Annotated in this window: 44 protein-coding genes; 27 read left to right on the forward strand and 17 right to left on the reverse strand. The window is 41.9% G+C overall.

The window, feature by feature from the left end:
- Window positions 1–571: 571 nt before the first annotated feature.
- Window positions 572–1,519, reverse strand: coding sequence for a class I SAM-dependent methyltransferase (locus tag AB0756_RS22940; RefSeq protein ID WP_038074086.1), 948 nt, complete (start codon window positions 1,517–1,519; stop codon window positions 572–574).
- 492 nt (window positions 1,520–2,011) lie between these two features.
- On the opposite strand from AB0756_RS22940, the gene AB0756_RS22945 reads away from it, so the two are divergent.
- From AB0756_RS22945 to AB0756_RS22990, 10 genes are all read left to right on the forward strand, one after another.
- Complete coding sequence (locus tag AB0756_RS22945; protein ID WP_038074084.1) at window positions 2,012–2,647, forward strand: class I SAM-dependent methyltransferase; 636 nt, start codon at window positions 2,012–2,014, stop codon at window positions 2,645–2,647.
- Between the two features lie 219 nt (window positions 2,648–2,866).
- Window positions 2,867–4,864: a molecular chaperone HtpG gene (gene htpG / locus AB0756_RS22950; RefSeq protein ID WP_038074081.1), complete on the forward strand. Its 1,998-nt coding sequence runs from the start codon at window positions 2,867–2,869 to the stop codon at window positions 4,862–4,864.
- A gap of 314 nt (window positions 4,865–5,178) precedes the next feature.
- Window positions 5,179–5,415 (forward strand): 50S ribosomal protein L28, encoded by a 237-nt coding sequence (gene rpmB, locus AB0756_RS22955; RefSeq protein ID WP_038074078.1) that lies wholly within the window; start codon window positions 5,179–5,181, stop codon window positions 5,413–5,415.
- Window positions 5,416–5,870: 455 nt separating this feature from the next.
- A complete protein-coding gene (gene hpsA / locus AB0756_RS22960; protein ID WP_038074074.1) occupies window positions 5,871–10,865 on the forward strand; it encodes a hormogonium polysaccharide biosynthesis protein HpsA in 4,995 nt (1,664 codons plus the stop codon).
- A 30-nt stretch (window positions 10,866–10,895) separates the two neighbouring features.
- A complete protein-coding gene (gene hpsB, locus AB0756_RS22965) occupies window positions 10,896–11,603 on the forward strand; it encodes a hormogonium polysaccharide secretion pseudopilin HpsB (protein ID WP_082051581.1) in 708 nt (235 codons plus the stop codon).
- 44 nt (window positions 11,604–11,647) lie between these two features.
- Window positions 11,648–12,646, forward strand: a complete 999-nt coding sequence (hpsC, locus tag AB0756_RS22970) for a hormogonium polysaccharide secretion pseudopilin HpsC (protein WP_038074071.1) — start codon at window positions 11,648–11,650, stop codon at window positions 12,644–12,646.
- Between the two features lie 35 nt (window positions 12,647–12,681).
- Window positions 12,682–13,380, forward strand: coding sequence for a prepilin-type N-terminal cleavage/methylation domain-containing protein (locus AB0756_RS22975; protein ID WP_082051582.1), 699 nt, complete (start codon window positions 12,682–12,684; stop codon window positions 13,378–13,380).
- 244 nt (window positions 13,381–13,624) lie between these two features.
- On the forward strand, window positions 13,625–14,590 hold the full coding sequence (gene hpsE, locus AB0756_RS22980; RefSeq protein ID WP_050045173.1) for a hormogonium polysaccharide biosynthesis glycosyltransferase HpsE: 966 nt from the start codon (window positions 13,625–13,627) through the stop codon (window positions 14,588–14,590).
- 25 nt (window positions 14,591–14,615) lie between these two features.
- Window positions 14,616–15,608, forward strand: coding sequence for a hormogonium polysaccharide biosynthesis glycosyltransferase HpsE (gene hpsE, locus AB0756_RS22985; protein ID WP_038074068.1), 993 nt, complete (start codon window positions 14,616–14,618; stop codon window positions 15,606–15,608).
- Window positions 15,601–16,590 (forward strand): glycosyltransferase, encoded by a 990-nt coding sequence (locus AB0756_RS22990; protein WP_038074065.1) that lies wholly within the window; start codon window positions 15,601–15,603, stop codon window positions 16,588–16,590. Before hpsE (AB0756_RS22985) ends, AB0756_RS22990 begins: the two co-directional genes overlap by 8 nt.
- A 118-nt stretch (window positions 16,591–16,708) precedes the next feature.
- Here the strand turns inward: AB0756_RS22990 and AB0756_RS22995 are convergent, their stop codons facing one another.
- Both AB0756_RS22995 and AB0756_RS23000 read right to left on the reverse strand, forming a co-directional pair.
- Entirely contained in the window at window positions 16,709–17,008 is a 300-nt protein-coding gene (locus AB0756_RS22995; protein WP_038074062.1) for a HepT-like ribonuclease domain-containing protein, read from the reverse strand.
- Complete coding sequence (locus AB0756_RS23000; RefSeq protein ID WP_038074059.1) at window positions 17,005–17,298, reverse strand: nucleotidyltransferase family protein; 294 nt, start codon at window positions 17,296–17,298, stop codon at window positions 17,005–17,007. Before AB0756_RS23000 ends, AB0756_RS22995 begins: the two co-directional genes overlap by 4 nt.
- A 220-nt stretch (window positions 17,299–17,518) precedes the next feature.
- On the opposite strand from AB0756_RS23000, the gene AB0756_RS23005 reads away from it, so the two are divergent.
- A complete protein-coding gene (locus AB0756_RS23005) occupies window positions 17,519–18,097 on the forward strand; it encodes a pilus assembly FimT family protein (RefSeq protein ID WP_408019917.1) in 579 nt (192 codons plus the stop codon).
- 141 nt (window positions 18,098–18,238) lie between these two features.
- Here the strand turns inward: AB0756_RS23005 and AB0756_RS23010 are convergent, their stop codons facing one another.
- The 4 genes from AB0756_RS23010 to pilM form a co-directional block, all read right to left on the reverse strand.
- Window positions 18,239–20,704 carry a type IV pilus secretin family protein gene (locus tag AB0756_RS23010; RefSeq protein ID WP_038074052.1) on the reverse strand — a complete coding sequence of 822 codons (2,466 nt, stop codon included), beginning with the start codon at window positions 20,702–20,704 and terminating at the stop codon, window positions 18,239–18,241.
- A 1,057-nt stretch (window positions 20,705–21,761) separates the two neighbouring features.
- A complete protein-coding gene (locus AB0756_RS23015) occupies window positions 21,762–22,517 on the reverse strand; it encodes a hypothetical protein (protein WP_038074048.1) in 756 nt (251 codons plus the stop codon).
- On the reverse strand, window positions 22,514–23,281 hold the full coding sequence (locus AB0756_RS23020; protein WP_038074045.1) for a PilN domain-containing protein: 768 nt from the start codon (window positions 23,279–23,281) through the stop codon (window positions 22,514–22,516). Before AB0756_RS23020 ends, AB0756_RS23015 begins: the two co-directional genes overlap by 4 nt.
- A 198-nt stretch (window positions 23,282–23,479) precedes the next feature.
- Window positions 23,480–24,586, reverse strand: a complete 1,107-nt coding sequence (gene pilM / locus AB0756_RS23025; protein ID WP_038074043.1) for a type IV pilus assembly protein PilM — start codon at window positions 24,584–24,586, stop codon at window positions 23,480–23,482.
- Window positions 24,587–24,842: 256 nt separating this feature from the next.
- On the opposite strand from pilM, the gene AB0756_RS23030 reads away from it, so the two are divergent.
- Window positions 24,843–26,135 carry an ABC transporter substrate-binding protein gene (locus AB0756_RS23030; protein ID WP_038074040.1) on the forward strand — a complete coding sequence of 431 codons (1,293 nt, stop codon included), beginning with the start codon at window positions 24,843–24,845 and terminating at the stop codon, window positions 26,133–26,135.
- A 24-nt stretch (window positions 26,136–26,159) separates the two neighbouring features.
- Here the strand turns inward: AB0756_RS23030 and AB0756_RS23035 are convergent, their stop codons facing one another.
- From AB0756_RS23035 to AB0756_RS23045, 3 genes are all read right to left on the reverse strand, one after another.
- Window positions 26,160–27,491: a bifunctional folylpolyglutamate synthase/dihydrofolate synthase gene (locus AB0756_RS23035; RefSeq protein WP_038072347.1), complete on the reverse strand. Its 1,332-nt coding sequence runs from the start codon at window positions 27,489–27,491 to the stop codon at window positions 26,160–26,162.
- A gap of 662 nt (window positions 27,492–28,153) precedes the next feature.
- Window positions 28,154–28,279 carry a photosystem II protein Y gene (locus tag AB0756_RS23040; protein WP_017747352.1) on the reverse strand — a complete coding sequence of 42 codons (126 nt, stop codon included), beginning with the start codon at window positions 28,277–28,279 and terminating at the stop codon, window positions 28,154–28,156.
- A gap of 185 nt (window positions 28,280–28,464) precedes the next feature.
- Window positions 28,465–28,986: a gamma carbonic anhydrase family protein gene (locus AB0756_RS23045; RefSeq protein WP_038072353.1), complete on the reverse strand. Its 522-nt coding sequence runs from the start codon at window positions 28,984–28,986 to the stop codon at window positions 28,465–28,467.
- A 198-nt stretch (window positions 28,987–29,184) separates the two neighbouring features.
- Here AB0756_RS23045 and AB0756_RS23050 point away from each other — a divergent pair, with 198 nt between their 5' ends.
- The 5 genes from AB0756_RS23050 (at window position 29,185) to map (ending at window position 34,691) form a co-directional block, all read left to right on the forward strand.
- Window positions 29,185–29,694, forward strand: coding sequence for a TIGR02652 family protein (locus AB0756_RS23050; RefSeq protein ID WP_456320639.1), 510 nt, complete (start codon window positions 29,185–29,187; stop codon window positions 29,692–29,694).
- An 84-nt stretch (window positions 29,695–29,778) separates the two neighbouring features.
- Window positions 29,779–30,222, forward strand: coding sequence for a VOC family protein (locus tag AB0756_RS23055; protein WP_038072359.1), 444 nt, complete (start codon window positions 29,779–29,781; stop codon window positions 30,220–30,222).
- 131 nt (window positions 30,223–30,353) lie between these two features.
- Entirely contained in the window at window positions 30,354–33,206 is a 2,853-nt protein-coding gene (locus AB0756_RS23060) for a M16 family metallopeptidase (protein ID WP_038072362.1), read from the forward strand.
- Window positions 33,207–33,315: 109 nt separating this feature from the next.
- The gene (locus tag AB0756_RS23065; protein WP_050045174.1) at window positions 33,316–33,762 is read left to right on the forward strand and encodes a cupredoxin domain-containing protein; all 447 of its coding nucleotides are present in this window, start codon (window positions 33,316–33,318) and stop codon (window positions 33,760–33,762) included.
- Window positions 33,763–33,857: 95 nt separating this feature from the next.
- A complete protein-coding gene (gene map, locus AB0756_RS23070) occupies window positions 33,858–34,691 on the forward strand; it encodes a type I methionyl aminopeptidase (protein ID WP_038072365.1) in 834 nt (277 codons plus the stop codon).
- Between the two features lie 197 nt (window positions 34,692–34,888).
- On the opposite strand, the gene AB0756_RS23075 is transcribed toward map, so the two are convergent.
- The 3 genes from AB0756_RS23075 to AB0756_RS23085 form a co-directional block, all read right to left on the reverse strand.
- Complete coding sequence (locus AB0756_RS23075) at window positions 34,889–36,061, reverse strand: CO2 hydration protein (RefSeq protein WP_038072368.1); 1,173 nt, start codon at window positions 36,059–36,061, stop codon at window positions 34,889–34,891.
- A gap of 111 nt (window positions 36,062–36,172) precedes the next feature.
- Window positions 36,173–37,660: an NADH-quinone oxidoreductase subunit M gene (locus AB0756_RS23080; protein ID WP_038072371.1), complete on the reverse strand. Its 1,488-nt coding sequence runs from the start codon at window positions 37,658–37,660 to the stop codon at window positions 36,173–36,175.
- Window positions 37,661–37,734: 74 nt separating this feature from the next.
- Entirely contained in the window at window positions 37,735–39,585 is a 1,851-nt protein-coding gene (locus tag AB0756_RS23085; protein ID WP_038072375.1) for an NAD(P)H-quinone oxidoreductase subunit F, read from the reverse strand.
- Window positions 39,586–40,210: 625 nt separating this feature from the next.
- Here AB0756_RS23085 and AB0756_RS23090 point away from each other — a divergent pair.
- The 8 genes from AB0756_RS23090 (at window position 40,211) to AB0756_RS23125 (ending at window position 48,184) form a co-directional block, all read left to right on the forward strand.
- Complete coding sequence (locus AB0756_RS23090; RefSeq protein ID WP_009457333.1) at window positions 40,211–40,519, forward strand: carbon dioxide-concentrating mechanism protein CcmK; 309 nt, start codon at window positions 40,211–40,213, stop codon at window positions 40,517–40,519.
- Between the two features lie 288 nt (window positions 40,520–40,807).
- Window positions 40,808–41,155: a carbon dioxide-concentrating mechanism protein CcmK gene (locus AB0756_RS23095; RefSeq protein ID WP_017747342.1), complete on the forward strand. Its 348-nt coding sequence runs from the start codon at window positions 40,808–40,810 to the stop codon at window positions 41,153–41,155.
- Between the two features lie 6 nt (window positions 41,156–41,161).
- A complete protein-coding gene (locus AB0756_RS23100; protein ID WP_038072380.1) occupies window positions 41,162–41,464 on the forward strand; it encodes a EutN/CcmL family microcompartment protein in 303 nt (100 codons plus the stop codon).
- A gap of 193 nt (window positions 41,465–41,657) precedes the next feature.
- Window positions 41,658–43,340, forward strand: a complete 1,683-nt coding sequence (locus AB0756_RS23105; protein WP_038072382.1) for a ribulose bisphosphate carboxylase small subunit — start codon at window positions 41,658–41,660, stop codon at window positions 43,338–43,340.
- A 131-nt stretch (window positions 43,341–43,471) separates the two neighbouring features.
- Window positions 43,472–44,062, forward strand: a complete 591-nt coding sequence (locus AB0756_RS23110) for an LbetaH domain-containing protein (protein ID WP_038072384.1) — start codon at window positions 43,472–43,474, stop codon at window positions 44,060–44,062.
- 123 nt (window positions 44,063–44,185) lie between these two features.
- Complete coding sequence (locus tag AB0756_RS23115) at window positions 44,186–44,992, forward strand: BMC domain-containing protein (RefSeq protein ID WP_082051584.1); 807 nt, start codon at window positions 44,186–44,188, stop codon at window positions 44,990–44,992.
- A gap of 314 nt (window positions 44,993–45,306) precedes the next feature.
- Window positions 45,307–46,257, forward strand: a complete 951-nt coding sequence (locus tag AB0756_RS23120; protein ID WP_038072385.1) for a LysR family transcriptional regulator — start codon at window positions 45,307–45,309, stop codon at window positions 46,255–46,257.
- Window positions 46,258–46,588: 331 nt separating this feature from the next.
- Window positions 46,589–48,184 (forward strand): mucoidy inhibitor MuiA family protein, encoded by a 1,596-nt coding sequence (locus AB0756_RS23125; RefSeq protein WP_038072402.1) that lies wholly within the window; start codon window positions 46,589–46,591, stop codon window positions 48,182–48,184.
- A 168-nt stretch (window positions 48,185–48,352) separates the two neighbouring features.
- Here the strand turns inward: AB0756_RS23125 and ndhD1 are convergent, their stop codons facing one another.
- The 4 genes from ndhD1 to AB0756_RS23145 all read right to left on the reverse strand — a co-directional run bounded on the left by ndhD1 (window position 48,353) and on the right by AB0756_RS23145 (window position 54,597).
- Window positions 48,353–49,924 carry a photosynthetic/respiratory NAD(P)H-quinone oxidoreductase subunit D1 gene (ndhD1, locus tag AB0756_RS23130; RefSeq protein WP_038072387.1) on the reverse strand — a complete coding sequence of 524 codons (1,572 nt, stop codon included), beginning with the start codon at window positions 49,922–49,924 and terminating at the stop codon, window positions 48,353–48,355.
- Window positions 49,925–50,276: 352 nt separating this feature from the next.
- The gene (locus AB0756_RS23135) at window positions 50,277–52,385 is read right to left on the reverse strand and encodes an NAD(P)H-quinone oxidoreductase subunit 5 (RefSeq protein ID WP_038072390.1); all 2,109 of its coding nucleotides are present in this window, start codon (window positions 52,383–52,385) and stop codon (window positions 50,277–50,279) included.
- A gap of 366 nt (window positions 52,386–52,751) precedes the next feature.
- A complete protein-coding gene (locus tag AB0756_RS23140; RefSeq protein ID WP_038072392.1) occupies window positions 52,752–53,138 on the reverse strand; it encodes a thioredoxin family protein in 387 nt (128 codons plus the stop codon).
- Between the two features lie 742 nt (window positions 53,139–53,880).
- Entirely contained in the window at window positions 53,881–54,597 is a 717-nt protein-coding gene (locus AB0756_RS23145) for an NnrU family protein (RefSeq protein ID WP_050045175.1), read from the reverse strand.
- A gap of 338 nt (window positions 54,598–54,935) precedes the next feature.
- Here AB0756_RS23145 and AB0756_RS23150 point away from each other — a divergent pair, with 338 nt between their 5' ends.
- A complete protein-coding gene (locus AB0756_RS23150; RefSeq protein ID WP_050045176.1) occupies window positions 54,936–55,946 on the forward strand; it encodes a LysR family transcriptional regulator in 1,011 nt (336 codons plus the stop codon).
- A gap of 228 nt (window positions 55,947–56,174) precedes the next feature.
- Entirely contained in the window at window positions 56,175–57,560 is a 1,386-nt protein-coding gene (locus AB0756_RS23155) for a serine/threonine-protein kinase (RefSeq protein WP_038091826.1), read from the forward strand.
- Window positions 57,561–57,671: the final 111 nt, after the last annotated feature.

A 57,671-nucleotide genomic window follows, 5' to 3' on the forward strand; every position in this document is an offset into this window, starting at 1 on the left:
AGGGTGTGACTAGCAGCTTGAAATCCGCTTTTTTCCCTAGATTGAAACGACTGTCTTAGCAGTGTAGGAAGAGATTCGTCAGATTTTATCTGATTTTGAAGATATTATTTCTTACGGAATTTATGAGAATTTTAAATATTTGAATTGGAAGAAAAATTTTCTAGTTATAAATGGGATATTTGTCTCATTAGGAAATTTATTCACGCTCTCTTTGCCAGAAACTTTAGGTAAAGATGGAGAGTGAGATAAGCACAACTGAACGGCTAATGCTGGAGCATAATACTACCGGAATGTAAAAAATATTTACTATGGTTACTAATAGCTAACTTGCGGATTAAATGCTTCTTTAAACCTGGGTATGTGGAGAAATAGAGAGGAATAAGTTGTACGCTTTTCACTCTCACCCAGTTTTGAATACAACTACAGAATCTAGTATGACTGATGAGCGATCGCCAGTCAGGTGGTCACTGATAATTGCCAAAGCAAGCAATTGAGTTTTCCCATGATAACTGCACGAGTCATTGAGTAAACTCTATTCAGTATGACTGATGAGCGATCGCCAGTCAGGGGATTATTTTTTTGCCATTGACCGTATTAACATTTGTGGTAGCCAAGAAAGATAATACTGTATTTGCTGTGCCTGACTGTACAGCGACAATAGCTTTGCCTCTTTTTGGAAATGATATGGTAGAAGCGATTTGAGAATTTTTTCAAATTTATTTCCCGCTACATTCGGAATTAAACCGCTCACAGAATAATGTTGTAAATGTGGAGGTAATTCCCAGTTAATTTTAGGGTCTGGCTCATGTATGACAGGTTCGACATTTCCCCGCCATGCAACTCCCATGATTTGCATGGTTTGATACACCATTGTGTTCCAGCCTTTTTCTTTCAAGTAGTTCAATCCTTGACCGACATCGGGAGAAGCTAAATCGTGAAATAAAATTAAGGCATCTTCTTCTGCAACTTGTTCGCAAATGATGGTATCCTCAAGCGGTGCTGGTGCTTCGTGATGACCGTCTATAAATATCAATGACCATTTTCGTTGCAATTTATTTGCTAACTCTTCTACTTTTTGAGGGCTACGTCCTGGTATTAAATTTACAGCTTCCTTCACCCCTGCTCGCTTCAACGAATCTGTGACGCTTTCATGAAATAATTGCTGGGATAGCATGGGGTCGATAACATCTAGCTCCACGCCTCCTAGAGCTAAATGACAAGCAGACCAACCCATCCAACAGCCTATTTCTAAAGCTTTTTTTCCTTGAAATTTTAAGGCTGTGTTGTAAAGAATATGAGCTTCATCTCTGCTGACAAATCCTACCCCCTTCTGTCGCTTATCAACGTACCAGTTATGAGCAATATTCCGGCGTAAGTAAAGCCAAAAGGAATCATATGTATTTCCTAAAATCATATTGGGAAAACATGAATCTGGTTGAATAATGGAAAATCCTGGTGAAACATAATCTCCCTCTGGCAATATACCGCCTTCTATCACTTTTACTGTTTTTTCAATCATTGAGATTCCTTGTACTACTCAAACTGGTTAGAGTCCTTGTTAATGGTGCTTAACAAGTCCACGGGTATCCATCTAGTATCGAAGGTTGCTATTACAAACAAAACGGGCAATATGCAGTATCTCGTCTCATATACTGTTATGCCCGCTCGTTGCTTCTAGTTTGATTTTCAGTACCAGCATGGAAATTTTACTTTTGTGCGTTTGATTATACTATGAGTCAAGTCAAAAACTGCGTTATAAGCTGCTGAGTAAATTGTCAGATTGGTTTTGAACGGTCTTGTGTTGCAGGTAGGCGCATTCCATGCGGGAGTAGTGCAGGCTTTTTTCTTTAGGTTGAGGATATTCGCGCCTCCCTGCTAGCAGTGTGCGATCGCTTTGGTAGCAAGTATAAAGCTTATCTATCTAGCATCTGTTACTTCCAGTCATTTTTAGGGCAATCTGTAATGGTATACCAGTACATTAAGTAGTTTATTGAATTAGGAAGGATATTTTATGCAACTCATTAGTTCGTTAAACATTAAAAATTCTGAGTATTTATCTAAAGACAGGCTCATCAGCTATCACCACCAGATGCGTCTAATATTTTCTCTTGGTCACCAAGTTAAAAACGTTCTGGAAATAGGAATTTTTAATTCTTTAATGACTCACTTACTAAAATCAAGCGGCTATAACGTTACGACTGCTGATATTGACCCGAGCTTAAGACCAGACTTGATTGTGGATTTGGCCAGCGATTTTTCACTACCAAAAGATACCTTCGATGCCATCGTACTTTTTCAAGTTTTGGAACACTTGCCCTACGAGCACTCAGAACAAGCCCTACAAAAACTTGCAGAAGCAACAAAGAGATTTGTGGTAATTTCTATTCCCTCATGCTCTCGATTTTTAGCTATCCAAGTGAGATTTGCCTATTTCCAACGACCAAGGCACTTGTTTCTCAACATACCAAAGTTTTGGAGCACAAAGCCCATATGTAACCAGCACTGCTGGGAGATGGGTTTAAAAGGATACCCTAAAAAGCGGATTTTAAATTCTGTCGCTAAGGCTGGTTTAACCGTCAAACAAGAATTTGTCGATCCTACCTACCCGTATCACTACTTTCTGGTAATGGAAAAACATAGTAAGTAATACTTAGACTGAACCCATCAAAACTCATAAGGAGTAGGGATATCCGAATAAGCGCTTGGGGGCAAACAATGCATAAAAAACGCACTACTCCTTTTGGTGGAGCATTAAAATTCTAATTGGTATAATGCTACATTCCCTGGTTTACCCCCTAGATGCGGAGGACTAGGGTATGATGCCAAGTGCGATCGTTTAAATTAATTGCATTGAAGATTACCAGTCATGCTAGAACAAGGCACTATCAGTATTCATACTGAGAATATTTTCCCAATTATCAAGAAGTCCCTTTACTCCGATCACGAAATCTTCTTACGGGAGTTGGTTTCCAATGCTGTAGACGCTATCCAAAAACTGAAGATGGTGTCCCGCGCAGGGGAGTATTCGGGGGAAATTGGCGAACCGGAAATTCAAATTGCCATAGACAAGGATAAAAAAACCTTATCTATCACCGATAACGGTATCGGGATGACGGCGGAGGAAGTTAAGAAGTACATCAACCAAGTTGCCTTCTCAAGTGCTGAGGAATTTATCCAGAAGTATGAAGGCAAATCCGACCAGCCAATTATCGGTCACTTTGGTCTTGGTTTCTACTCGTCCTTTATGGTGGCGCAGAAGGTCGAAATCGATACTCTGTCCTATAAAGAAGGGGCTCAAGCAGTTCACTGGAGTTGTGACGGTTCTCCACAGTTCACTTTGGAAGAGTCATCCCGTACAACCTTGGGTACAACAATAACTCTAACCTTGCAAGAGGAAGAACTGGAGTACTTAGAAACCGCCCGCATCAAACAACTTGTTAAAACTTACTGTGACTTTATGCCCGTACCCATCAAACTTGATGGTGAGGCAATCAACAAGCAAAGGGCAGTGTGGCGGGAGACTCCCAGTAGTTTGAGTAAAGAAGATTATTTAGAGTTTTACCGCTATCTGTATCCTTTCCAAGAAGAACCGTTGCTCTGGGTGCATCTAAACACAGATTATCCTTTCATTATCAACGGTATTTTGTACTTCCCCAGGTTAAAGCCGGATGTTGATGTGACGAAAGGGCAGATTAAGCTATTCTGCAATCAAGTTTTTGTCAGCGACCACTGTGAAGAAATTATTCCACAGTTCCTGCTGCCAATGCGGGGTGTGATTGACAGTACTGATATTCCTTTGAACGTATCGCGGAGTGCTTTGCAAACCGATCGCACCGTGCGGAAAATTGGCGATTATATTGCTAAAAAAGTGGGCGATCGCCTGAAGGAACTCTACCGCGACAATCGCGAACAGTACGTCAGTGCTTGGAAAGACTTGGGTACTTTCGTCAAATTTGGCGTTCTCAATGACGAGAAATTTAAGAAACAAGTGGAAGACATTATTGTTTTCCGCAGTACCTATCAACCAACCAGCAGCCCGCAACCAGCAGCTAACCCAACAGTTGAAGTTGAGGTACAATCTCAAGAAGGTGATGTGTGGCAAGACGTAACTCCCAGTTCTGAGTCTTCAGCCCCAACTTCCCAGTTACCCTACACTACCTTGAAAGAGTATCTGGAGCGCAACAAAGAACGTCACGAAAACCGTGTCTTCTACGCTACCGATGAAGCGTCGCAAGCGACTTACATAGAGCTGCATAAAAACCAAGGTTTGGAAGTCCTGTTTATGGACTCCTTCATCGACACCCACTTTATTAACTTCTTAGAGCGGGAATATAATGATGTCAAATTTACACGGGTAGATTCTGACTTAGACAACACCTTGCTGGATAAAGACCAAGATAAGGAGATTGTCGATCCAAAGACAAACAAAACTCGGAGTGAAACTGTTAAAGAGCTCTTTGAGAAAGCTCTTAACAAACCCAAGGTGAATATCCGCACCGAAGCATTGAAAGCAGACGATCCTCAAGGGACACCACCAGCCATGGTGCTTTTGCCAGAAATCTTACGCCGCTTGCGGGAAATGAATGCTTTAATGCAGCAACAGCAAGCAGAGTTTCCTGAAGACCATATTTTGCTGGTCAACACATCTCACCCACTGATTCAAAATTTGGCAAGTCTCAGTCAAAGCAGTATTATTCAAGGGGAAGGCGAGTCACCTACCGGACAGCTTGTGAAAATGATTTGCCAACACATCTACGATCTGGCACTTATGTCTCAAAAAGGTTTTGATGCTGAAGGAATGAAATCTTTTGTTGAGCGTTCTAACGAAGTGCTTACCAAGCTGACTCAAGAAGCAACAAAGTAGGGGTTGCAAAGCCTGTGATGTCCTGTAGTTCATACCAAATCGGTTGCGATCGCCTAGCGATAGAAATCGCGGCTACACTAATGAAGTCCGCACAAGCAGACTAAATTATGAAGGATGTAAATCCTTATTTGGTATGGAAAGAGGATAATTCCTAGTTCCCAGGCTCAGCCTAGGAACATCTATTATGAGGCTCTGCCTCATATTTTTACACCAAGGTAACGTATTAGCCCAAAAATCCGGACAAACTGCCACCCACTGAGCGAACAATTCTATACAATAAGAGATCGTGCCCAAAAAAATCGGAGTACTTTGATATGTCTCGTCGCTGCGAATTAACTGGTAAGAAGGCAAACAACGCCTTCGCAATTTCCCACTCTCACCGTCGTACCAAACGCCTTCAGCAAGTCAACCTGCAAACTAAGCGTATTTGGTGGGAAGGAGGAAATCGTTGGGTGAAAATGCGTTTATCGACCACAGCCATCAAAACCCTTGATAAGAAAGGGTTGGAAGCCATGGCGAAAGAAGCTGGAATTGACCTCAGCAAATACTAAGACAACCGATCTTTCCCACTCAAGCTCTAAAGTATCTTCTACAGCCTCCCCCCGTCGGGGAGGTTTTTAATATCTTAATATTCCTTTTTGACTCAACTGATATCTTTTGTTACTAGGTGGGTAACATAGACTTACTATCTAACATTATCTTCATGAAGTTCTTTGCTTTGAAACACATCTTTGCAAAGTTCATGTAAACCTATGGTGTTATTATTCTTTTTCAGCTATAAATTAGGTAATTCTAATAACATTAGTGTTTTCTAAGAAGCTGAAAAAAAATACCCATGCTTGAAGAAAATTGTTTGGTACTGCTATAAACCGTCCATCTTAGTGATGCAGGGTAAATAAGTAGTATCAAGAACTTTATATTTGCCAGCATCTTTTGTTAGGCGCAGTTCAACAATAGTAAACATTTTAAAGAAACCAGCATTAAATCTCTTGACAGGGAAGTGGCTATGAAGCGAAATAGCAAGTTAGTCAAGGCTACGAGAAATTTCTACCAAAAGCTTTGCAGTTCCTCTCCATTAACAATTAAAGAGCAAAGTTTGTGGCTGCTGCGAGCTTTCTTAGTTACCAGAAAACAGCCCGAGTGGGTGAATGCTGGTTTTGTGCTGCCAACAGTCGCAATGGTAGCTTTGGTTGTTGTACTGCTGACAACAGCAATTTTATTCCGGTCTTTTGAAAGATCCAAAAATGCTAGTAATGTTAGAGTTAATGAAGCAACTCTTAATGCTGCTGCACCTGCTATAGATAGAGTAAGAGCTAAGTTAGACGCTTTATTTAACGATCCAACATTACCAAGGGGAACACCTTCTGATAACGCTTTATACGATGCTCTTAAGAAAGACAAGTACAGACTTGGTGATGAAACGCGTCTAAAGTTGGCTTATAACTTTAACGGAACAGCAGGTATCCAAACACCTAGTACTCTAGAAGATGATGAAACTTTAAAAACTGTTTGGAGATTCCCCGTTGATACAGATAACAACGGAAAATACGATAGCTATACATTATATGGACTATACTTCCGCACACCAAGTAGAGATTCCTCCACGGGTAATTTTAATCGTAAACGAAATCCTCTAGAAGCTAGAACTCCACCAATGGACAATAGCGCAACCAACTCCCAATGTGCTAAAGCCGCAGGTTTTTCTAGCTTAGTGGGTAATTCTAATTGGTACAAACTGCAATCTGGCAATTTAGGTAAAAGCTTTTTTGTTTACACCGTTAATGTACCAATTACTCCCTCAGAATATAGTAGCTTGCCTTCAACATCAACACTTCAATATGAACCTTCCCAATCCAATAGTGAAGCTTACAAAGGTAATAAAGGTTTTGTCGCATTAGAGTTTCAACAAGATCGGGCTCGTATTCCCCTTGTGTACAACGCAGTTTGGTATGAGAACGATCTAGAAATCATAACTGGTGCTACAGCGCTAACCTTAAATGGAAGAATACATACGAATGGCAATTTACTAGTTGGTGTTACTGAAAATGCAGGTAATATGACCTTGCGGCAAGTCAGCAGTAAAACTTCCTGTTTTTATAACCAAGAAAATGGACAGATTACTGTAGGAGGAAACGTAGGAAATGGAAGCCTCGGACAAACTTCTGTTAAAGGAGTAACCGTTGATCTTTATAGAGGTTATGGTGAAGCTATCAGTAGTGCTGAAATTAGCAGCACTAATAGATCAACAGATAGTAATGGTGGCGCTTTAATCGGATTCAATGATGCAGCGTTTAACCAACGCATTGCTGCAATGAAGATTTCTGCACTCGCGCTATGTACAACTTGTAATAGTGCCACAACCACTACTAACTTCAAAACAGCTGTTGCAGCAGCTACATATTACCCAGCAGACGTGAGGAGTAATGTTGCTCAGAAAGTTCAAGATACTGATACTCTAGATGATGCCAAAAAAACCCTTTCTACTGAAATAGAACTTTACTTAAAACAGCGTACCCGAAGAGTACCCTTTGCCGAGGTTTCAGACGTTACTGGTTCCACGACTTTTGCTGGCTTCAATACCACAGATGGCTTAGAAGTTCCGCAATCCTGGAGAGAGCCAATCAACTCTAGTAACCAATTAACTGGTATAACTCCAGCAATCACGCTAGCAACACAACAACTTAATGCAGTTTTTCCAACTTTTCAAAAGAAAAGAGGTATTCAGTTTTATTTGGGCGATCGCGTTTTCATTGGTAACAACCTACCTGCTAAATGGAAACAGGCTGACGGCAAATATGTTGGTTTAGAGGCTAACCAATACATAAAAAATAGTAGTGGTACTGCAATCAAATGGACAGAACCACCAACTCCAGAACCTCAGCAGGATGAATCAAGATGGCGCAACACTCAAATACAATCCATTGCAGACCTCGGTATATCAGAACGGGGTAAATTCTGGGAACAGAAAGCAGCAGAAAACCCTGCTAATCCCTTAGACAGTGTAGGCGGAGTGAGGATTGTGACTGGTGCGGGCATCTATGTTGATGGTTCTGGTGCTTCTAATTTAACAACTGGTCCATTTTACGGTCGTCAAGATTATTCATTTTTACCCATTCCAAATGCTGCTGATAACACGGTTGTTTGGCCCGATACTATGCCAATGAGTAGTCCTACTTCTACATTTAAAGGCGATTTACTGATGCGGGCAACAGCAGTCTACCACTTCAAAATAGAATCCGGCATTGCCCAAACACCAGTTGCTTGTGTTAGTAGCTACTTTGATCCTACTGATGCCACAACTGCTAAAAACAGAGTCAATATTGATGGTGGATATGGGATAGATACAGCCAATGGTCGGTCAAATAACGGTGTTGTTTATGATTACCCATCAAATGGAAGAAGTACATTCTTTAACACTTACAAAACTCGTCTTGTAAGACAAGGAAACTTAAAGTATCCAAATGGGCGTTGGGTTAATAAGCCCTTGAAAGATGCCCTTGACAAAATTGGCTCTGGTTCTTCAGTTCCCAATACAGGTTTAGAATTTGCTCACTACTCAGCAATTGACACAGCGCTTTGTGCTATTTCCATTCTTGCTGGTGCTTCCCCAGCAACCACTCTAACAAACAAGCCTCCTCATGGTGCAATCAAGGAAGCATCATTTGTAGACGGTAGAGAAGTTAAACAAATTAGTCCGTTGGATACCTCAACGAGCACTTCTACCACTGACACAACAACAACATATGACCTAGATTTAGAGCAGCGCCAACCTTTGGAAGTCAGAGTCACAGACATTGATTTGGGTCTACTAGCTAGAACACCAATTATACAAAGTGGCAGTACAACCGATTACTTTTTGCCATATAGCGGTATTATTTATGCCACTCGAGATGATGGCTTGCGGGATGAAAGTACTCCAGGTTCAGAATCACAGTTACTAAGCCCAACAGATTTTAGGCTTGACCCCACTCGTCGTCCCAATGGTATTCGCCTCATCAATGGTGCGACATTGGCAAGAGACCCTAGTACTAATCAAAATAAGTACGAGCCCAAAGAAAAAGGTCTGATTTTAGCAACGGATTTGCCTGCATATATTAAAGGTGCCTTCAATATACATCGTACAAGTACTACGAGCACTACAGAAATTGAAGAATTTACACAAACAGAAACGGGTACGCCCTCTACTCCTTTCTACGATCGCAGTACTCCTGAGACAAAATTTGCTTGTCGTATTAATAGGACTGGCTGTTCAAATGTTGTGGGTGAAGGTGATTACTGGCGACCAGCGACTATCATCGCTGATGCTATGACGCTTTTATCAAATACTTTTCAAGAAGGTTTTCGCTCTCAAGGAGACTATGACCTCAATAACAACACTGGTATTCCCCTCGAGAGCAATTTAGTGCCCTCTAATTTAAATAACTTATCCTCAACTAACTTAACTACTGTCTTACCAGCTGGGTTAGATACTAGAAGAAGATCCCGTCTCAAAAATGGCTTTTGGGAAAACAACTATGTTACTAGTGCAAATTGGTGGCAAACAACTGGTAATAAAAATTTCCCCTTGGCAAATTCAGGCTCCTATCTGATGAATGGAGTTACGCCAATTCAACGACGGATAGATAGTAACCCTATGTACGTCATGGAGATGTGTCGTCAGGAAGTGATTGAGCAATGTACACCTGATAATTGGGTTGTAGGATTTGATATCAATGGGAATGGCAATTTAAATGACACTGTTAGCGGAATTATTGAGAAAGATGTGAAGGCGAATCAGTTAGGAAAAGCGATTGCTATTGCCAAAGCTAACTCAAGTCTTGGTGGTGCTGACAATATCGTTAATAATACCGAATCTGGAGGCTGGGATACTCAATTCACTAGCAGTAATAGCTCCGGTAACAAGAGCATTAGACAAAGACTTGGCGCAGGTGATACAGGTAGCACAGCTTTGGTTGCAACAGATCGACGCTATCCCCGTCGAGTTGCCTTTGCCCGTAATGCAACTAATCAGCTAGTTGAAACTAGTTCTGGTGTATACAAACCTATTGGAGTAGGTTGTCCTTTAGACACAACGGGCACGGCTTTCAACAACAATGGATGTACTTATACAACTGGTACTCGCAATCCGGGTGAGCACTATGGAATTACAGGTGATAGTGCTCTGTTGTTTAGAACAACAAGTTCTGGTACCAATCCAAGTACTAACCCAACTATTAACAACAACCAATCCCTATTTTACTACCCTCCTATTGATGCTGATGGTAATGGTAGCTCCGATCTAGATGGTCAACCGCTCTTAGTGCCAGTTTTACAGATTCACGATGCAAACGCTACATTTTCATCTGGGCAGGTATCTCTAAGACAGGATCAAACAACTGCTCTTCAAGAGGACTTTAGAACTAAATGGACACAAGTAGCTACGACTAACACAACATTTAACGCAACATTTGTAGTAGGAAATAGTCCCAGCAGACCCTCTGAAGTTTCATCTGGTTTGCAAAACTTTGTAAGGTTTTTAGAAAACTGGAGGAACATAGATGTCAAAATCAGCGGTAGCTTTATTCAGTTGACGCGAAGCGCCTTTGCTACAGCACCTCTAGCACCAATTTTTACAGCTAGACAATCAACAAATAACAATGCTACTGCAACTGATAATCTCAGCATTTTTGACTTCTTAGTAGATTCTTACCCGACTCCAAACGTAAATGGTATTTCTCCTTTCTACACACCGCCAAATAGAAGGTGGGGTTTTGATGTTGGGCTGTTGTCTGAACAACCAGACTTATTCGCTCAAAGATTTACTACACCTCCAACAAGTCGTCCAAATGAATTTTTTAGGGAAGTAGGTCGAGATGACCCTTGGGTTCAAGCATTACTTTGTGCAGGTAAGGCTAGTAACGTAACTGGAATTGTAGGTGGAACAACGCCCACAGTCTCTTACAGTCGTGCAGTGTCTCCCGAATACTACTCCAATAGTTGCGAGAGCGTACCAAATAATTGACAAACAGGTTCAGATACTAGGTAAATTGCCATGATGATAGGGAAATACACTAGCCGCAAAAGACTACAGGTAATTTTAGTCAACAAAATAGCAGCGCCTTTCCTACAAGCTAACCAAGCAGGGTTCACAATTATTGAATCTTTAATAGCACTTATGGTAGTAAGCATTTTGCTAGCAGCGATCGCACCAGTTATTACCCTGTCAGTGGCAACGCGTGTTCAATCTCGACGAGTGGAGCTAGCAACCCGAGCTGCCAAAACTTACATTGATGGGGTAAGAACAAAACAAATTCTAGCCCCAGCTCCCCCAGGCAGTACTACTACACTATCGAATTTCAGCGCACCGACAGCATCAGGAAGCTTTAGCTGTACTGCAAACTCCTACTGTACAAACACAGCGACAGCATCAACTCCACCAACTAATTTATATTGTGTTGATTTTGATGGCTCTGGTACTTGTGAAGGAACTAGTACCACAGATATGGTTGTGCAAGCTTTTCGTCCAGACAGCAACGATCCTGCTATGGGCTACTCTTTAGGGGTGCGAGTTTATAGAGCAGATGCATTTAGGCTAAACACAACTTTGCTTAAAAATACTTCCACAACCAAAGTAACACAAAATCCTTTTACTGGAGGTGCAGGTAAACGCTCTGCACCTTTGGTGGAAATGACAACAGAGATTAACGATGCTGTACCTAAGTATGGTGACCTTTGTACCCGTCTTGGTGGTTGCAATTAAATGTTGAATTGGAGAGGAACTTTATCAAAAAAAGGAACTGCAGTATGAAGACTTTATTGAGATTCATCTTGAGCACTCAATTCAAATGCGCCAAAGTAAACAAAAAAATAAGCGGTTTTACTCTGATTGAACTTTTAGTCGCTATGATTCTTGCAGCGCTCGTCATCACACCTTTAATGGCGTTTATGATTAATGTTATGGACAGCGAGCGTAAAGAACAAGCAAAAGTAACCACTGAGCAAGAAATACAAGCAGCCCTTGATTACATAGCTCGTGACTTACAGCAAGCAGTATACATTTATGATGCAGATGGAGTGACAAGGAACAACAATAGTTCAAATACTTCCTTGTCAGGAATTCAAGATCAAATACCACCAGTCAAGTCTACTACTGGTTGTAGCCCTACTAGTACTAACAATACAAGTGTTTGTACACCCGTACTTGTTTTTTGGAAGCGAGAGTTTTTAGCCAATAGTGTTGGAGTCACAGCCGCCACTCAAACGGCACAAGCAACAACAGATGATGGCTTTGCTTACTCATTAGTAGCATACTACTTGATTACTAACCCCAGTTCAACCTCTCCTTGGTCTCCTGCTGCAAGGATTGCAAGATTCAGAATTCGAGGAGCAGTGAACGCAGCATTTGCTAACTCAACAGGAAATGATAGTAGCAAAAGCGCAGGCTTTAAGCCACCACCATTAGATCTTAACATTAGTGGTGCGGAGCTAAAAGACAAGATGAACCAGTGGAAAACTGGATTAGGTGCTGGTGCTAGTTACGATCAACCTGCATTGACTTTAGTAGATTACGTAAGTACCACTGGGCCTGCGGTTACTTGTCCTACTGGTACACAAGGTATAGGAAGTAGCGGTTTTTACGCTTGTGTAAATGCGAGAGAGCTATTGGCAAGAGTGTACATAAGAGGTACTGCTATGGCTCGTCTCAATAATAACAATGGTGCTTCTTATACAAATAAAAATTCTACTTATTTTCCTAGTGCAAGTATCCAGGTGCAAGGACGTGGATTTTTATCTCCTCAATAACCTTTACAAATGCAGTTAATAGATAAAAAAGTTGTATGTACAAAGTAGCTTTACTGTTGGTACTAGAGAAAATTACTAAAGAGCAGCAATATTTGAGAAATCAATCTTGCCATATAACTAAACACCGCCACAGTGACTATGGTTTCTCATTACTAGAAATCTTAGTAGCTGTGCTAATGATAGGAATTTTAGCTGCGATTGCAGCACCAGGTTGGCTTGCCTTTGTTAATCGGCAAAGGGTTAATAAAGCTAATGATGCTATCTTAACAGCTCTACAACAAGCTCAAAGAGAAGCTAAAAAGAATAAACGTACTTACAGCGTTAGTTTTAGAAATGACAATGGTATCCCTAAAGTAGCGATTCATTTTAATACTAGTCCACCTGCAACTACCAATCCAATCTGGAAACCTTTAGGTGAGGATATGACATTTAAATCAGGACAAGTTTTACTATATTCCAATCTTGATTCCAGCACTTACAATAAACTAGTTTCCACTGGTAATGTGAACTACACTCCTTCATCAGGAACTGGTTCTCTTGGTACAATTACGTTTGATTACATGGGAGCTTTACTAGATGCGAGTGCGTTATCACAACAGCTTGGTTTAAAAATTGCTGTAGCTACACCCAATTCCGGAAATTACTCCGCAACTGATAGACTAAAGCGATGTGTCGTTGTAGAAACTCTACTTGGGGGAATGCGAACAGGAAAGAATAGTAACAACTGTAATTAAAGAACTGCTTTAGAAAAAAAAAATAAAATTTTCAATAGAAATACGGAACCTGAAACTGCACCTTAAGCGCAAACTTAAAATATGAGATGCAGTTTCTAGGTTCTATATATGTATATAACATCTTAGTAACAATTAAGTTTCAAAACCTGTATGACTGTTCGTTTTACTTATATGTAAGTAAATTAACCTATTTGCCAACATGGTACTTACCCGATTGATATAGAAATACTTTAAGGTTTCAACTATGACTGGGTGCCTTGACTTTACTGTAGCTATCCCAACTTATAACGGTGAAAGTCGTTTGCCTGAGCTATTAGAACGATTGAGAAATCAACTAAATACCGAAGATATATCTTGGGAAATTATAGTTGTAGATAATAACAGCACGGATAATACTGCTATTGTTGTTAAAAATTATCAAGCTTCTTGGCAATGTCCCTATCGTCTCAAGTACTGCTTTGAAGCACAACAAGGAGCCGCTTATGCCAGACAACGGGCAGTTGAAGAAGCTCAAGGTACTTTAATAGGTTTTCTTGATGACGACAATTACCCAGCATTAGATTGGGTAGCAGCTGCTTACGCTTTTGGTCAAAACAACCCAAAAGCAGGAGCTTATGGTAGCCAGGTTCATGGTGAATTTGAAGTTGAACCTCCAGAAAATTTTGAGAAAATAGCTTGTTTTTTAGCCGTTATTGAGAGGGGTATAAAACCTCATCGTTATGAGCCTTATATGAAAGTTTTACCTCCTGGTGCTGGCTTAGTAGTCCGAAAAGAAGCTTGGTGTAAAACAGTCCCTAAACGTCTTGTGTTAAATAATAAGGGTAAAGAAGCTGGTTTAGCTAGTGAAGATTTAGAAGCCGTATTATATATTCAGTTGGGTGGTTGGGAAATTTGGTATAACCCAGAAATGCATATTGATCATCAAATTCCAGCATGGCGATTGCAAAAAGAATATTTAATTTGTTTGTTCCGCTGTGTTGGTTTGAGTAAGCATCACCTGCGTATGTTAAGAACGCAACCTTGGAAAAGACCTTTAGCAAGTGTGGGATACTTAGTTAATGATTTACGCAAAATCATTACTCACTTGGTTAAATACCGAGGCGCAATTCAAAATAACTTAATTGCTGCCTGTGAAATGGAACTGTTAATCAGCAGTTTGATCAGCCCTTTCTTTCTGTTAAAAATTAAACATTTTAATAATTATTTTTAGTTCACAATAGGAGTGTTAAAAATATATGGAAAATGTTTCTTTAGACTTTACCGTAGCTATTCCTACATACAATGGAGAAAGCCGCTTACCAAAAGTTCTGGAACATTTGCGAGGGCAAACCGAAGTAGAAAACATTAAGTGGGAAGTTATTGTCATTGACAATAATAGTAATGATAAGACGGCGGAAGTGATTCGAGAGTACCAAAAAAGCTGGAATCATGATTTTCCATTGAAGTACTTTCTGGAAAAAAACCAAGGTATTACTTATGCAAGAGTGCGTGCTATCTGCGAAGCTAAAGGAAAACTGATTGGATTTATAGATGATGATATTCACCCCGCCTCACATTGGGTGAAAGAAGCATTTATATTTGGTAAAGAGCACCCCCAGGCAGGTGCATGGGGAGGTCAAATTCATGGTAATTTTGAAGTTGAACCTCCAGAAAATTTTACAAGAATAAAAAGTTTTTTTGCTATTAGAGAACGGGGTTCAGAACCACATTTATATGATCCAGTCAATTTAAGCCTCCCTCCTGGTGCAGCACTAGTTTTTCGTCAAGAGGCTTGGCAGAAAAGTATTCCCAAACAGCTAATTTTTAAGGGAAGGTTAGGTAAGTTAAAGTTAGCGGGTGATGATTTTGAATTATTACTTCACCTACATAAATCAGGATGGGAAATTTGGTACAATCCAGCCATGCATACTTATCATCAAATACCGCAATGGCGGCTTGAAAGAAATTATTTAGTAACTTTAGCTCGTGGTTGTGGTCTTTGTGTATGTCAATTACGTTTTATTAATACAAATAATTGGCTGAAACCTATAATTTTTATCAAGATTTTTTTAGGTGGCTTACGAAGAATGCTGCGTCACATTATCAAGTATAAAGTGAAATTTAAAAATGATGTTATTGAAAATTTTGAATTTGAATTTTATCTAAGTAGTACGATAAGCCCTTTCTATACTTTAATAAGTTGTATCACTGAGTATTTAATTAATATTTTAAAATTTAACTATGAATAGTATTCAAACTCTTCAAAAAATATCTGTTATTATACCTGCTTATAATAGTGCAAAAACAATTCTAGAAACTATTGAATCTGTTTTAAAACAAACTTTTAATAATTTTGAAATTCTTGTCATCAATGATGGCTCGCAAGATTCTACTTTAGCTCTTGTTTCAGAGGTTAAAGACGACCGAATAAAAGTATTTTCTTATTCTAATGCTGGTGCAAATGTTAGCCGTAACAGGGGACTATACCATGCAGTTGGAGATTATGTTAGTTTTTTAGATGCAGATGATCTCTGGACACCAGACAAGCTAGAATTGCAATTGCAAGCTTTGCAAGAAAATGAAAATGCAATGGTTGCTTATAGTTGGACAGATTATATTGATGAAAAGAGTAACTTTTTACTTTCAGGAACTCATATTGCTGAGAACGGTAATGTCTATGAAAAACTATTAGTAATTAATTTTTTAGAAAGTGGTTCCAATCCCTTAATACGAAGAGAATCTTTAATCAAATTAGGTGGATTTGATGAATCTCTAACTGCTGCTCAAGATTGGGATATGTGGTTGCGATTAGCTTTTGATTATCAATTTGTGGCTGTACCGAAAGTACAAATTTTATACCGTAAAAGTGGTAATTCTCTATCATCTAATCTTGCCAGACAAGAAAAAGCCTGCTTGTTAGTGCTTAATAAAGCTTATAGCAATAGCCCTGCTTCAACACAATCTCTTCGGCATCAAAGCTTAGCAAATCTATATAAATATCTTAGTTGTAAAGCCTTAGAACAACCTTTTAATCGACATAAAGGTAAAGCTGCAGGTATATTTTTAATGAAATATGTTATCCATAACTCTTCTAGACTTAAGTATGCCAAAATGACATTAATAATGTTGCTGAAAATTATTCTAATTATTTCGTTACCTGAAATTTTATCAACAGCGGTACTGAAAGGTATAAATAAAAAATTTACTAACAAAACAAAAAATAATCAATAAGAATTGAGTCAGGATGAGAAGTTAAATAATAAATATGCTTTTCAAGATTTAAAATAAATTTTTAAAGTATACAACTTATCTAATTCCAAAACTTTTGTGCCATTGCTTCAATTGTTGTTTACAAATGGGGTAAATAGTTTTCAATAACATTCCAAACAATTTTGAGATCTATATTTAAGTATTCATGGGTTAATATATTACGGAAACCCGCAATACGATTCCAGTCTACTTCTGGATATGCATTTTTCCAATCATTCGGTAATTTTTGTATAGACTCACACATTGTCTGAATATTTCTTAAAACTGCATCTTGAATTTTAATATCATTAAAAAACAATTCTTTGCCTTCAGAAGTATATTGTTTAATTCTTGCAAGACAATCGCGAATGTGAATAAGATAAACACGACCGTCTTTCATAAAGGAATCGCCTCATTAAAGACTTTATCTTGAATAAAAGAATGTAAAGAACTAGTAGTTATTACATCAACTTTACGATTTAATAAATTTTCTAAATCCTGAATTAAACCAACTGGAAACCAAGCTGTGATTTTCTGTATATCATAATCAATTAAAAAATCAATATCACTTAAATCTGTTTCTTCTCCTCTAGCTACGCTTCCAAAAATCCGTACATTACAAGCTCCGTGCTTAGCCGCGATACTGAGAATTTCTTCGCGGTGTTCTTGAAGAACTTCTTTTAGCTTCATATCGAATTTTTCTTGAGGTTCTACAATTCCCTATTTTAGACCAATCTTGATGTTTTTGGAGCGAATAGGTTTTACCTTCACTCACAAGAAATCTTTCTACCGAGCATCCGGATAGTAAAAAATATACCAGTAAATACGAATAGATACTTCTGGTCATTTTTCCATATCCAAATTAATGCAGTTACAGTGTTTTAAAAACTGCTCTAACAGTGGTTTCACAGTGTTAGAGATTTTGGTCATTGTTTTAGTAGTTGGGTTATTAGCTGCGATCTCAGTTCCTAGTTGGCTAGCCTTTGTTGACCTTCAAAGACTGAAAACTGCTCAAGGCGAAGTTTACCAAGCTATGCGTCAAGCCCAAAGTTTGGCTGTAAAAAACAAGTTAACCTGGCAAGTCAGTTTTCGTGAAAATAATGGTATTGTGCAATGGGCAGTTCATCAAGCACAAGCTGACAATTTTCTCCCATATACTATTAGTGTCAACAATAATCTATGGCATAACTTGGATACAAATATTCGGATTGATACAGTAAAAAATAATAAAGGGAAATCCGAGACAACGTTGCCAAAAGACACTTCAACCCAAACATGGCGAGTCATATTTAATTACCAAGGCTGTCCTGTCTATCAAGTTGGAGATGAATGCACTCAAACATCACTGAGAACATTAGGACAAATAACCTTTTCTAGTAAAAATGGTGGTAAAGCCAAGCGCTGCGTCTATATCTCTACAATACTAGGTGCCATGCGAATGGGAAAAGAGCACGACAAGGCTAATGAAAACAGCAAATATTGCTATTAATCTCTTTTTTCAAATGATGTTCCCAAATATTTAGAATCATTCAGCGATCTCTAGTTGTGTAGAGAGGTAGCATACTACCTCTCTGCGCTTGTGCAACGGTCGCGAGCAACCCTTTGCTATAGAATATTTTCACTGAATTCTTCACTTTTTGGGTGTTTGCAAACCCCGACGCTCAAGGATTCGCCGAACCTCTGGGCTCGGAGTGTAGTCATAGCCATATGAAGATCGCTCTGAATCATCCATCACTTGAGGCGTGAGCAACACGATCACCTCACTACGTTGGTTATTTTTGTTTGTTTTTCTAAATAATGAACCAAGGAGGGGAATGTCACCCAAAACAGGAACTTTAGACACAGTGACTCTATCTGTATCTTGAATAATACCAGACAAAATGAGTGTCTGACCATCTCGCAAACGGACAAGGCCCGATCTAAGGCTTCTTTGTGATAGCAGCGTAATTACACCATCAGGGCTTGATGTTGTTCCGTTTGGTGCAGATACGGTAGGTGCAACAGAGAGTGCAACAAAACCGTTATCATCTATCTTGTCAACTTTCACTGAAAGGGTTAAACCTGCATCTTTAATGATTGGTTCCCTAGTATTGGTTGTTGTTCTAATCCCTCCATAGACTTGTGCTGTCAAACTCACGACAGCTTCTTCCCCTTCTTGTACGGTCAGAGTTGGGTCAGTCAGAATCTTAGCATTACCACTTGTAACTTGAGCCTGCAAACTAGTAAGCAAGCGTTTGGGGAACTGATACCAAGAGGGAAGAGCTGATGTGACTGAACCCGTCTCACCTGGTGTTACACTGATCGTACCGTCAGTGGCTATAGTAATGATATCATTTGTACTGCGTTCAATTTCTGTGATACCGGCTTTTGTAGGATCTGATGAAATTGGTGCAACTGGTTGATAAGTTGTTGCATTCCCACCACCTATTGTTCTAGCGCTACCTGGTGGAACTGTCACGCCACCAATTGTCACCGAACTTTGAGATTGGTTAACTATTGTCGTACCCGAACCCGCTCCAGGAATATTTATTTGGCTGTTTGGATTGAGGAAAGGCGTTCCTTGAATTGGATTTTCAATCACAGGAGTACTAGTGACACTATTTGCAGCCTCACTACTAGTTGCAGGTCTGGAACCACCAAAATTTAGAGATGCTGCACCACCATCATTGACGAAAAAGTTATTGCCTATTCCAAAGGAAAAACTACTGTTAAAATCGTGAGTTCCTAAAAGATTAACATCAATAACCTTGACATTAACTGCAACCTGACGGCGACGAACATCGAGCTGAGTTAATTGAGCTAGTGCTACATCGATGAGCTTGGGAGGTCCAATTAAGGTAACTGAATTGGTACGTTGATCTCCTGATGCCTGCAAACCTCGCAGTAAAGGTGTTGAGTCTTGAAACTCAGTCCGCAAAGTCTCTACTCTCAGTTCTGTTGTTGTCTGGCTTTGAGTGACTGCAGAATTAGCGGCACCACCTACAGGGACAGCATTAACGCTAGTAACCAATCGTTCGCGGGTAATTGCACTTTCGGCTCCTAAAGCAACCAAAAAACTCAAAGCAGTATCTACTTTAACTTGATTGAGGCGAACATTTCGCATGACAACATCACGGGTGGCATTAGGCAATTTAGGACCAACAAAAACTGTCCGTCCGCTGCGATTCGCTTCCAAACCGCTCAAGCGCAAGACATAGTTAAACACATCTTGTACTGGCTCATTTTCTATATCTAAGGAGATTGTAGGTCCTTCATTTCCCCCAGCTTGACCTCCTTGTTGTCCTTGTCCTGCGGCTGCATTTCCTGCATAAGCTAAGTTAAGACCGGCAGCACGGGCAAGTAAAGACAACACTTCTCGTACAGGAGCATCTCGCAATACCAAACGAGGGACTCGTTCTTGCGTTCCTAAATCAATGACGCTTGGAGAAGCATCCAGATTTGAGATAGCAATATCTCCAACTGGTGGCGCAACAGCTCTAGGCAAGAAAGGTGGAGCCTGATTCATACGGGGATCGACTCCAGATGCAGGTGCGGGTGCGCCATTCACAGTCACTTTTGGATTGGGAACAAGAACTTCAGGCTGCTGATTTTGACTGGGTGGAACTGGAATGGGAGTTGCAGCTTGTTCATTTGGCTTTTTACTTGCTCTTTGTGGTGGTGCAGATTGAGGAGCCTGCGCTTGTATTCCATCAGATGGTGCAAAGCTGAGTGTAAGTTTGTCTTGCTTTCTCACCACTGGCTGGCTGGTAGGAGTGCCTTTTGTTCCCGTGACAATGACCCGAATGCTATTGGCATCAAGCTGATTGATAACAACTGAAGCAATTCCCGGTGCGGGATTGTCTTGACGAAAGCTATTACCTTTAGATAAACGGAGTTGAGTATTTATAATATCTGCAACTAGGGTATTGCCCCTTTGTGTTGTAAAAACCTGTGGGCGAGAGCCTGAGGAAGTTGTTAAGACAACGTTTACTCCTCCGTCAGCAGGAGTTAGTTTGACTCCAGTAATTTGACTAACCTGTGCCATAACTGGCTGAGCCGCCATCATCACAATTGCGGCAACACCAAATGCTAAACCATTACCGTGAAGCTGTTTCACAGTTCATTCCTCACATTTAAAACTAATAAGAAAACTTTTGAGTAGCCGTAATTTGTAACATATTACCTTTATATATTTCCCGCAAAATTCAGAAAATTAACAGTTTTGTTGCTTGCGGGATTGTTACATTTAGTTTCTCATGAAGCTATGTGAAATTGTGCCGTAGAATTACTGAAGAATTAGAATAGTCTTGCTCTACGCTCAGTTCCCAAGATAGTCTACTCTCAGAATTTCTACGAGCATTAAAGAATAGGAATAGAAGTTAGGGTATGTTTTCAAAGTGTTGGATTTCTCCTAACCCCCCTTAAAAAGCTACGGTGGTGTACACAAGTCTCCTAAGATGCCTTCTGGCAGTTTCGATCCCCCCTAGCCCCCCTTAAAAAAGGGGGGAAGTTGATTCTAATTCTTCCTTTTTTAGGATGTTTCATGTCTTTTCTAGAGATCTGTACACCACCGTAGCTTAAAAAGGGGGGAAATTTCTTCAAGTCCCCCTTTTTAAGGGAGATTTAGGGGGATCTGGAAAATTAGGGGCTAAACGAGTCTTGTGAAAACACGCCCTAAGGGGTAGGGAGGGGTACAACTAATGTTAAAACTCCCGTCCGTGAACCTTATTCCCATATAAAAGGCGATTGGAGAGTCTTGACAGGAGGCGGAGCCTCCAAAGAAGGCATTCCCAGGCTGAGCCTGGGAACGAGGAAAGCGGAGCTTGGGAAAGAGAGAGTCTCTGAAGGAGGGAGAGGTCACTCGCAACTGGTTATACCAATTTTCTATGAAGATGCATACAATTAGCCTGCGTATAGCCCTTACGGGCATAGCCTGCGGCATCGCGTAGCGTGCGCTTTGCGCTTAGGCAGGCTTTGTTTGTATAGCCGAGGCAGCGCGTTGCGGAGAGAAGTTGCGGCTTGGGGGTTTCCACGTCAGATGCTTCACTTGGGCAAAGCCCAAGACCGCACTGACTCCCCAATAGCAAACTTCGGAGGGTTCCCCCGGTTGTAGCGCCTGCCGTCCACATTTCTAATATGAGGGCAATAATGTGCAACTTCATATAGAATTGGTATTACGGTTTCTTAGTTGCCGCTTCTGCCATATCTTGTGGAGTCATTGGCATCAATGCCTGTAACTGAAAAGTTGTATTAATGGCTCTAGGACCAATCCTAATTAACTTTTTACCAGGCTCAGCAGCAGTCTCTGGTGCTAATGTTGATTGATAGTCTTTCACCAGTAGCAAAGGCTGTAACCGTTCTATATTACGGAGAATAGATTGTGTTTGTTCGTAGGTTCCAATAATTTCAATATTGATACTGCGGCGTTTTAGCTTTCCATCCACAAGGGGTCCAAAGGTTCCATCAGTGATTGGTTCTGCCTTATCACCACTGGGTGCGTATCTCTTCAGTTTTGCTCTCACGCCACTGAAAGGAACTTGACTGTTACCAGACTCAACCAATCGATTTAAATCTAGCAGCAATGTATCCAAGGTTTTCTCATTGGCAAACAAACCCAATACTTGAACTTGTTGCACTTTTGCCTGTGCCTGCTCTTCTTGAATCTTACCAAGTTGTTTAATAGCAAGTTTCTTTTGATCGATATCTGTTTGCAGTTCCGTCTGTTTGGCTTGCTGCTGTTGAAATGTATCCCAAGAGGGCATCAGCATATTCATAGCCATAAATGCAGCACCGGCAACGCCCAAACACCCTACAATAATCCCACTAATTTTTGGTGTTAGGGAAATTCCAAAAATAACGGGGTAGCTGGGTGCAGAGGCTGCACCAAAATCCCCACCCTGTTCAAAACTTAGATCTTCACTCACCGTCATTTTTGAAGCACTCCTGTTTTTTGCAGATTGCGAATTCGAGAAACTAGTCCTACTGTGCCTTTTTGCTCCAATTCCCGCATTAACTCGGAAGCTGGAACGTCACTCATACTAGATTGAATAGTGTATCTAGCTATTTGAGGTGGTTTAAAATTTTGTGGAAGCGTTATTCCGGGTGGTATCGGTGGATCTACTAACTCTGCTGTCGTAATTCTTGTATCAGTTGCCTTTAAAAACCGAGACTGCTGTAAAGTCAGCATAAAATCATTAACATTGTTGAAAGAACGAGCAACCCCAATAATTTCTATGCCTCCTGCAGGATTTGGTGCTGGCTGTCCTGCTACTGGAGCTAGTGGTGCAATTTGCTTAATGTTTTCAATTTGTACGGTTCTGGGAATGCGATCGCGCAAATCTTGTAGCATTGCAGACCAAGGGCGGATTTGGTCAAAAACCGTCACCAAAGCCTGAGTTTCCTGTTTAATTCTGTTAGTTTCTTCCTTGATTTTATTAATACTACCTATTTGACCCTCAAGAGATTGTTTCTCTTGTTCGAGTTGTGCAATTGTTTGTCCTAATTCAACATTTTTAGCATCCAAAATCCACAAACTTGCTCCTACAAGAATCGGTAAACCCAAACCGATTCCCACTCCTATATATAGAGGAGTTAAATCTCCTACGGGGAGAGAAATCTTGCCTCGTTGCTTCTTTTCAGAAGTTTTATTAAATGCTGGGCGATCTTTCAGAAAATTAATATCTAGACTATACATGACCTAAATTATGAATTATGAATTATGAATGATGAATGGGTAATGAGAGAATTATGAATTATGAATGATGAATGAGAGAATTATGAATTATGAATGATGAATGATGAATGGAGAATGAGAAGTTAGGAATTGCTTGCTTCCCAATTCTTTCATACTTCATAATTCATACTTCATAATTCATACTTCATAATTCATACTTCATACTTCTCTCATTCCCAAACCAAGCACTATACCCAAACCGGGACGTTCTGAGGCTGGGTATTTTTCCGCATCAACTTGTAATGACAATGCGCCTACCGGATCGATCTGAGAGGTAGGTAAACTCAATCTTTGTGTAAAGAACTCATCTAGCTGACCTAGCCCGCCTCCCGGTCCTGCTAGCATAATCTGTGCCACTTCCAGATTTTCACTTTGATTGAGATAAAAATCGATAGAACGGCGCAGTTCATCTGTCAGTTCTCCCAGAACTCTAATAACAGCTGCCATACCGGGATTGATTTCAGTCACACCAGTCTTCCCACCATCTACAGGAGTTGAAGGAATAGATATGCCTTGCAATAATTCCATATCTCGCGAGACAGGTAAATTCATTGCTTTTGATAAAGCAAGTTGCATTTGATAAGTGCCAATTGGTACGGTACGCGAAAATTGCGGCACACCGTTAACAACGATCGCAATTTCCGTGCTATCAAATTCTATATCCACAAGCACTGCGGCTTCTTGCGGTCCATATTGTCGGAGTTGATCGCGGATTGTCCGAATCAGAGCAAAACTGTTAATCTCTAAAACATCGATTTGCAATCCTGCTTGTTCAAACGTACTGATATAGGTATCGGTAATTTCCTTGCGAGTTGCCACTAAAAGTACCTGAACCTTCTCAATACCGTCCTCATCTACAAAATACCCAAGTTTCTGATAATCTACATCAGCTTCCTCACGCGGATAAGGTAAATACAAACCAGCCTCATGGTTGAGAACCATCTCCCGCAGCTCTTTATCATCCAACTCTGCAGGGACGGGTATGAGACGAACGATAGAATCGCGTCCCGGTACAGAAGTCGCAACACGAGAAGCCTTAATCTTACTACTTGCCAATACCTGCTGAATCAATTGCGCCATTGTTGGCGGGTCAGTAATTTGACCATCCACCACCACACCTTCAGGAACGGGAACCGATATTAAATTTTCTAGCTTTACACCTTGACCTTGCTTGCGGATTTGAGCTAAATTGACCCGTTGCGGTGCAATTTCTATGCCTACTCCACCCTTAGATTTACTAAATAGATTATTAAGTTGTTTAACCACAGGTTTACCACCGGAGCGCTAAGTAAAAAAATGAATAATATAAAAGATTAATATGAAGACCCCTGTTTCTCCCCCCGTTATATTACCTAAAAGTGTAGAAATTAACGTAAGTTGGATTGAGAAACAAAATCCAAGTCTAAAGGTTTGACTTTTCGTGACCTATGTAATTCTTCAAATGTACCTATGGTGGCTTTAGCCCTATCTATCCAATTTTCATAAGCATCTCACCCCGATAAGTTAAAAAAGTACAACTCAAATGATTCAAATTCCACAATTCAAAAAATTTACTATTTGGTTACTATTCGGTTTATTAACTAGCTGGATTGTGAGTTGCAGCACAGCAAATATCAGCACAAATCCAAAACAGGCATCATCAGCAGCAAATGTTGAGTTTTGGACAATGCAACTCCAACCTCAATTCACCGACTACTTCAAAAGCCTCATAGCAACCTTTGAGTCACAAAATCCCGGTATAAAAGTTACCTGGGTTGATGTTCCTTGGACTGCAATGGAAAACAAGATTTTAACAGCTGTCTCTGCAAAAACGCCACCTGATGTTGTTAACCTAAATCCAGACTTTGCTTCTCAACTAGCAGGACGGAATGCCTGGTTAGATTTAGAAGCAAAAGTTCCTTCTTCAGTTCGCGCCGCCTACTTACCAAACATTTGGAAAGCCAGTACCCTTAATGGCAAGAGTTTTGGTATTCCCTGGTACCTCACCACGCGGTTAACCATTTATAACACTGATTTATTAAAACAGGCAGGTATTACTAAAACACCTGTTACGTACACTGAATTAGCACAAGTAGCACAACAAGTTAAAGAAAAAACTGGTAAATACGCCTTTTTCACAACATTCGTGCCTCAAGACTCCGGGGAAGTCTTAGAATCCTTCGTACAAATGGGAGTCACCTTAGTAGATGCTGAAGGCAAAGCAGCTTTTAACACCCCACAAGGAAAAGCAGCGTTCCAATACTGGGTAGATTTATACAAAAAAGGTCTACTACCCAGAGAAGTGCTAACACAAGGACACCGCCACGCCATAGATTTATATCAAGCAGGAGAAACCGCATTACTCTTTTCTGGTGGGGAGTTTTTAGAAACAGTGGGGAAAAACGCACCTACCATAGCCAAAGTTTCTGCAACCGCACCCCAAGTCACGGGTGAAAACGGCAAGAAAAATGTTGCCGTTATGAACGTAGTCATACCCCGAGACAGCAAACAACCCGACGCCGCCGTTAAATTTGCCCTATATCTCACCAACGACAACAACCAACTTGCCTTTGCCAAAGCAGCAGGAGTTCTTCCTTCTACAGTTCAATCTCTCTCTGACAGTTACTTCAAAGATTTACCAGCCAATGCCTCAACTTTAGATAAAGCAAGAGTCATTAGCGCCCAAGAGTTGCAACAAGCAGAAGTTTTAACGCCAAGATTAAAAGATATAAAACGCTTGCAAAAGACTATCTACGAAAACTTACAAGCAGCAATGCTAGGCGAGAAAACAGTCGATAAAGCTGTTGAGGATGCAGCAAGTGAGTGGAATGGCTAATGGCTAATGGCTAATGGCTAATGGCTAATAGCCATTAGCAAATTTTAAAAAATACCCAATAAGATACAGCGAACCACACAAAATCACCAAATTACCTTTTGATGACGCAAAAGTTTCCTCTAAGGCTAAAGATAAATCTGGATAAGTATTGCAATCGCTCAACTCGGGGCAAACTTCCCAAGCAATCTTAGCTAATTCATGAGGACGGGCTGTAATCGCTTCTGGTACTGGAACGAGAAACAAGCGATCGCCGGGTCGCAATAAAATTTTGAAAATGTCCCTATGGTCTTTTTTTGCTAGCATTCCCACAATCCAATCAACTTGAATTTTGGATTTGGGAATTCCCAAATCCTCAGTTGTCTCTCGTGCTCCTAATTCCCACTCGGTAGGGAGCTTGAGTTCCCCTGTTTCCAATTTGTCAATATAATCGCGCAAAGCTTGAGCACCACCAACGTTATGAGCACCGTCTAACAATAATTGATGGTTTTTCCACGTCGTCCATTGCAGCCTTCCCAACCAATGAGTTTTTGCCATTCCGTTGATAATGGCTTCCTCTGAAATTTTCCAACCTTGTTTTTGCAAAATTTCTATAGCGGCTAATGCTACAGCAGAATTTTGTAACTGAATTTGCCCTTGCAAAACTAACGGGTATTTAATTAATTTTCCCATCTCCCACTCAGCCCATCCGGGGGTAACTTGACGCGCAGGCTGAGGTATAACGATAGGACATTCTAATTCTAAAGCACGCGATCGCACTACTTCTTCTGCATCTGGTGGTAAAATCCCGATAACGGCAGGGCATCCAGGTTTAAAAATACCAGCTTTTTCGCGAGCAATATCGGTGAGATTGGGGCCGAGTTTTTGCCAGTGGTCGCGACTGATGGAAGTAATAATAGTTACAAGAGGATGCGAGCAGACGTTAGTTGCATCCAAACGACCTCCGAGTCCTACCTCTATCACGGCTAAATCCACCTTTTGCCGTGCGAAATACAACCAAGCTGCTGCAGTGATGACTTCAAACTGAGTTGGAGATTGCTCTTCTGGGTCGATCGCTCTTATCACTTCAACTAACAACTGGCAAAATTCTTCTGAAGAAATTGGTTGTTCGTTTAAGCAAATACGTTCCGTCCAATCTACCAAATGGGGTGAGATGAAACGCCCCGTGCGATAACCTGCTTCAGTCAGAATAGAAGAAAGGTAAGCACAAACAGAACCTTTCCCATTCGTACCGGTTACGTGAACAATTGGCACTTGATGGTGGGGATTGCCCAAATTTGCCAGCAGTTTAAAAACGGAATCCAATCCGAGACGGACTCCAAAGTGATGAAAGGGTTTTAAGAGAGAGTCAATATCCACAAGAGTTGGTTTCGTTTGGAGTGGTTGCTTGCACCATTTTCACACGCACTTGTTCCTATAGTCTTTTTTCTTTCTCTCCTGCCCCCTTGCTGTCTCAACCCAACATTTTAAGGTGGATGTAGTAGTAGGCGTGGTTGGGTGAGCATTGCTAACCATATCAGGGTGAATAAAAACTTCAGGAAATCAATAGCTCTCTCACCTCTTACCTCTGCGTACTCTGCGTCTCGGCGGTTAAATAAATTTCTTTTGAACCGCAGAGGCGCTGAGAGCGCAGAGGAGGAAAAATGAGGAATACCCCGCCTGAATCAAAATTTTATGAGTCACCTTAACAGGGCTAGGTAAGCATTGCCCACCCAAAGTACTTTACCAAACGCAGAAAGCTCAGCCTCTTGTAAAGGCATTTCCAGGAGTAGCCACCGGATCGAGCAACCGAGCAACGCTGTCTAAATAACGCAAGTTCAACAGCCCCCACACTTACCCCCGCTTCTAACAGGGAAGAGCAACGTTTTAATCGGGGTTTGAAACCTCTCTCCTACGAGGTACAGCTGTTCTAGGGGGATTGTACCCACCATTCGCCAACAGTATCTTACGAGGAAAGGGGTTTGGGGCGAGGTCTATTTTGACTTCATCAAACTCACGGTAAATTAATAAACCTATCTACCTTAAGCTTCCTTGTTTAAAAAGTTTTGCAATTGTCTCAAAGCAGCCGCACCAATGTTGAACACAGCCCAGCTCGCTGCAACTACGATCGGAGCTAAAACGATGACCACACGTAAATCAAGATCCATATCTAATCCTCTTTTAAGTAGAAATTAAAGTTTTATCAACTGCTCTCATTTTTATTTTTATCTGAAGTGGTCAACTTTTCTCAAATATTGTGTAAAAAATATTTACAATTTTCATTAAGGTCATGTACCGGGCAGTAGTTAGTCTCCCCCATGACGTCCGTTTCTCCCTTGTCCCCCTCGTCCTTCTAATCTCCCCAGCCCCCTGTCGCCTTCCCCGCATGAACTAAAGCTAACTTTTTGTAACGCTCAGCGTGTTCGATAAGGTTTGCTGCTTCGGCTTCGGAAATTTGACGTATAACTTTACCAGGAACACCTAAAACAAGAGACAAAGGAGGTACATCCTTTGTAACGACAGCACCTGCTCCAATAATGCTACCTGTACCTACACGCACTCCATCTAAAACGATCGCGCCAATGCCAATCAAACTGCCACGTTCAATGTAGGCGGAGTGTACCACAGCCCGATGCCCTACGGTGACACGATCTTCTAAAATAGTTGGCTGACCGGGATCGCCATGCAACACCGCCCCATCCTGAATGTTGGTACATTCGCCAATTTCTATGCGTTCTACATCTCCTCTAATAACTGCTCCATACCAAATGCTCGCATCCACTCCTACTGTGACCGAACCTATAACCACTGCATTGGCAGCGACAAAAGCTGCTTGAGAAAGATCGGGGTTAGACCAGTAGGATGCGATAGACACGATAGAATATTAAGTAGGGTACTCAGGTAATCTGAAGGAACTCCAACCTTAAAGTAGGTTGCAAAATTTTAGAATATCACGGTGTAGAACCTAATATAAAAGGTAGCACTCAATCAATACCCAAATGAGGTGGAGCGGAAGTGTAAAAAAAAACAACTCTATAGGTAAAGACAAATATATGTTTTTGAGCACTTCATGATGAACCCAGGCTTGCAGTACCCTATATTTGGTCCCGAAATTCAGTGTCCCCACTGCCGTCAAACAATCCCGGCTTTGACACTAACAGATACATATTTATGCCCCCGGCATGGCGCTTTTGAAGCAAATCCTAAAAATGGAGAGTTAATCCATTTACAATCAGGGCGTCATTGGCGCAGGTGGAATGGTGAATGGTATCGCCAACATACACATCCCGATGGCATTCGGTTTGAAATTCATGAAGCACTAGACAAGCTGTATACCCAAGGCTACCGAGCAACAAGGGTCATCATTGCTAGACGCTATCAAGAATTGATGAGTGGCTACTTAGAACGTAGCACCCCTTGGCGTTCCGGACAATCGGAAACAACATCAGCTCGACTTTACGGTTTACCTGTAGAGTTTAGCCCCGAAGCGTCTGAAGAACCCTGTTGGGAAGTCATTAATTTTGACTTGGAAAAAGAACCCGGTGTCCCAGTCCGCTATCCTTATTTCCGATTGTTTGAATAATGGTTGGTGGTTAGTTGTGAGTCGATAGTGGTTTTTACTGCTAACAACTAACAACTAACCACCGATCGCTACCAATAACTCATAATGCACCACGCCTCTATTCGTACCGCAAATATTTATAGAGCGATCGCCTTCTACGAACAACTCGGCTTTACAGTTTGCGAACGCTTCACCACGGGTTATACCCTAGCTTGCTGGATGGAAGGGCTAGGAGGGAGAATCGAACTGATCCAAATACCCCAACCCAAACCAGCTCCCGATGCTTTTGAAGATGAGCATTATGTCGGGTATTATCACCTATCTTTTGACGTAACAGATATTACACCAGATTTGCCAAGTTGGCTAACAGATTTAAAAGAACGTTTTACTAACGGGGCGCAAAGTAACTCCGAAATGTTACAACCACTGAAAGTTTTGTTAGAACCAACACAACAACAAATTGGAAATCATATTTATGAAGTAACTTTTATTGCGGATACAGATGGTTTACCTTTAGAATTTATTCGTGTTTTAACCACACTCACCTAGTTGTACTTCCTATTTTTTGCAAGTAGAATATTTAACTCTCTACCATTTTGTTAAAGCAATAACATTGAGAGAGAGATTAGAATATAGTCTACAAATCTGTAACCCAAGTTACAGATATATTAATAGAATATATGAGTGTGTTGCCGAAATTCTATCGATATCGTTTTCACGTTTTACTATTGAGTGTTTTAATTACAGTGCTTTTCCTTGGTAATGATACAGCTTTCAGCCAACTGACACAAGAAAATACATTGGTAAGTACACCCCAAAGCATTTCTAGAGAAACATTATCTTCGTCAGTGACAGAAAATGTCCAAAAGACGTTGCTGCAAAATGGACTGACTGTTTTAACAAAAGAAGTCCACTCTAACCCAGTTGTGACCGTACAAGTTTGGTACAAAGTGGGCTCGCGGAACGAAGAATCCGGCTTGAATGGCATTGCTCACCAGTTGGAGCACATGCTCTTTAGGGGGACAAAAAATCGTCCCATTCAATTTGGCAGATTATTTAGCGCTTTAGGTAGTGACTCCAATGCTTTCACAAGCCACGACCAAACGGCGTATTACAACACAGCAGAACGCGATAAACTCAAAGCTTTATTAGTACTAGAAGCAGACAGAATGCAAAATTCTGTTATTGATAACCCGCAACTAGCTAGCGAAAAGCGGGTTGTTATTTCCGAACTTCAAGGGTACGAAAACGAACCAGAATACAGATTGAGCCGTGCTGTTATGCAGGCTTTGTTTCCCAACCATCCCTATGGTTTACCTGTAGGTGGTACTAAAGATGACGTGCAAAAGTTTCAAACAAAACAGGTGAAGAAATACTATCAAAACTTTTACAGCCCCGATAATGCTGTATTAGTCATTGTTGGTGATTTCCAAACCGAACCAACTTTAAATTTAGTTAAAGAAATATTTGGGAAAATACCTAGCAGTTCCCAATCCAAAATCGGTCTTGGAAAGTTGGCTGCAGAGGGAAACCCTCCTAGCAACTTTCCCCAAACTTCACAACCCAAACGCCCCCAATCCCCCAATCCCATCATTCTTCAAGAACCGGGAGCAGCCGCACTACTACACGCAGTCTATCCCTTACCGGATGTCAATCATCCTGATGTTCCTGCTCTCGATGTGATGGACTATATTTTGACTGATGGACGAAATGCACGCCTCTATCAAACACTGGTGGAATCGGGTTGGGCGAATGATGTTTCAGCATCGGTTGTGAGTTTGCTAGCAGGAGGCTGGTATGAATTATCAGTGACAGCTTCTCCAAATCAAGACCTGAAAAAAATTGATTCTTTGCTAAAAGGTGCGATCGCCGAACTGATGAACAAAGGAGTTACATCAGAAGAAGTCAATCGAGCCAAAGCACAGTTAGAAGCATCTCTGATTCTGGGTAACCGAGATATTACCAGTCAAGGAATGCAACTCGGTAATGATGAGACAACGGCTGGTGATTATAAATACACGGAGCGCTATTTAGCAGCCGTGCGCCAGGTGACAACAGCAGATGTACGGCGTGTTGCAACAAAATACCTCCAACCAAAAGTCTGTGTAGTGGGATTTTTTGAACCAACTCAAGCCAAAGGAAAAAGAAAAGACAAAAGCAGCTCGCAAAACTCCAATCTTGTAGCGGAAAATTTCTCATCAGAATCATCAGCAACGAAGGAAGAAGTCACAAAATATTTACCACCTGTTGATTCCCCCGAAGAAATCGCCCAGACAGCCGTCTCTGAGGTATTGCCAGAACAATTCACATTACCAAATGGTCTGCGAGTATTACTTTTTGCCGACCCCAGTTCACCTACAGTCACTCTCAGTGGTTACATTAAAGCAGGTAAAGAATTCGATCCTCACAATAAAGCAGGGCTTGCATCTCTCGTAGCAGAAAACTTAATGAATGGAACCAAAACAAAAGATGCTTTAACCCTCGCTAAAGTTTTAGACGATAGAGGAGCGAGTTTGGATTTTGAAACATTCCGTGAAGGTGTGCGGGTTGAGGGGAGCGCTCTAGCATCAGATTTGCCAGTTTTAGTACAAACATTAGCAGATACTGTTAAAAATGCAACATTTCCAGTCAAAGAGTTAGAACTCAGCCGCAAACAAGCACTCATTGCCTTAAAGCAAGAGTTAGATGACCCTTCTGAGGTTGCAGAAAGAACATTTGTTCAATCTCTTTATCCGGAAAAACACCCATTACACAAATTTCCTACAGAAAAAAGTCTGCGGCTCCTGAAACGTCAAGATGTTGTTGAATTTAAGGAAAAACACTACCGCCCGGATACAACAGTTCTCGCACTCTTAGGGAATTTTTCAGTCACTGAAGTAGAAGCGCTGATTGCACAAGAATTGGGGAATTGGAATACCATCGGTCAACCACCAGAATTAACATATCCAAAGGTATCTCTACCGGAAAAAGTGGTGAGCATTAACCCCATTCTTCCCGGTAAAGCTCAAGCCATTACTTATATGGGTAATCAAGGGATTAACCGTAAAGATCCCCGATTCTACGCAGCGTTGGTGTTAAATCAAATTTTAGGAGGCGATACCTTATCGAGCCGATTGGGGTCAGAAGTGCGCGATCGCCAAGGTTTAACCTACGGAATTTACAGCAACTTTTTAGCAGGGAAAAATTCTGGAACATTTTTAATTGAAATGCAAACTAGCCCGGAAGATACCCGTCAAGCCATTGCTAGAACCCGCGAACTGTTGCAACAAATCCACCAACAAGGTGTTACGGCTGAGGAAATAGAGACAGCTAAACGAAATTTGATCGGCAATTACACGGTTTCTTTAGCAAATCCAGAGGAATTAGTCAATAGAATTTTGATGAACGAGGTCTACGGGTTAGATAAAGAAGAATTGCGCTCTTTCACGGCAAAAATTCAAGCAGTGTCCATCGAAGAAGTGAATCAAGCCGCTCGTGAGTTACTCTACCCAGATAAAATTATTGTAGTCACAGCAGGACCCCACAGTAATTAGTGAGAGCCACCGATGCTCGCGAGCTCGGTTTTTGGTCCCTCGTTCTCAGGCTCAGCCTGGAAATGAGGGACTAATCACTCATAATATCTATAAAAAAAATTACAAAATTATGAGAGTTATTCTAGCGATCGCACTTCTATGCCTTCTTATAGCAACGACTGCTTCAGTAGAGGCAGCAGATTTTCAAAATATACTAAAGCAACCAGTCATAGAAACTACAATTAGCCTGGGTACTTCTACTAATGAATTGCAATTTGAACCAAACCACCTAGAATTTGAAGCGGGAAAACGTTACAAACTTCGACTGATAAATCCCAGTACCCAAAAACACTATTTTACAGCTAAGGATTTCGCCGATAGTATATGGACGCAAAAAGTGGAAGCAGGTAACGTAGAAATAAAAGGAGCTATTCACGAACTCGAACTGAAACCAAAAGCAGAAGCAGAATGGTTTTTTGTACCGCTAAAGCTCGGAACATATAGTTTGCGCTGTCCGATAACGGGACATACGGAAGCAGGAATGACAGGCGAAATTATCATATCTGCTGAACGGTAACATCTACAATAAGCTAACCTAGAAATATAAGTAATGTTTCTCAATAGATAGAAGAATCATTGACACGTTGGCACTAGGCGCAAAAAACAATTCTCATGAACATTCTCAGTCACCTGCTCTCTCAACCAGCTCAAAGCAACCGTCAAACAGAAAAAAGACAGCGTCGCGGAATTGAACTCAAATCCCCGCGTGAAATAGAAATTATGCGGCAATCCGCAAAAATAGTGGCAACCGTGCTGAAAGAAATTTCCGAGTTGGTCCAACCAGGGATGACCACAGCCGACTTAGATGCTCATGCTGAAAAGCGCATCCGGGAAATGGGTGCAACGCCTAGTTTCAAAGGTTACCACGGTTTTAAAGGTTCCATTTGTTCCAGTATTAATAATGAAGTTGTACACGGTATACCCAGTGCAAAAAAAGTTATTCGTGCTGGAGATGTCTTAAAAGTCGATACCGGTGCTTATTATCAAGGTTTTCATGGCGATTCTTGCATTACAATTGCTGTTGGTGAAGTCACTCCAGAAGCTGCACGCTTGATTCGTGTTGCTGAAGAAGCTCTTTATAAAGGCATTGAACAAGTCAAAGCAGGAAACTACCTCATGGATATTGCGGGCGCGATAGAAGATCACGTCAAAGCTAATAACTTTTGTGTAGTAGAAGATTTTACCGGACACGGTGTTGGTCGTAATTTACACGAAGAACCTTCCGTATTTAATTTCCGCACTCGCGATATGCCAAACGTCAAACTACGTGCTGGAATGACACTGGCAATTGAGCCAATTTTGAATGCTGGGTCTAAGTTTACGCGCATCTTATCAGACCGTTGGACCGCTGTCACAGTTGATAATTCTCTATCGGCTCAATTCGAGCACACCGTATTGGTAACGGAGACGGGCTACGAAATTTTGACAGACCGTACAAAGCTTTAACTGGAAGAAAGGCAGAGAGCAGAAGGTAACGTCTTTGCTGTCTTCTCGTTCCGGTGGTGGAGCCACCGGAACAAGGTTTAAAACTAATGAGATGCAGAGGACGCAGAGGTACGAGGTGAGAAAGCTCTTATTTCCTGAAGTTTCGCTCCACCTTAACAGGGCTGGGTAGTATACTGCCTATCCTACTTCTGCTTTCATCACACCTTTTGAGGTAGGGCTACCGGACAAAAATTGGCTTCTTCATTAACTTCAAGCAATCGTGAAGTCTTGAGCCGATCGAGCCACTGTTGCAAATACACGCGATTGGTTTGCTGCTCATCTGGATCTGTAGTATCCACAGGATAAGGCATAAGCCCTAAAATGGCTGCGGTCGTTACGCAGAACATGGACTTCTGGAAACTCATACATATTTGTACCCGCAAATCATCTTCCCCCCTGCGACTGCCACGATAAACTTCGTGCAAATACTCTGGGAGATAGTGACGCATATCCTGCATTAGCAAGGTAGGAGGAATACCTGCACCTCCGATTGGCAAAGGATCTGCATATAACGCGCCATACTGAAAGCGAGCTTGATCGGGTGAAATTTGATAAGCTTGGGCATTATATGAAACTGTACCGAGGAAGGGTGTACCTCGGAAAAAGACAGCTTCTACATAAGGTATGGCTGTATCTGCTAGGAATGTCAAACCAATAGAAGCAGGTATAACATCGTAAATCTTATCTCGAATTTTGACTGAGTAAGTAATTGGTCTTTTAGCATCTGCCACCAACCCCGCTTTGATATGGTCTACAACTTCAGGAATAGATTTGATTTTTCCTTCGTCATAAAGGTCAGATAAAGAGAGGAAGATATCAGCCATGACACGCCAGAATTGACCCAATGCGCTGTAGTAAGAAAAAACACGCATTTGTTCAATTAGGAAATCGGGAAATAATTCGTTTATCCCCAACATTAAGGGATTGTTTTTAAATTTTGCTCTAATAACAGCTCGCGCTCTGTCTTGAAATTCTTCTGTATCTAAATATTCATCTAGCCCACCACCACCATGCCAAAGCATTGCTTTCATGCAATATTCAGCATATTCAAAATTAATGCGATCGTGCCACCAATGTTTTAGTAATTTATTAACAGAGAATTCATTATTAAAGTATTTAAAAAACGGAAAAAATACCAAAAATTGATTTTCGGCAATGTAAATAAGATTCTTAGAGTAGGCATCTAAAACGACACCGTAACTTTTCAGAATACCAACAACTTCCAGTAAATTTTCAGGATTATCTGGAAGCAATGCACCTCCTGCTTCCAACCGTTCAATATACTCAAATAATGGGTAATTCTTACTAGGTTTGTTTTTCATGCTTACCATGTTTGATTAACTCCTAGAAATGGAGGGATTTGGATAGGGGGTAGAGAAGGATAGGGGGGTAGCGCAAGAGTAAAAGTCTCTCTTGTCTCCCTTGTCCCCTATCCCGAGTCTCTAGTCCTTAGCAGATACTGTGGCAACAGGACTCGGTGCAGCTATCATTGCTGCGATTGTCGGTTCACTCCAACGTGCTAACCAATTGGGTTGGATACCATAAATCACAATCAGTACTGCTAATACAACTGCAGGCGCTCGTTCTGCCCAAGAAACCCGAGGTAAATTTGAAACCTGTGGGGATAAGCGTCCAAAAAAAGCACGGTTTGTAAGCAGCAAGAAGTAAACAGCTGTTAAGCCAGTACCAATCATGGATATAAGGGTTTGGATTGGGAAAACAGCAAAACTACTGCGGAAGATGATGAATTCTGAAATAAACCCAACCATACCAGGTATACCAGAACTTGCCATGACTCCTAAAACCATCAAACTCCCAATCACTGGCATTCCTCGTTCGGGATTGAGCAGCCCTCGGAGAGTATCTAAGTCACGGCTACCAGCTTTTTTATAGACAATTCCCACAAGTAAGAACAAAAGCGCAGAAATCAGCCCGTGGCTGATCATTTGCAACATAGTTCCTAAAATACTGAGCGGTGTTGCTGCTGCTGCTGCTAGAAGCACGTAGCCCATGTGCCCTATGGAACTATATGCCACCATCTTCTTCATATCTTTTTGGGCGATCGCACAAGATGATCCGTAAAGTACGCTCAAGACCGCCCAAGTTGCCAATGCGGGGGCTAAATAATGCCAAGCCTCTGGCAATAAGTTCATTCCAAATCTCAGCAAACCATAAGTTCCCAGTTTCAGCAGTACCCCTGCTAATAGGACTGAAACAGGTGTGGAAGCTTCAACGTGAGCATCGGGTAACCAAGTGTGTAAGGGAACTAAGGGAATTTTGATGCCAAAACCAATTAAGATTCCTAACAGCAAAAGAACTTGAGTTTCCAACGTTAAAGATTGGGTATTTATGGCATCTAATGCAAAGCTAGAAGAACCGCTCAGCCAAACGATACCGAGAAAACTCGCTAAAATGACGATTCCAGAAACAGCCGTGTATATAAGAAATTTAGTAGCTGCGTAGCCTCGTTTTTCTCCACCCCAAATAGCTATAAGTAGGTATAGGGGAATGAGTTCTATTTCATAAAACAGGAAAAACAGCAGTAAATCCTGTGCAATAAAAGCGCCACTCACTCCTGTATTTAAAAGTAGGAGTAAGGAGTAGTAAAAGCGAGGACGACTAATTTCTGGATCGCTACTGTAGATGGCAATACCTGTTAGCAACCCGTTGAGAAGCAGCAATGGTAATGACAAACCATCTATTCCCAGACGATAGTTTAAACCGAGACTCTCTATCCAAGGCAAAAACTCGGTGAATTGTTGATTAACCTCGGAGAGGTTAAACAAACTAGCCAGTACCAACGTCCAAATGAAACTTACACTGGCAATAACCAAAGCCAACCTCTTACTGGCTTTTGGAGTCATCCCAAAAGGTAAAAAACTGATTAATGCCGCACCTAGCAATGGCAACAAAATGAGAGTACTGAGCATAATGTTAGTGGTTGGTGGTTAGTGGTTGGTGGTTTTTAATTAGTCGTTAAGAATCATTAACTAACAACTAACAACTAACCAATTTTTAACAAACCTAATGACCAGCTAATGAGAAAACCAAAAATACTGACACCAATGACAATGGTCAACAAATAACCTTGCGAACGACCCGATACACTATACTTTAAAGATTGCCCGCTAAATATCGTCGCAAATCCTACTAAGTTGATGAAACCATCAACTAAATAGCGATCGCTCCAAGCAGAAAATCTAGACAGCAACGCGACTGCACTTACGACTGTGACTCGATAAATTCTGTCAATGTAAAAGTCATAACCCAGTAAGTCTTGTACAAATCTCCATCCCAAAACTCTAGATCTTGACCAAGCTTTGTGCAGGTAAATACTCGACCCGATAGTCACTCCTACTAAGCTAGAAGACAATAAGATAGCTACTATGTACCAATTTATGCTTTGCCAATCTGGTAGTAAGTACCATTGCTGTAGCATGAGAGGAACTAACAAAGTGACTGTGGTTAGTGCCACCATTGGAAATGCCATTGGCCAACCAACTTCTGGAGCACGACGGGTTTTTGGTTGCGCTTCCCCCCAAAAGACTAACCGAAAGACTCTTGTTAAATTTAATGCTGTTAAACCATTAACCAGTACTAAAATTCCAATCACCCAGGGGCTAACCAAAGCTAAACCATCAGCCCAACCTAACATTGCCCAAAAGCTTCCCAACGGTAGCAGCGTTACCATACCTGCTGAACCAACAACAAAGGCAGTGGTGGTTGCTGGCATCCTCGACCACAAGCCACCCATTTCTGTCAGGTCTTGCGTACTGGTAGTAAATATAACTGACCCTGAACTCATAAATAGCAGTGCTTTGGCAATGGCATGAGTAAATAGCAACATCAGGGCGACACCCCCTTGTTCCATCCCGACTGCTAAAAATGCCAACCCCATGTATGCACTTGTGGAATGGGATAGCGCTCGCTTAATGTCAATTTGGGCAATAGATACCAACGATGCACCCACCGCTGTCACCGTACCCATAATAATTAAAGCGTTTAGAGCAACTGGAGATAGTGCCAGCAGAGGCTGTAGTTTGTACAGTATGTAAGCTCCACCAGCGACCACCATTGAGTTCCGCATCACCGAAGCTGGGTTGGGACCTTCCATGGCTTCATCCAACCACAGATGTAGGGGGAACTGAGCGCATTTACCAGCAGGTCCGGCTATTAATGCCAAACCCAATAAAGTTGATGCGAGGGGGCTTAACTCAGCCGTTTGCGCCCATTCATACAAATCTGAGAAATTTAAGCTTCCTGCTATGGTGGAAAGTGTTACAACTCCCATCAGTAGCAGTAAGTCTCCCACTCTCTTAGTAAAAAATGCATCTCGCGCAGCTGTGACTACCAAAGGTTGTGCGTACCAGAAACCAACCAACAAGTAGGTGGAAAGAGTCAGCATTTCTAAGAGGGCATAACTGAGAAATAAGGAATCGCTGATAGCTAACCCATTCAGTGCTGCTTCAAAAAATCCCATTAAGGCAAAGAAACGCGCTAATGCCCAGTCTTTCTCCATATAACCTAGGGCATAAATTTGAGCCAGCAAGCTCAAGCCACCGATCATAACTGTTGCGCCAACGCTAACAGGAGAAATCTCCAAAGCAAAGGACAAGTCAAAATCTACAGCCTTAAACCAGGTAATGACAAAATTTTCTGGTTCCCTATTCCAAATATCTATAAAGACCAGCAGGCTGTGAACAAAAGCTACAACAGTTGTCAACAGGTTAAAATAAGCGGCAGGTCTGGGTCCTGTACGTTTAACAAGCCCCATTGCCCACGGTAAGGTTAAAAGCGCACCTATTAACCCATAAAAAGGTATCCACCAACTGGTTGAAAACAGAGACTGGTTCATCTAAAGATTCCTGAGAAAACAATGTTTTTATGCTTTGATAAAATTGCTTTAATCCCCGACCATCTCGGACAATTCTAAATGGATTCTTCTAATACAACTTTCTCATTTTCTACCTCTAAGATACAAAAAAAGAGTAAAGCCCCTAAAAAAACATAAGTTTTCTACCCGTTCTCACCTTCGTTAGCAAAATTGGAATTGCTAATGACAAAAACCCGGTTTATAAGGTAGATAAGTAAAACTTATATATTTTCTTCATACGTTTTTACATGGCTAGCAAAAAGCGAGGAAGGACAGTAGAAGAACTCGTTGAGTTTTTTGTCATTCCTCTTGGGATGGAATTTCCGCTTGTATGAACTTGTTTTAGCCAATGTCATAAAAAAATTATAAAGCAGAAGTGGCTGCTCTAGGAATCTGTGAAGTTCAGTTGAGCAAAATCCACCCCTTAATTTATGTTAAGTTTTTTAAAACTTTTTTATTACAAACTATTATGGTAATTTATATTGCCAGGGGTGCAAAGCTTTTCTATGCTTGATTTGGATATGCTTTTCAGTGTCAAGATCAGCATCCCCGTCTAAATTTTCGGTTCTTCAGTACATATTGCACTAACTTATTCAGGAGTTCTGCGATGCCAATTGCAGTTGGGATGATTGAAACAAAGGGGTTTCCAGCAGTAGTGGAAGCCGCAGATGCGATGGTGAAAGCCGCTCGCGTCACTTTAGTAGGGTATGAAAAAATCGGCAGTGCTCGGGTTACTGTAATCGTTCGCGGAGATGTATCTGAAGTACAAGCTTCAGTTGCTGCGGGAGTTGAAGCAGCCAGAAGAGTCAATGGCGGTGAGGTTGTATCCACTCACATTATTGCCCGTCCCCATGAAAACCTAGAATACGTCTTGCCCATCCGCTACACCGAAGCAGTGGAGCAATTCCGAACTTAGGAATTTTGGATGAGTAAATTTTGGATTGGGGGATTTGAGATTTTGGAGTTACTGCGTTGTCTAGAGCAGTGCGGTCTTGGGGTAATCCAAAGACTGATATCTTGTAGACTAAACTCAAAGAAGCTGGGTTGGTGAAATGCGGGGCTAAGCTCAGGAGCAAGTTGGTCAACAGCATAGACGTTAGGTCTGAAATTTAGAACCTTCAATCCAAAATCTAAAATTTTATCGGCGATGATTTCTTGTCGATAAGTTTTGTGTTCATTTTTTAAGCATAGAGGAACAAAATTCATGTCAATTGCAGTAGGAATGGTTGAAACGCTGGGCTTTCCGGCGGTTGTAGAAGCAGCAGACGCAATGGTCAAAGCAGCTCGTGTAACCTTGGTAGGCTATGAGAAAATTGGAAGTGGTCGTGTAACAGTTATTGTTCGGGGGGATGTTTCGGAAGTACAAGCTTCTGTTTCTGCTGGAGTGGAATCCGTAAAGCGAGTCAATGGCGGACAAGTTTTGTCTACACACATCATTGCTCGTCCTCACGAAAACTTGGAGTATGTTCTACCTATTCGATACACCGAAGATGTAGAGCAATTCCGCGAAAATGTTAATGCGATTCGTCCCTTTGGTGGTAGAAGACCATAACGCGTAATGCAAATTGCAAAAGTTCGCGGCACAGTAGTGAGCACGCAAAAAGATCCAAGTCTGAGGGGTGTCAAACTACTGCTGTTGCAATTAGTAGATGAAGAAGGGCGTATTCAGCAAGAATACGAGGTAGCAGCTGATAGTGTGGGTGCTGGAGTAGATGAGTGGGTACTGGTTTGTCGTGGCAGTGCTGCCCGTCAAATTCTAGGAAATGAGCAACGTCCTGTAGATGCAGCCGTCGTGGCAATCATTGATACAGTCCACGTAGAAGAGCGGCTGATTTACAGCAAAAAAGATCAGTATAGGTAGTTGCTAATGGCTAATAGTGAGTCCAGCGCTGCAGGCGGGTTTCCCGCGCCCTGGCGACTGGCGAACAAGGAAGGGCTAATGGCTAATGGCTAATGGCTGATGGAACAATTAGCGCTTAACAATTAGCGATTATCAATTAGCAACTAACAATTAGCAATTAGCGATTAACACAATTAGAGGAGGAATAAGCGCAATGGCAGTTACCAGCACGGCGGCACCCCCTACCCCGTGGTCGAGAAGTTTATCTGAACCAAAAATCCATGAAAGTGCCTTTGTACACCCATTTTCTAACATTATTGGAGATGTACGTGTCGGTGCTAATGTGATTGTTGCACCAAGCACTTCTGTTCGGGCAGATGAGGGTACACCTTTTTATATAGGTGAGAATACTAACCTGCAGGATGGTGTTGTTGTTCATGGATTGGAACAAGGACGGGTCATTGGTGACGACCAGAATGAGTATTCAGTATGGATTGGTAGCAATGCGTCTATTACTCATATGGCTCTCATTCACGGACCCGCCTATGTTGGAGACAGCTGCTTTATCGGCTTTCGCTCAACAGTCTTTAACGCTCGGGTAGGGGCTGGTTGCATTGTCATGATGCACGCTTTGATCCAAGATGTGGAAATTCCTCCTGGCAAATACGTACCTTCTGGAGCAATTATTACTACTCAGCAACAAGCAGACCGCTTGCCTGATGTGCAAGACCAAGATAAGCATTTTGCCCATCATGTTGTAGGTATTAATCAGGCTTTACGGTCTGGCTATCTTTGTGCCGCAGATAGTAAGTGTATTAGAAGAGTTAGAGACGAGTTAGATAAATCTTATACAAGCAACGGTGTTAACGGTTTAGAAAGGAGTAATGACGTGGCGAGCAGTAGCTTGGGTGCTGAAACAGTAGAACAGGTACGCTACCTGTTGGAGCAAGGGTACAAAATTGGCACGGAGCATGTGGATCAAAGACGTTTCCGTACAGGCTCTTGGCAAAGTTGTCAACCTATAGAAGCGAGATCGGTGAGGGATGCGATCGCACTTTTGGAAGGTTGTCTGAGCGATCACTCGGGAGAATATGTACGCCTGTTTGGGATTGACCCCAATGGCAGACGGCGCGTGTTAGAAACGATAATACAGCGTCCCGATGGAGTAGCAAGCACATCTTCTACTTTTAAAGCCCCTACATCAACAAGCAATAGCAGCTACAACGGTAACGGTAACAGCAACGGTACGAGCACTAGTAGTAGCAACAAAATCAACGGTGACATTACACAGCAAATCAGCCAGTTATTAAACCAAGGTTATAAAATTGGCATGGAACACGTAGATGAGCGGCGCTTCCGCACGGGTTCTTGGCAAAGCTGTACCCCCGTAAGTGCAACAAGTACAACAGAGGTAGTTGCTGCGTTAGAAGAATGCATGAGCAGTCACCAAGGTGAATACGTGCGGCTGATTGGGATTGACCCCAAAGCCAAGCGTCGGGTGCTAGAAACCATCATTCAAAGACCGGGCGATCCAGTTTCTTCAATTAGCTCCTCGAGTTCAGGCTCTAGTGCATCTTCCTCAAGCTACTCCTCCTCCTCAAGTTACTCCACACCAACCTCATCAGCAACCAGTACTCGTTTAAGTTCTGAAGCTCTCGACCAGCTGCGACATCTCATTGCTAGTGGGTACAAAATTAGTGCCGAACACGTAGATCAACGTCGATTCCGCATTGGTTCTTGGTCTAGCTGCGGACAAATTGAGGCTAACTCCGCATCACAAGCAGCAGCAGCATTGGAAGCTTTCCTTGCAGAGTATCCAGGAGAATACGTGCGCTTGGTTGGTATTGACCCCAAAGGCAAGCGTCGTGTGGCAGAGGTGATTATTCAACGTCCGTAGTTTGGGGGACGAGGAGATAGCGGGACAAGGGGGACAAGGTAGATAAGGGAGGAAATTCTACTTCATCTTCCCCCAATCTCTCACTCTTCTCCACTCCCCCTCGAAGCAAAATTTTAGAGGTTACAGTTACCATGTCAGTGCCACCACTGCGCCTGAGGGATAGCTTTGATTCTTATATTGGTGGCGAGGTGATTATTCATCCAAGTGCTGTTATTGCACCTGGTGTGATACTTCAAGCGGCTCCAAACAGCAAAATTATTATTGGTTCGGGGGTCTGTATTGGCATGGGGTCTATTCTCCAAGTTCATGAAGGAATCCTGGAGGTGGGAGCAGGCGCAAACCTTGGGGCTGGTTTCCTAATGGTTGGACAAGGGAAAATAGGAGCAAATGCCTGTATAGGAGCAGCAACAACTGTTTTCAATTGTTCTGTTGACTCCGGACAAGTTGTTGCGCCTGGGTCAGTTATTGGAGATAGCAGCCGCCGCATGACTTTAGGAGCCGAACTGATTGGTGATACAGAAGAGCCACAACTGTCTGCAAGTCCTTCAAGTTCTAGTAGTACGGAGTTAGAGCAACCGCCAGCCAATCCTGATTCCCCTGCCCCTACCACTACAGAAGAAACTTCTACCAATTCATCAACGGGTACTGGTACTTTTATTTACGGGCAACAAAATATACAACAGCTGATGATTACATTGTTCCCCCACAAAAAAAATCCTTGAGCTACCCTAGTAGTACATGACGGTCACGCTGAAGAAGTTCTAGTTGTTGTGTGCAAGCAATGAAAGCACAACTCACAATAGACTATTCACAAAGACCCATATAATCAAAGATTGACAAAGAAAATGCAGGCATCATACCGTCAAAATGACTTCAAAGATACTGCCTTAGGACTAGTTTCTACTGAAAGTTTTCCGGCAATAGTGGGCATAGCAGATAATATGCTGAAATCTGCTGGGGTTCACCTAGTAGGATATGAAAAAATAGGCGGCGGTTATTGTACTGCTATTGTTAGAGGTGCGATCGCTGATGTACGTTTGGCGGTAGAGACTGGGGTTCAAGTTGGCGAACAAATGCACCAGCAAGTTTCTAGCCTGGTGATTCCTCGACCCTTCCCTAATTTGGAAGTGATACTACCTATTTCCAAACGCTTTAGCGTACTTTCACAAGGAGATAGCTACAGTCGCTTGAGCAACCTAGCCATAGGTTTGGTAGAAACGCGGGGTTTTCCAGCAATGGTGGGGGCTGCGGATGCAATGCTCAAAGCGGCTGATGTACAATTAGCAGCCTATGAAAAAATTGGTGCGGGTTTGTGTACCGCTATTATTCGAGGGTCTGTTGCGAATGTAGCCGTAGCAGTAGAAGTTGGGATGTATGAAGCAGAACGTATTGGGGAATTAAATGCAGTCATGGTTATTCCCAGACCACTAGATGAGTTGGAGGAAACCCTACCAGTGGCGAGTTGTTGGGTAGAGGAACGTCAGCCTTTGAATTTGCCAATCAGTTTCAAGGAACAAGTAGGAGAAGCAGAACTTTTGGAATTACCAAATTTAGAACAAGTAGGAGAAGCAGAACTTTTGGAGTTACCAGATTTAGAACAAGTAGGAGAAGCAGAACTTTTGGAGTTACCCGTGAAAGTTATAGAGGAGTAATTGGAAACAAAAAAGTTAAGAGTTTGTCATGAATCCTTTGATTTTACGAATGACAAATGATAAATGACAAAACTCATAACTGAGTTGACTACCATCAAGGTGTGCTGCCTTGGTTGGAAGGGGTCTTAATGTTTGTGACTAACTTTGATAATAGCTGTTCTTATCTATAAGAAAATACCGATCTTCTAATAACAGGGATAAATTTTTATCTATACATATCACTCATAACTTTTACTATAAGAATGCTGTATTAATCATAAGTATTCAGTGATACTAGATTTATATCTATTGTTGTTATTAGAGGAGAATACCCCTTGAACCAAGCAACGCTGCACCAGTTGAAGGTGTTCGAGGCTGCAGCTCGTCATGGGAGCTTCACTCGTGCTGCTGAAGAACTATTTCTTACCCAGCCCACCGTCTCCATGCAGATCAAACAACTTACAAAATCGGTGGGATTGCCATTATTTGAGCAAGTAGGAAAGCGTTTATATTTGACGGAAGCAGGACGGGAACTCTTCGCCACCTGTCGGCAAATTTTTGAGACAATCTCTCAATTTGAAATGAAAGTGGCGGATTTAAAAGGGCTGAAGCGAGGACAATTGCGTCTGGCTGTCATCACTACAGCAAAATATTTTATTCCAAGGTTATTGGGTCCGTTTTGTCAACTCTATCCTGGGATTGATATTTCTCTGCAAGTGACAAATCATGAAGGCATTCTAGAACGCATGGTCGGGAATCAAGATGACTTGTACATCATGAGCCAAGTACCCGAACATTTGGATGTCAGTTATCAACCTTTTTTAAGTAATCCTCTCGTTGTTCTAGCACCAATCAATCATCCTTTAGCAGGTGAAACGAATATTCCCATTCAACGTCTGGCTGAGGAACCTTTTATTATGCGCGAACCGGGTTCGGGTACGCGGCGAGCCGTACAGAAGTTATTTGATGAGCATGGTGTGACAGTAAAAGTCAAACTAGAATTGGGAAGTAATGAGGCGATAAAACACGCGATCGCAGGTGGTTTGGGAATTTCCGTTCTCTCCCGACATACCCTGATTGAGAACAAAGATTTAACTGTTTTGGATGTGGAAAATTTTCCCATTCTACGGAATTGGTACATGGTTTACCCTACAGGAAAACAGTTATCCATCGTCGCTCGTACTTATTTTGAGTATTTGCTAGAATCTGCAAAGCAATTTTCAGATCGAACTCTTGACTTTAGTTACGCTGTGGTCAATGAAGGCGAACTGAAAGCAGAGGTTTAAAATCTCGTAACCTAGTTCGACGGGTTTTTCGATCCTCTCCTTCACCGTGCAAAGGGAGCGATAGATAACCGTCGTTCACAATCTTTCTTAAATTTCAAATTTCTATTTGAAATGGAATGTAATACCAAATCCGGTTTTCTAACCTCTTTTAGCCTAACGATGTTCGTAATCGTGGCTATACAAACGCTCGTCCCTTCGGGTATCTCCTTACGGAGACGTCGCATCGGAGTCAATCAAAAACACTTAAAGCTTATTCATCGCTCTGATGGTTATGAATACAGTTTTACTCCGATTGACCCTGATTTACTTCGTTTTAGCGCGATTTAATAATATGACAGCAGTAGAAACTGAAATTGTTGCAGTGACAGTTTACACTGACCGAGCTCTAGTAACACGAAGGGGTGTTGTAACGCTTACAGGGCTTGAACGGGAATTAATCGTTAACAAATTACCCGATACTTTAGATGCAGAATCGGTCAGGGTAAGCGGTAGGGGTAAGGTGGCGGTACGCCTATCACAAGTGAGCGTAGAAAGAGTCTTTTCATCCGAACCAGCAACGACTCGGCTTGTACAATTGAAGGGGCAAATCCAACAGATGGAAGCAGAATACCGCTTTTTAGAAGCTCAAATTCATGCTTTAGATTTGCAATCTAAATTTTTAGAAGGTTTGCGAGAGAAAACAGAGGAACCTTTCGCACAGAGCTTGTCACGAAAAAACCTCAGTTCTAGCGAAACTTTGGATTTCTTGAACTTTTTAGGCAGTCAATATGCTGAGTATGCCATTGCAACAGGAGATTATAAGGTTCAACAGCAAGAACTAGACAAGCAGTTAGAAATTCTCCGCCAACAGGTACAACAAATTCAAACTTCTCACGCTCAAGAAAATTTTTGCTTGACCGTAGCGGTAGAACCGGAAGGTGCGGGTGATTTTGAATTAGAAGTGTCCTACATCGTTCGTCGTGCAACCTGGGTTCCACTTTACGATTTAACGGTCAATACCAACAGCCGTTTCCTCAACCTCAATTACTTAGCAGAAGTCAGCCAAAGTACTGGAGAAGATTGGAATTGTGTGGATTTAACCCTCTCTACAGCAAAACCAGGGCTGGGAACGCTTCCACCCAAACCAGAACCTTGGTTTATAGATGTATCTAGTCCCCCTGAAAATCTCTTGCGTCCAAGAGCCATGCACCGACTGACACCGGGAGCCGCTATGGCATCACCTACTCCAGAAAATAATCATAACGACACCGAGCGATCGCAAGAAAACTTTGTTGACGCCGAAAGCGCGGTAGCAGAAATTTCCAGACAAGGAAGTGCAGTTAATTTTAAATTAAATAATAGCGGTCACATTCCCAGTGACGGCGCACCTCATAAAACGACAATTTTCAACGATGATTATCCCTGTCAATTTGAGTATGTAGCCACACCCCGTTTGGTAAGTTTTGCCTATTTACAAGCAAACGCAAGCAACAGCACAAATGGAGCAACTTTACTAGCAGGCAAAGCAAATATTTTTCGTGACAATACTTTTGTAGGAACAACTCGATTAAAAAATACTGCACCCGATCAAGAGTTCAAACTGAACTTAGGTATTGATGAAAGTTTAAACATCGAACGTGAGTTAGTTGAGCGTCAGGTCGATAAAAAGTTAATAGGTAACAATCGCAGGATTACTTACGGTTATCGGATTATAATTACTAACTTATTGCATCAAGAAATATTGTTAAAACTTACCGAACAACTACCGGTGAGCCGTAACGAGCAAATCAAACCCCGCCTTACTCGCAGCAATCCGCAAATTCAATTAGGTGAGATGGGAATATTGGAATGGGTTTTGACTCTAGCACCTGAAGCAAAGCAAGAGATATATTACCAATTTACTGTAGAACATCCACCTGAATTATCAGTCCAAGGTTTAGATATTTGATATTTCGCTAACAGCTCCTTAGCTAGAGCTAATTGAGAACAGAGAGCCTTAACGTAAGCGATCGCTAGATCGCGCCCATCAGCCCTACAAATCCAGAAATTTTGCAGTCAAAAAAAAGGCAGGTTTTTGTCCCTGCCTTAAACATCAAATTGATGGAAAATCGAACATTTAATTTCCAATCGCAGGCGCATTAAACGATACCGCAGGCGCTTTTTCGTCTGCCAAAGCGGGTATGGAATCTCTCAAGCGTGCTGTTAGCTGTACGGTGCTTGCATCGTAGACCTGAGTTAGCAACTTCGGATACAATCCAATACCGATAATTGGTACTAACAAGCAGGCAATGATAAAGATTTCGCGGGGTTCGGCATCGATCAGTTTTTGATGAGCCACTAATTCTTCGTTCTCTTTGCCGTAGAAAATTTCCCGCAGCATGGACAGCAGATAAATCGGAGTCAAAATAACTCCTACTGCCATCAAGAACACCACAATAACCTTAAAGGTGGGGTTATAGGCGTCACTGGTGGAAAACCCAACAAAAATCATCAACTCAGCGACAAAACCACTCATTCCAGGTAATGCTAGGGATGCCAAAGAACAAGTTGTCCACATGGCGAACATCTTACCCATTTTCTTCCCAACACCACCCATTTCATCCAGCATGAGGGTGTGGGTGCGATCGTAAGTGGCTCCCACTAAGAAGAACAAACTCGCTCCAATCAAACCGTGAGAAACCATTTGCAGCATGGCTCCATTCAAACCCAAGTCGGTGAAGGAAGCAATACCAATGGCCACAAAGCCCATGTGAGAAATTGAGGAGTAGGCAATCTTCCGTTTCAGATTGCGTTGGGCAAATGATGTGAGGGCAGCGTAAATAATATTTACAATACCCAAAATCACCAACACCGGAGCAAATATGACATGGGCATCTGGTAGCATTTGGGCATTCATGCGAATCAAAGCATAACCGCCCATTTTCAACAGAACACCAGCCAACAACATATGTACTGGGGCTGTTGCTTCACCGTGAGCATCTGGTAACCACGTATGCAAAGGGAAAATTGGCAGTTTGACTGCATAAGCAATCAAAAACGCAGCGTAAAGCCACAGTTGCAGGTTGATTGCATAATCTTTGGCAGCCAGCGCTTGCATGTCAAAAGTGACAGTACCGCCGTGAAATGCCATTGTTAAACCAGCAATCAAGATAAACAGCGAACCACCTGCAGTGTACAAAATAAACTTGGTTGCCGCATATTGCCGTTTTTTACCGCCCCAAATGGAAAGCAGTATATAAACTGGCACCAATTCCAATTCCCAAACCAAGAAAAACAGGAGTATATCCTGTACTGCGAATACGGCAATCTGTCCGCCGTACATCGCTAGCATCAAGAAGTAAAACAACCTTGGCTTAAGCGTCACGGGCCATGCTGCTAGCATCGCCAGTGTGGTAATGAATCCAGTCAAAATAATAAGGGGCATAGACAAACCATCTGCCCCTACCGACCAATTCAAACCGAGTTGCGGAATCCAGCTGTAACTCTCAAATAACTGTAAGTCTGGATTGGAGAAGTCGTATCCGTTGTAAAAAGCGTAAACAATCAATGCAAAATCTATCAACCCTACGATTAGGGCATACCAGCGCACTGTTTTGCCTTCTTTATCAGGAATCAAGGGAACTAGCAGTGACGCCGCTATCGGGAAAAGAATAATCGTCGTCAGCCATGGAAAATTTGCTGTATTCATCACAAGTCGTCAGTCAGCAACAATAAGGTTCGGCTATCAACTACTAGCTATTTACTAACAGTTTTTGCGGGTTTTGCGCTTCATTCTTAGGTTGATTTAATAAAATCAGTACGTGAGAATGTTATTTGCTATTGCTAAGGGCTTTACATAAATTTACATTTCCTCGTTTTCTCGTTCCCAGATAGAACCTGTGAATGCAGATCGGGAAGCTTCGCCTCGTGCCACGAAATCGAGGCTGAGCCTACAAAATACACATTCCCAGGCGGAGCCTGGGAACGAGGATGAGGGGGTGTGGTTATGCCACGAACACCCAAAAGACTTCTGGGAAATCCCTAAACTTACTGAAAGATTTTTAAGTGACACCAAAAACAATCACTAAGCCCAACACAGCCCCAAAAACGATTAAGGCGTAAAATTGAGCGCGACCATTTTCTAAGTACTTTAGACCTTCACCACTCACGAGGGTGAAAAATCCAGTGAGGTTTACCGCACCGTCAACTACACGGAAGTCAACTTCCATAACTTGTCTCGCCAGACGGCGCAAACCAAGGACAAATACGCGGTGGTAGATGTCGTCAAAGTACCACTTGTTGAGGGATAGCTCGTAAAGTGGTTTTACTTTTGCTGCTATCTCTACGGGGTTGATTTTAGCCCAGGAATATGTTAGGAGAGCCAGAGTAATTCCAATCAAGGAAATTCCTACTGAACTTCCTGCCATAATGTAGAACTCCGTTGGGTTGAACGAAGCTGCTTTTTCTACTACTTCCTCTAATGTTTCATTGGGAGAGTAGATGAACTCCTCAAAGTAATTGGCAAAAGGAGTCCCTAGCAAACCAATGAGCATGGAAGGAAATGCCAAAACAACTAATGGCAGGGTCATTGTCCACGGTGATTCATGGGGATATTCGCTGTGTCCGTGACCGTGTGCGTCGTGTCCGTGGTTATCGTGCTGGTGTTTGGAAGAATCTTCGAGTTCTCCTGTTGTCATTGCACCGGGACCAAAAGCACGTTTTGTATCGAACCCAGCCACGAGTGCCATCCCGATTGGGGACTTGAGTTTTTCCCACTTATCAGTTTGATTGCCCCGGAATTTTCCTTCAAAAGTGGTTAGGTACATCCGGAACATATAAAAAGCGGTGATTCCCGCAGTCAGCCATCCCACAAACCACAGAAGCGGATTCGCGTTAAAGGCTGCCCCAAGGATTTCGTCTTTTGACCAGAAACCAGCAAAGGGCGGAACACCGGCAATTGCCAAGCAACCAATTAAAAAGGTGATTGCCGTAACTGGCATATACTTCCGCAGCCCACCCATCAACCGGACATCTTGTGCTAAAGCCGGATCGTGTCCGACGACTCCTTCCATACCGTGAATGACGGAACCGGAACCAAGGAACAGCATCGCCTTGAAGTAGGCGTGGGTCATGAGGTGAAACAGCCCTGCGGTGTATGCACCTACTCCCATTGCCATTACCATGTAACCTAATTGGGAGATTGTGGAATATGCCAGACCTTTTTTGATGTCGTTTTGAGTAATCGCAATTGTCGCACCCAAAAATGCTGTGAATGCTCCGGTGTAGGCAATGACATTCATTGCCGCAGGAACGTGTTCAAAAACTGGGTACATCCGGGCAACTAGGAAAACGCCTGCTGCCACCATTGTTGCTGCATGGATCAGGGCTGAGATGGGAGTTGGACCTTCCATCGCATCTGGTAACCACACGTGAAGCGGGAATTGGGCAGATTTAGCAACCGGGCCTAGGAAAACTAAAATCGCAAACAATATGGCAAGCAAATTGCTTAAAGAACCGTTCTGAACGAGTTCTCCAAGACGAATGCCCATCACATCAAAATCAAAGCTTCCCGTTGCCCAGAACAGCCCTAGAATGCCTAGCAGCAATCCAAAGTCTCCTACGCGGTTGGTCACAAACGCTTTCTGACACGCATCTGCTGCTGCTTTGCGATCGTACCAAAAACCGACCAATAGGTAGGAACACATCCCAACGAGTTCCCAGAAGATATAAACCTGTACTAAGTTGGGGCTGACTACCAAACCCAACATTGAGGAACCAAACAAGCTGAGATAGGCGTAAAACCGGACATATCCAGGATCGTGGGCCATGTAACCATCTGTATAAACCATAACCAAGAAGGCTACAGTGGTCACAATAACTAGCATCAGGGCTGCCAGATGGTCAATAGTATAACCCATGGTCAGGTGAAAATTACCTGCTGCAGCCCATTCTAAGGTACGGGTGTAAGAGGGGTGTCCTTGAATTTGACTCCATAACAAAGCAAACGAAAGACCCATCGCGGCTCCCATTAAGGATATGATGAGTGACGCATTTAACTTTCGCAAGCTGTTAGTTACCTGATTCAACGAGAGTAACCCCAGACCGACCAGCATTGCCCCAAGAAGTGGCAATACTGGAATCAGCCATGCATACTGATAGATTACTTCCATCACTGACGCCTACTTTTAGAATTCTTGACTTAAAGAAGTGTGAAGTGTAAAGGATAAAGTATCAACGATTGAGGCTGAGCTCGCTATGTCTATTCTTCACCCTTCATCCTTCATACTTCATACTTCGTCCTTTTGTTGATTAATTTGTCGGAACTGTTAATAATTGTGACACACACCCTCTTTGATAAAATACCCCACCCGACAGTAATTGGGTGGGGTAATTAAGCTTGGTTTTATATTTTGGTTAGCGGTTAGTGGTTGGTGGTTAGTGGTTAGTATGTTTTTTTACTCATGAATTAGTTGTTAGTAGTTAGTAGCTTTTTTAACAACTAACAACTAACAACTAACGACCAACCAACCAACTAGCTACGCTGACCTATAATTTAAATCAGCTACTTTTGATTTTTGGTAGCTTTTGGGTCGATTGACGTAGCAGATTTTGATTTCTTCTAAGGCTTGAAGCAAATCTTCTCGCCCGCGAAAACCTTCTAAACGCTGCCTGACTGTACCGTTTTCTATTAAAAGTAGAGTTGGTAGTGATTTGAGTCGATAAGTAGTCGCTAGTTTGAAGTTATCATCAGCATTGATGCCAACCAATTTAATTTGGTCTCCGCATTGCGATTTAAACTGCAACAGTAACGGCTGAATAATTTTACACAAACCACACCAAGGTGCTTCAAAATTGACTAAAACAGGAATTGGAGATTCTAAAACTTCTTGAGTAAATGTCCGCTCACTTACCGACAACACCATGATGCCTCTAGAAGTAAACACTTTTGTTATCAACTAAGCTGTCAGCAGGAGGAGCAGTAGTGTCACGACCATGCAATAAATTCAGCACAGATACAATTTGTGTCACTAGAGAACAACCAGTAAAATGCCAGAAAATTTTAACCGGCTCACACTGCCCGCTGCCATCTAAAATATTTACTTAGCCGTTTGCTTGCCAAGTTTTTTTGTACTCAAATTAGCAAGTATCTTTGGACAGGGACTCTAATTCTATGACTTAACGTACCATAACAACGAAGAAAAAATCCTTGATGTGGTAGTCCGATCGAGTTTTTCGGAGCTTGAACTAGCCAAGTCTAGAACACGATATTCTCTAGAAACAGATAGCTTGAGAACGAGCTAAACTTTTGGAGTTCCTGACACTTAATTGAGATCTCTCAAGTACTTGTCTACTTTGGTTTATTTTTTTGGCTTATTTTTTTCCATTTTAACCAGTATCTACTGATTATAGAAGAGAAAATGGCTGTTTATCAAGTCTTTTCCCCATTTAGTAATTGTTTAACAACTGCTAAATTTAAAATTTCAAAACTAAGCGCCCCCTACTGACAGCTAATTCGCCCATCGGGCTTGCCAGTTTCCTACAGAGGAAAACCCTCACAAAGGTACTGGTCTCATTTCATCCTACATTGATTTGGTAGCAGTTGAATATGATTTTGTGGAAGAAGTGTCAAATTAACTGCTGTAGAAATTTAAGTTTGTGTTAGAATCATAACCTTATTTTGCCTGTTGCTTCAATTAACAAGGGATGCGACCACCAAAGTAGCAGCACGAAAATAATGATTCCCACATACGACGGACGCAAAAATTCCTGCCATACGAGAGATTGACGTTTGTCAATAACAGCTGCTAAGGGAAAGATTGATGTACGCTGTTTAACTTTTTCAAAAGCTTCACCATAACGATCGCTCAAACGGCGATCGCCATGCCAAACCCCAAATAAATGGTGTAACACTAACCCTAACGAAGTGACAAGAGTAAAACTAGTACCGAGCCAAAGAGTATGAGCGATACACCAAATAACTTGTCCCACCATTTGCGGATGGCGAGTGATGCGGATGATACCAGTCTCGTAGAGATGAACTTGGGGCTTTTGGATAGCAGCGATTTCTAGTAGATTGAATGTAGCAGGATATAAAAAGAAAAACGAAATTGCCGACAGCACCCATACCAATTGCGCTATGCCCGATACGCCTTGGAAGTTCCAAAGCTCTATACCATCATAGCGGTGGTTAAAAAAGTAAACGATGAGGATCGCAGCTAATGGCAGGCTAGCTAGCGCAAAAAGAATGCGATAAAGCCTACATCCGATGTATTTTTCTGCCCAAGGACGCAAGGCAGCTCCTCCACTGTGGACAATCGCAAAACCCAAGAGTAGCCCAAGCATGACAAAATGACTAAGGGTTAACCAACCCGGCAACATCATATACACAAATGAAGTAAGTTAAAGAAAACCAAATTTAGTACAACGAATACCACAAACTATGTAAAAAATCTCCCCCAGCGGATTTTACCCCAAGGTCGCGTGTTTGCTGAATTTATACCAGCCCCCTATCTTCAGTAGCACTGCACGAGCGTATCACCATCCATTTCAAAGCATTTGGAGAGTAGAAAAGGAGACTTTAGTCAAGATGATATGCTACTGTCTTTATCGAAACAGCCTCTACGTATTAAGATGCATTCTTAATCTTACCCAACTGTGAAGGCTCATTACGCTGGTTTGTAAAAGATTGCTGCTCCTTTCTTGTTCGTGGGTTTAGCCTTATGTCTGACCTTCCTTTCACATTAGACCAACTACGTATTCTGAAAGCGATCGCTGCAGAAGGGAGCTTCAAGCGCGCCGCTGACAGCCTTTACGTTTCTCAACCCGCCGTGAGTTTGCAAGTGCAAAACTTAGAACGGCAGCTGGATGTTCCGTTATTTGACCGTGGAGGACGTCGTGCTCAATTAACCGAAGCCGGACATTTACTTCTAAGCTACGGGGAAAAAATTCTCAGCTTGTGTCAGGAAACTTGTCGCGCTATAGAAGATTTACAAAATCTGCAAGGCGGTACTCTCATTGTGGGAGCCTCTCAAACTACGGGTACTTATCTTTTACCCCGGATGATTGGGATGTTCCGACAAAAATATCCGGATGTAGCGGTACAATTGCACGTCCATTCCACCCGCAGAACTGCCTGGAGTGTAGCAAACGGACAAGTTGATTTAGCCATTATTGGTGGTGAAATTCCTGCCGAACTTGTAGAATCTTTGGAAATCGTTCCATATGCTGAAGACGAGCTGGCGCTGATTGTACCTGTCTCCCATCCTTTTTCCAAAGTAGAAACAATCCATAGAGAAGACCTATATAAACTGCAATTCATAGCTTTGGATTCTCAATCTACCATTCGCAAGGTCATTGACCAAGTCCTAGCACGCTCCGATATTGATACGCGCCGTTTTAAAGTTGAAATGGAACTTAATTCCATAGAAGCTATTAAAAATGCCGTCCAATCTGGTTTGGGAGCAGCTTTTGTCTCAACTTCAGCAATTGCTAAAGAGTTACAAATGGGGCTGCTGCACTGTGCGCCTATCGAAGGGGTCATCGTCAAACGGATGCTGAGGCTAATTTTTAATCCCAATCGCTACAGATCCAAAGCAGCAGAAGCCTTTAGTCGGGAAATTCTGCCTCAGTTTGCTACCCCAGGTTGGAATCTAGAGTTGTTAAAATCTGTACCGAAAGCCATGGCAGTCAGTGTATTAGATGGAGGAAATAATGGTCTTGAAGATGATTGAGATGTAGTTACATAATTCGTAATTCGTAATTCGTAATTCGTAATTAATGATTAATTACGAACGAATTACTATTTAGAAAAAACACCATAACTCAGTTATGAAAAAGCCAAAAAATGCGGTTCTTGTTTATTTAATCCAACCGAGATATCGGTGGGGTAATAATTACGAATTACCTTTGCGAAGCGCATATTACGAATTACGAATTTTTGAGAAGCGATTAAACAAATCATGGAAATTTACTGTACCCGTCCGCACTGCCCTCGTCCGCAGAACTATTTTCCAGATTTAGATGATAGCGCAATCCTCAGAACAGCGCAGCAAAAATATTGCATCACCTGCGGAATGCCTCTAATTTTGGTGGGACGTTATTTGCCAGTAAAACTGTTAGGTCGAGGGGGATTCGGAGCAGCATTCTTAGCACGCGATCGCTATACCCCAGGAATGCGACAATGTGTAGTTAAGCAATTTCAACCAGCAGGAAATCTCTCCCCAACCCAACTGCAATTAGCACAAGATTTATTTGAAAGAGAAGCAGAAGTTTTAGAGCAGATAGGCAATCAACACGAGCAAATACCCGACTTATTTGCATTTTTCCCCCTCCTAGCTTCCAGTTTGCAAGCCGGACAGCAAGAACAATTTTTTTACTTAGTACAAGAGTATATAGACGGACACAATTTAGAGGAAGAATTAATTCAAAAAGGTCGATTTTCAGAACAAGAGGTCTTAGAAATCCTGCGAGAAATTCTTAAAGTTCTGAAGTTCGTCCATGACGCAAACATTATCCACAGAGACATTAAACCCTCCAACATCATGCGCCATCGCAACGGAAAACTCTACTTGCTAGATTTTGGCGCAGTCAAACAAATTGCCAACTCTCCTATTGGTACCAATACCCCTTCAACTGGCATTTATTCTATGGGATTTGCACCACCAGAGCAAATGTCAGGCGGTCAAATCTTTCCATCTACAGATTTATACGCATTAGCTGTCACCTGTGTGATACTGTTAACAGGCGAACAAGACGTGACTCGGTTATTTGATGCCTATAGCAACCAGTGGAAATGGCGCGAACGCGTAACTGTGAGTCCTCACCTGGCGAAGATTCTTGATAAAATGCTCCAGGCTGCAGCCAGTCAGCGCTATCAGTCCGCACAGGAAGTTTTACAAGCTCTGGATAGACCTACTAAAGGTATACCCCCCACAAGCATCAGTCCCCGTCAAGGATCGCCAGGTTCTTTACAAACGCCAAACACAAAAGCAATACAACCATTTTCCGTAATAGAGGTATTAGGCAGTGCAGCATTTAGTGGGTTTGAAAGTGGATTAATTGCTATAGCTTTATTCAGTTTATTAAAATCTCCTTTGGTTACCCTAGGAGGTTCAGCGCTCATTCTAACAATACTTATATTTGCTCAAACCAGAAGATGGATTGAAAGATGGGATTTATTAATTATTCCAGCTATCAGTTTTGCAATTATATATTTTGTCCCCATTTTACACGTTGGGTTAAGTCTTCAACAGTTAATCGTTATACCCATTGCAGGTAGTTTGGTAGCGATCGCCACCACTGCACTATTCCGCTTAATTTACAAACTGTTATCGCTGTTACTTTAAAATTGTTATGAGTGGTTGGTGGTTAGTCGTTAAGAGTTGAAAGAAAAAAACTTAATATCCGAAATCTCAATCTTTTATTTGTAGTTTAAATAACAACTAACCACTAACTCC

Origin of the sequence: Tolypothrix campylonemoides VB511288_2 (genome assembly GCF_045999855.1) — a bacterium.
Lineage (GTDB): Bacteria > Cyanobacteriota > Cyanobacteriia > Cyanobacteriales > Nostocaceae > Scytonema > Scytonema bouteillei_A.

Bases quoted from the DNA above. Each gene is read 5' to 3' on its own strand.
- AB0756_RS23080 (WP_038072371.1), bottom strand. From the start codon at position 37,660: ATGCTCAGTACTCTCATTTTGTTGCCATTGCTAGGTGCGGCATTAATC.
- AB0756_RS23095 (WP_017747342.1), top strand. From the start codon at position 40,808: ATGTCAATTGCAGTAGGAATGGTTGAAACGCTGGGCTTTCCGGCGGTT.
- AB0756_RS23105 (WP_038072382.1), top strand. From the start codon at position 41,658: ATGGCAGTTACCAGCACGGCGGCACCCCCTACCCCGTGGTCGAGAAGT.
- AB0756_RS23115 (WP_082051584.1), top strand. From the start codon at position 44,186: ATGCAGGCATCATACCGTCAAAATGACTTCAAAGATACTGCCTTAGGA.
- AB0756_RS23155 (WP_038091826.1), top strand. From the start codon at position 56,175: ATGGAAATTTACTGTACCCGTCCGCACTGCCCTCGTCCGCAGAACTAT.
- AB0756_RS23060 (WP_038072362.1), top strand. From the start codon at position 30,354: ATGAGTGTGTTGCCGAAATTCTATCGATATCGTTTTCACGTTTTACTA.
- AB0756_RS22945 (WP_038074084.1), top strand. From the start codon at position 2,012: ATGCAACTCATTAGTTCGTTAAACATTAAAAATTCTGAGTATTTATCT.
- htpG (WP_038074081.1), top strand. From the start codon at position 2,867: ATGCTAGAACAAGGCACTATCAGTATTCATACTGAGAATATTTTCCCA.
- AB0756_RS23040 (WP_017747352.1), bottom strand. From the start codon at position 28,279: ATGGATCTTGATTTACGTGTGGTCATCGTTTTAGCTCCGATCGTAGTT.
- hpsB (WP_082051581.1), top strand. From the start codon at position 10,896: ATGATGATAGGGAAATACACTAGCCGCAAAAGACTACAGGTAATTTTA.
- AB0756_RS22990 (WP_038074065.1), top strand. From the start codon at position 15,601: ATGAATAGTATTCAAACTCTTCAAAAAATATCTGTTATTATACCTGCT.
- AB0756_RS23100 (WP_038072380.1), top strand. From the start codon at position 41,162: ATGCAAATTGCAAAAGTTCGCGGCACAGTAGTGAGCACGCAAAAAGAT.
- AB0756_RS23065 (WP_050045174.1), top strand. From the start codon at position 33,316: ATGAGAGTTATTCTAGCGATCGCACTTCTATGCCTTCTTATAGCAACG.
- AB0756_RS23085 (WP_038072375.1), bottom strand. From the start codon at position 39,585: ATGAACCAGTCTCTGTTTTCAACCAGTTGGTGGATACCTTTTTATGGG.
- AB0756_RS23135 (WP_038072390.1), bottom strand. From the start codon at position 52,385: ATGGAAGTAATCTATCAGTATGCATGGCTGATTCCAGTATTGCCACTT.
- AB0756_RS23030 (WP_038074040.1), top strand. From the start codon at position 24,843: ATGATTCAAATTCCACAATTCAAAAAATTTACTATTTGGTTACTATTC.
- AB0756_RS23145 (WP_050045175.1), bottom strand. From the start codon at position 54,597: ATGATGTTGCCGGGTTGGTTAACCCTTAGTCATTTTGTCATGCTTGGG.
- ndhD1 (WP_038072387.1), bottom strand. From the start codon at position 49,924: ATGAATACAGCAAATTTTCCATGGCTGACGACGATTATTCTTTTCCCG.
- AB0756_RS23055 (WP_038072359.1), top strand. From the start codon at position 29,779: ATGCACCACGCCTCTATTCGTACCGCAAATATTTATAGAGCGATCGCC.
- hpsE (WP_050045173.1), top strand. From the start codon at position 13,625: ATGACTGGGTGCCTTGACTTTACTGTAGCTATCCCAACTTATAACGGT.
- AB0756_RS22975 (WP_082051582.1), top strand. From the start codon at position 12,682: ATGTACAAAGTAGCTTTACTGTTGGTACTAGAGAAAATTACTAAAGAG.
- AB0756_RS22940 (WP_038074086.1), bottom strand. From the start codon at position 1,519: ATGATTGAAAAAACAGTAAAAGTGATAGAAGGCGGTATATTGCCAGAG.
- rpmB (WP_038074078.1), top strand. From the start codon at position 5,179: ATGTCTCGTCGCTGCGAATTAACTGGTAAGAAGGCAAACAACGCCTTC.
- AB0756_RS23125 (WP_038072402.1), top strand. From the start codon at position 46,589: ATGACAGCAGTAGAAACTGAAATTGTTGCAGTGACAGTTTACACTGAC.
- AB0756_RS22995 (WP_038074062.1), bottom strand. From the start codon at position 17,008: ATGAAAGACGGTCGTGTTTATCTTATTCACATTCGCGATTGTCTTGCA.
- AB0756_RS23075 (WP_038072368.1), bottom strand. From the start codon at position 36,061: ATGGTAAGCATGAAAAACAAACCTAGTAAGAATTACCCATTATTTGAG.
- AB0756_RS23000 (WP_038074059.1), bottom strand. From the start codon at position 17,298: ATGAAGCTAAAAGAAGTTCTTCAAGAACACCGCGAAGAAATTCTCAGT.
- hpsC (WP_038074071.1), top strand. From the start codon at position 11,648: ATGAAGACTTTATTGAGATTCATCTTGAGCACTCAATTCAAATGCGCC.
- AB0756_RS23150 (WP_050045176.1), top strand. From the start codon at position 54,936: ATGTCTGACCTTCCTTTCACATTAGACCAACTACGTATTCTGAAAGCG.
- AB0756_RS23110 (WP_038072384.1), top strand. From the start codon at position 43,472: ATGTCAGTGCCACCACTGCGCCTGAGGGATAGCTTTGATTCTTATATT.
- AB0756_RS23020 (WP_038074045.1), bottom strand. From the start codon at position 23,281: ATGTATAGTCTAGATATTAATTTTCTGAAAGATCGCCCAGCATTTAAT.
- AB0756_RS23140 (WP_038072392.1), bottom strand. From the start codon at position 53,138: ATGGTGTTGTCGGTAAGTGAGCGGACATTTACTCAAGAAGTTTTAGAA.
- map (WP_038072365.1), top strand. From the start codon at position 33,858: ATGAACATTCTCAGTCACCTGCTCTCTCAACCAGCTCAAAGCAACCGT.
- hpsE (WP_038074068.1), top strand. From the start codon at position 14,616: ATGGAAAATGTTTCTTTAGACTTTACCGTAGCTATTCCTACATACAAT.
- hpsA (WP_038074074.1), top strand. From the start codon at position 5,871: ATGAAGCGAAATAGCAAGTTAGTCAAGGCTACGAGAAATTTCTACCAA.
- AB0756_RS23090 (WP_009457333.1), top strand. From the start codon at position 40,211: ATGCCAATTGCAGTTGGGATGATTGAAACAAAGGGGTTTCCAGCAGTA.
- AB0756_RS23050 (WP_456320639.1), top strand. From the start codon at position 29,185: ATGAACCCAGGCTTGCAGTACCCTATATTTGGTCCCGAAATTCAGTGT.
- AB0756_RS23015 (WP_038074048.1), bottom strand. From the start codon at position 22,517: ATGACGGTGAGTGAAGATCTAAGTTTTGAACAGGGTGGGGATTTTGGT.